The sequence below is a fragment of the Amycolatopsis sp. NPDC004772 genome, assembly GCF_053601215.1.
This window is the reverse complement of the sequence record NZ_JBSGBK010000001.1, coordinates 167,781-223,012: the sequence shown is the minus strand read 5'-3', so window position 1 is coordinate 223,012 and position 55,232 is coordinate 167,781. Positions and strand designations below refer to the sequence as shown.

The 55,232-nt window shown below is 72.3% G+C and carries 56 protein-coding genes and 1 riboswitch (2 of these 57 cut by a window edge); of the genes, 22 read left to right on the top strand and 34 right to left on the bottom strand.

The window, feature by feature from the left end; genetic code table 11:
* From ACWEF6_RS01110 to ACWEF6_RS01090, 5 genes are all read right to left on the bottom strand, one after another.
* Positions 1-240: the beginning of a flavin reductase family protein gene (locus ACWEF6_RS01110; protein ID WP_449681034.1), read on the bottom strand. The gene continues 372 nt to the left of window position 1, outside the view; only the first 240 of its 612 coding nucleotides appear in the window; the start codon lies at positions 238-240; its stop codon lies off the left edge, out of view.
* Between the two features lie 161 nt (positions 241-401).
* Positions 402-1,208: an FAD binding domain-containing protein gene (locus ACWEF6_RS01105; protein ID WP_449680999.1), complete on the bottom strand. Its 807-nt coding sequence runs from the start codon at positions 1,206-1,208 to the stop codon at positions 402-404.
* Positions 1,205-1,675: a (2Fe-2S)-binding protein gene (locus ACWEF6_RS01100; RefSeq protein WP_449680998.1), complete on the bottom strand. Its 471-nt coding sequence runs from the start codon at positions 1,673-1,675 to the stop codon at positions 1,205-1,207. The genes ACWEF6_RS01105 and ACWEF6_RS01100 overlap by 4 nt, the downstream gene beginning before the upstream one ends.
* On the bottom strand, positions 1,672-3,936 hold the full coding sequence (locus ACWEF6_RS01095; RefSeq protein WP_449680997.1) for a xanthine dehydrogenase family protein molybdopterin-binding subunit: 2,265 nt from the start codon (positions 3,934-3,936) through the stop codon (positions 1,672-1,674). Before ACWEF6_RS01095 ends, ACWEF6_RS01100 begins: the two co-directional genes overlap by 4 nt.
* 30 nt (positions 3,937-3,966) lie before the next feature.
* Positions 3,967-4,722 carry a sulfite exporter TauE/SafE family protein gene (locus ACWEF6_RS01090; RefSeq protein WP_449680996.1) on the bottom strand — a complete coding sequence of 252 codons (756 nt, stop codon included), beginning with the start codon at positions 4,720-4,722 and terminating at the stop codon, positions 3,967-3,969.
* A 256-nt stretch (positions 4,723-4,978) separates the two neighbouring features.
* On the opposite strand from ACWEF6_RS01090, the gene ACWEF6_RS01085 reads away from it, so the two are divergent.
* Positions 4,979-6,010, top strand: coding sequence for a LacI family DNA-binding transcriptional regulator (locus ACWEF6_RS01085; RefSeq protein WP_449680995.1), 1,032 nt, complete (start codon positions 4,979-4,981; stop codon positions 6,008-6,010).
* Positions 6,011-6,015: 5 nt separating this feature from the next.
* On the opposite strand, the gene ACWEF6_RS01080 is transcribed toward ACWEF6_RS01085, so the two are convergent.
* Positions 6,016-7,719 carry a discoidin domain-containing protein gene (locus ACWEF6_RS01080; RefSeq protein ID WP_449680994.1) on the bottom strand — a complete coding sequence of 568 codons (1,704 nt, stop codon included), beginning with the start codon at positions 7,717-7,719 and terminating at the stop codon, positions 6,016-6,018.
* A gap of 448 nt (positions 7,720-8,167) precedes the next feature.
* Between ACWEF6_RS01080 and ACWEF6_RS01075 the strand changes: the two genes are divergently transcribed.
* Complete coding sequence (locus ACWEF6_RS01075; RefSeq protein ID WP_449680993.1) at positions 8,168-10,378, top strand: discoidin domain-containing protein; 2,211 nt, start codon at positions 8,168-8,170, stop codon at positions 10,376-10,378.
* Here the strand turns inward: ACWEF6_RS01075 and ACWEF6_RS01070 are convergent.
* The gene (locus ACWEF6_RS01070; protein WP_449680992.1) at positions 10,280-11,815 is read right to left on the bottom strand and encodes an FAD-dependent monooxygenase; all 1,536 of its coding nucleotides are present in this window, start codon (positions 11,813-11,815) and stop codon (positions 10,280-10,282) included. The genes ACWEF6_RS01075 and ACWEF6_RS01070 overlap by 99 nt on opposite strands.
* Positions 11,812-12,774: an MBL fold metallo-hydrolase gene (locus tag ACWEF6_RS01065; RefSeq protein WP_449680991.1), complete on the bottom strand. Its 963-nt coding sequence runs from the start codon at positions 12,772-12,774 to the stop codon at positions 11,812-11,814. The genes ACWEF6_RS01070 and ACWEF6_RS01065 overlap by 4 nt, the downstream gene beginning before the upstream one ends.
* Before the next feature lie 95 nt (positions 12,775-12,869).
* On the opposite strand from ACWEF6_RS01065, the gene ACWEF6_RS01060 reads away from it, so the two are divergent.
* On the top strand, positions 12,870-13,400 hold the full coding sequence (locus tag ACWEF6_RS01060; protein ID WP_449680990.1) for a MarR family winged helix-turn-helix transcriptional regulator: 531 nt from the start codon (positions 12,870-12,872) through the stop codon (positions 13,398-13,400).
* Between the two features lie 118 nt (positions 13,401-13,518).
* On the opposite strand, the gene ACWEF6_RS01055 is transcribed toward ACWEF6_RS01060, so the two are convergent.
* Positions 13,519-14,130, bottom strand: coding sequence for a GTP cyclohydrolase II (locus ACWEF6_RS01055; protein ID WP_449681033.1), 612 nt, complete (start codon positions 14,128-14,130; stop codon positions 13,519-13,521).
* Positions 14,131-14,240: 110 nt separating this feature from the next.
* Between ACWEF6_RS01055 and ACWEF6_RS01050 the strand changes: the two genes are divergently transcribed.
* A complete protein-coding gene (locus tag ACWEF6_RS01050) occupies positions 14,241-14,873 on the top strand; it encodes a LysE family translocator (protein ID WP_449680989.1) in 633 nt (210 codons plus the stop codon).
* Positions 14,874-14,901: 28 nt separating this feature from the next.
* Here ACWEF6_RS01050 and ACWEF6_RS01045 read toward each other — a convergent pair whose 3' ends face one another.
* Positions 14,902-15,963 (bottom strand): cobalamin-independent methionine synthase II family protein, encoded by a 1,062-nt coding sequence (locus tag ACWEF6_RS01045; RefSeq protein ID WP_449680988.1) that lies wholly within the window; start codon positions 15,961-15,963, stop codon positions 14,902-14,904.
* Between the two features lie 254 nt (positions 15,964-16,217).
* On the opposite strand from ACWEF6_RS01045, the gene ACWEF6_RS01040 reads away from it, so the two are divergent.
* Both ACWEF6_RS01040 and ACWEF6_RS01035 read left to right on the top strand, forming a co-directional pair.
* Positions 16,218-16,481, top strand: coding sequence for a DUF3040 domain-containing protein (locus ACWEF6_RS01040; protein ID WP_449680987.1), 264 nt, complete (start codon positions 16,218-16,220; stop codon positions 16,479-16,481).
* Between the two features lie 23 nt (positions 16,482-16,504).
* Positions 16,505-17,530: a DNA polymerase IV gene (locus tag ACWEF6_RS01035; RefSeq protein ID WP_449680986.1), complete on the top strand. Its 1,026-nt coding sequence runs from the start codon at positions 16,505-16,507 to the stop codon at positions 17,528-17,530.
* Here ACWEF6_RS01035 and ACWEF6_RS01030 read toward each other — a convergent pair.
* A complete protein-coding gene (locus ACWEF6_RS01030) occupies positions 17,527-18,174 on the bottom strand; it encodes a TetR/AcrR family transcriptional regulator (protein ID WP_449680985.1) in 648 nt (215 codons plus the stop codon). The genes ACWEF6_RS01035 and ACWEF6_RS01030 overlap by 4 nt on opposite strands.
* Before the next feature lie 88 nt (positions 18,175-18,262).
* On the opposite strand from ACWEF6_RS01030, the gene ACWEF6_RS01025 reads away from it, so the two are divergent.
* From ACWEF6_RS01025 to ACWEF6_RS01010, 4 genes are all read left to right on the top strand, one after another.
* Complete coding sequence (locus tag ACWEF6_RS01025; RefSeq protein ID WP_449680984.1) at positions 18,263-19,153, top strand: AurF N-oxygenase family protein; 891 nt, start codon at positions 18,263-18,265, stop codon at positions 19,151-19,153.
* Positions 19,154-19,197: 44 nt separating this feature from the next.
* The gene (locus tag ACWEF6_RS01020) at positions 19,198-19,680 is read left to right on the top strand and encodes an N-acetyltransferase family protein (RefSeq protein ID WP_449680983.1); all 483 of its coding nucleotides are present in this window, start codon (positions 19,198-19,200) and stop codon (positions 19,678-19,680) included.
* Between the two features lie 31 nt (positions 19,681-19,711).
* Positions 19,712-19,789: riboswitch (S-adenosyl-L-homocysteine riboswitch) on the top strand.
* Between the two features lie 85 nt (positions 19,790-19,874).
* Complete coding sequence (gene ahcY, locus ACWEF6_RS01015; RefSeq protein WP_449680982.1) at positions 19,875-21,335, top strand: adenosylhomocysteinase; 1,461 nt, start codon at positions 19,875-19,877, stop codon at positions 21,333-21,335.
* Positions 21,336-21,459: 124 nt separating this feature from the next.
* Positions 21,460-21,615, top strand: coding sequence for a hypothetical protein (locus tag ACWEF6_RS01010; protein WP_086678182.1), 156 nt, complete (start codon positions 21,460-21,462; stop codon positions 21,613-21,615).
* 28 nt (positions 21,616-21,643) lie between these two features.
* Here the strand turns inward: ACWEF6_RS01010 and ACWEF6_RS01005 are convergent, their stop codons facing one another.
* The 9 genes from ACWEF6_RS01005 to ACWEF6_RS00965 form a co-directional block, all read right to left on the bottom strand.
* Positions 21,644-22,303: a cation transporter gene (locus ACWEF6_RS01005; RefSeq protein ID WP_449680981.1), complete on the bottom strand. Its 660-nt coding sequence runs from the start codon at positions 22,301-22,303 to the stop codon at positions 21,644-21,646.
* Entirely contained in the window at positions 22,300-22,629 is a 330-nt protein-coding gene (gene cmtR, locus ACWEF6_RS01000; protein ID WP_378191277.1) for a Cd(II)/Pb(II)-sensing metalloregulatory transcriptional regulator CmtR, read from the bottom strand. Before cmtR ends, ACWEF6_RS01005 begins: the two co-directional genes overlap by 4 nt.
* Before the next feature lie 246 nt (positions 22,630-22,875).
* Positions 22,876-23,085 carry a hypothetical protein gene (locus ACWEF6_RS00995; protein WP_449680980.1) on the bottom strand — a complete coding sequence of 70 codons (210 nt, stop codon included), beginning with the start codon at positions 23,083-23,085 and terminating at the stop codon, positions 22,876-22,878.
* Between the two features lie 103 nt (positions 23,086-23,188).
* Positions 23,189-24,091, bottom strand: coding sequence for a non-homologous end joining protein Ku (ku, locus tag ACWEF6_RS00990; protein WP_449680979.1), 903 nt, complete (start codon positions 24,089-24,091; stop codon positions 23,189-23,191).
* Between the two features lie 84 nt (positions 24,092-24,175).
* Positions 24,176-25,402, bottom strand: coding sequence for a styrene monooxygenase/indole monooxygenase family protein (locus ACWEF6_RS00985; protein ID WP_449680978.1), 1,227 nt, complete (start codon positions 25,400-25,402; stop codon positions 24,176-24,178).
* 17 nt (positions 25,403-25,419) lie between these two features.
* On the bottom strand, positions 25,420-26,049 hold the full coding sequence (locus ACWEF6_RS00980; protein WP_449680977.1) for a GTP-binding protein: 630 nt from the start codon (positions 26,047-26,049) through the stop codon (positions 25,420-25,422).
* A complete protein-coding gene (locus ACWEF6_RS00975) occupies positions 26,024-26,398 on the bottom strand; it encodes a DUF742 domain-containing protein (RefSeq protein ID WP_449680976.1) in 375 nt (124 codons plus the stop codon). The genes ACWEF6_RS00980 and ACWEF6_RS00975 overlap by 26 nt, the downstream gene beginning before the upstream one ends.
* 20 nt (positions 26,399-26,418) lie before the next feature.
* Positions 26,419-26,856 carry a roadblock/LC7 domain-containing protein gene (locus tag ACWEF6_RS00970; RefSeq protein ID WP_103341531.1) on the bottom strand — a complete coding sequence of 146 codons (438 nt, stop codon included), beginning with the start codon at positions 26,854-26,856 and terminating at the stop codon, positions 26,419-26,421.
* A complete protein-coding gene (locus ACWEF6_RS00965; RefSeq protein ID WP_449680975.1) occupies positions 26,853-28,112 on the bottom strand; it encodes a sensor histidine kinase in 1,260 nt (419 codons plus the stop codon). The genes ACWEF6_RS00970 and ACWEF6_RS00965 overlap by 4 nt, the downstream gene beginning before the upstream one ends.
* 358 nt (positions 28,113-28,470) lie before the next feature.
* On the opposite strand from ACWEF6_RS00965, the gene ACWEF6_RS00960 reads away from it, so the two are divergent.
* From ACWEF6_RS00960 to ACWEF6_RS00945, 4 genes are all read left to right on the top strand, one after another.
* On the top strand, positions 28,471-29,133 hold the full coding sequence (locus tag ACWEF6_RS00960; RefSeq protein WP_449680974.1) for a TetR/AcrR family transcriptional regulator: 663 nt from the start codon (positions 28,471-28,473) through the stop codon (positions 29,131-29,133).
* Positions 29,127-30,860 (top strand): ABC transporter ATP-binding protein, encoded by a 1,734-nt coding sequence (locus tag ACWEF6_RS00955; protein ID WP_449680973.1) that lies wholly within the window; start codon positions 29,127-29,129, stop codon positions 30,858-30,860. Before ACWEF6_RS00960 ends, ACWEF6_RS00955 begins: the two co-directional genes overlap by 7 nt.
* A complete protein-coding gene (locus tag ACWEF6_RS00950; RefSeq protein ID WP_449680972.1) occupies positions 30,857-32,866 on the top strand; it encodes an ABC transporter ATP-binding protein in 2,010 nt (669 codons plus the stop codon). Before ACWEF6_RS00955 ends, ACWEF6_RS00950 begins: the two co-directional genes overlap by 4 nt.
* 200 nt (positions 32,867-33,066) lie before the next feature.
* Complete coding sequence (locus ACWEF6_RS00945) at positions 33,067-34,137, top strand: DNA polymerase ligase N-terminal domain-containing protein (RefSeq protein ID WP_449680971.1); 1,071 nt, start codon at positions 33,067-33,069, stop codon at positions 34,135-34,137.
* A 47-nt stretch (positions 34,138-34,184) separates the two neighbouring features.
* Here the strand turns inward: ACWEF6_RS00945 and ACWEF6_RS00940 are convergent, their stop codons facing one another.
* From ACWEF6_RS00940 to ACWEF6_RS00920, 5 genes are all read right to left on the bottom strand, one after another.
* Complete coding sequence (locus tag ACWEF6_RS00940) at positions 34,185-35,639, bottom strand: MFS transporter (protein WP_449680970.1); 1,455 nt, start codon at positions 35,637-35,639, stop codon at positions 34,185-34,187.
* A 153-nt stretch (positions 35,640-35,792) separates the two neighbouring features.
* The gene (locus ACWEF6_RS00935; RefSeq protein WP_449680969.1) at positions 35,793-36,170 is read right to left on the bottom strand and encodes an SPW repeat protein; all 378 of its coding nucleotides are present in this window, start codon (positions 36,168-36,170) and stop codon (positions 35,793-35,795) included.
* 78 nt (positions 36,171-36,248) lie between these two features.
* Positions 36,249-36,758 (bottom strand): hypothetical protein, encoded by a 510-nt coding sequence (locus tag ACWEF6_RS00930; protein ID WP_449680968.1) that lies wholly within the window; start codon positions 36,756-36,758, stop codon positions 36,249-36,251.
* A 103-nt stretch (positions 36,759-36,861) separates the two neighbouring features.
* Entirely contained in the window at positions 36,862-39,810 is a 2,949-nt protein-coding gene (locus ACWEF6_RS00925) for a BTAD domain-containing putative transcriptional regulator (RefSeq protein ID WP_449680967.1), read from the bottom strand.
* A gap of 106 nt (positions 39,811-39,916) precedes the next feature.
* Positions 39,917-40,621 carry a DJ-1/PfpI family protein gene (locus ACWEF6_RS00920; RefSeq protein ID WP_449680966.1) on the bottom strand — a complete coding sequence of 235 codons (705 nt, stop codon included), beginning with the start codon at positions 40,619-40,621 and terminating at the stop codon, positions 39,917-39,919.
* A gap of 98 nt (positions 40,622-40,719) precedes the next feature.
* Between ACWEF6_RS00920 and ACWEF6_RS00915 the strand changes: the two genes are divergently transcribed.
* The 3 genes from ACWEF6_RS00915 (at position 40,720) to ACWEF6_RS00905 (ending at position 44,067) form a co-directional block, all read left to right on the top strand.
* Positions 40,720-41,697 (top strand): GlxA family transcriptional regulator, encoded by a 978-nt coding sequence (locus tag ACWEF6_RS00915; RefSeq protein ID WP_449680965.1) that lies wholly within the window; start codon positions 40,720-40,722, stop codon positions 41,695-41,697.
* Between the two features lie 210 nt (positions 41,698-41,907).
* Complete coding sequence (locus tag ACWEF6_RS00910) at positions 41,908-43,752, top strand: YibE/F family protein (protein WP_449680964.1); 1,845 nt, start codon at positions 41,908-41,910, stop codon at positions 43,750-43,752.
* Positions 43,753-43,821: 69 nt separating this feature from the next.
* Positions 43,822-44,067: a hypothetical protein gene (locus tag ACWEF6_RS00905; RefSeq protein WP_449680963.1), complete on the top strand. Its 246-nt coding sequence runs from the start codon at positions 43,822-43,824 to the stop codon at positions 44,065-44,067.
* Here the strand turns inward: ACWEF6_RS00905 and ACWEF6_RS00900 are convergent.
* The gene (locus tag ACWEF6_RS00900; RefSeq protein ID WP_449680962.1) at positions 44,039-44,668 is read right to left on the bottom strand and encodes a hypothetical protein; all 630 of its coding nucleotides are present in this window, start codon (positions 44,666-44,668) and stop codon (positions 44,039-44,041) included. The two genes, ACWEF6_RS00905 and ACWEF6_RS00900, sit on opposite strands and share 29 nt — an antisense overlap.
* Positions 44,665-45,237 (bottom strand): MBL fold metallo-hydrolase, encoded by a 573-nt coding sequence (locus ACWEF6_RS00895; protein WP_449680961.1) that lies wholly within the window; start codon positions 45,235-45,237, stop codon positions 44,665-44,667. The genes ACWEF6_RS00900 and ACWEF6_RS00895 overlap by 4 nt, the downstream gene beginning before the upstream one ends.
* A 148-nt stretch (positions 45,238-45,385) precedes the next feature.
* Here ACWEF6_RS00895 and ACWEF6_RS00890 point away from each other — a divergent pair, with 148 nt between their 5' ends.
* The 3 genes from ACWEF6_RS00890 to ACWEF6_RS00880 all read left to right on the top strand — a co-directional run bounded on the left by ACWEF6_RS00890 (position 45,386) and on the right by ACWEF6_RS00880 (position 48,066).
* On the top strand, positions 45,386-46,258 hold the full coding sequence (locus tag ACWEF6_RS00890; protein WP_449680960.1) for a peptidylprolyl isomerase: 873 nt from the start codon (positions 45,386-45,388) through the stop codon (positions 46,256-46,258).
* Between the two features lie 324 nt (positions 46,259-46,582).
* Complete coding sequence (locus ACWEF6_RS00885) at positions 46,583-47,392, top strand: LysM peptidoglycan-binding domain-containing protein (RefSeq protein WP_449680959.1); 810 nt, start codon at positions 46,583-46,585, stop codon at positions 47,390-47,392.
* Between the two features lie 95 nt (positions 47,393-47,487).
* Positions 47,488-48,066: a hypothetical protein gene (locus ACWEF6_RS00880; RefSeq protein ID WP_449680958.1), complete on the top strand. Its 579-nt coding sequence runs from the start codon at positions 47,488-47,490 to the stop codon at positions 48,064-48,066.
* On the opposite strand, the gene ACWEF6_RS00875 is transcribed toward ACWEF6_RS00880, so the two are convergent.
* Positions 48,053-48,832 carry an enoyl-CoA hydratase/isomerase family protein gene (locus tag ACWEF6_RS00875; protein WP_449680957.1) on the bottom strand — a complete coding sequence of 260 codons (780 nt, stop codon included), beginning with the start codon at positions 48,830-48,832 and terminating at the stop codon, positions 48,053-48,055. The genes ACWEF6_RS00880 and ACWEF6_RS00875 overlap by 14 nt on opposite strands.
* 73 nt (positions 48,833-48,905) lie before the next feature.
* Between ACWEF6_RS00875 and ACWEF6_RS00870 the strand changes: the two genes are divergently transcribed.
* Entirely contained in the window at positions 48,906-49,778 is an 873-nt protein-coding gene (locus ACWEF6_RS00870; protein WP_449680956.1) for an alpha/beta fold hydrolase, read from the top strand.
* A 65-nt stretch (positions 49,779-49,843) separates the two neighbouring features.
* Here the strand turns inward: ACWEF6_RS00870 and ACWEF6_RS00865 are convergent, their stop codons facing one another.
* The 5 genes from ACWEF6_RS00865 to ACWEF6_RS00845 all read right to left on the bottom strand — a co-directional run bounded on the left by ACWEF6_RS00865 (position 49,844) and on the right by ACWEF6_RS00845 (position 53,095).
* Entirely contained in the window at positions 49,844-50,185 is a 342-nt protein-coding gene (locus ACWEF6_RS00865) for a hypothetical protein (RefSeq protein ID WP_449680955.1), read from the bottom strand.
* On the bottom strand, positions 50,185-51,840 hold the full coding sequence (locus ACWEF6_RS00860; protein ID WP_449680954.1) for a hypothetical protein: 1,656 nt from the start codon (positions 51,838-51,840) through the stop codon (positions 50,185-50,187). The genes ACWEF6_RS00865 and ACWEF6_RS00860 overlap by 1 nt, the downstream gene beginning before the upstream one ends.
* Positions 51,841-51,960: 120 nt before the next feature.
* On the bottom strand, positions 51,961-52,317 hold the full coding sequence (locus ACWEF6_RS00855) for a helix-turn-helix domain-containing protein (RefSeq protein ID WP_449680953.1): 357 nt from the start codon (positions 52,315-52,317) through the stop codon (positions 51,961-51,963).
* A gap of 81 nt (positions 52,318-52,398) precedes the next feature.
* Positions 52,399-52,593 carry a hypothetical protein gene (locus tag ACWEF6_RS00850; RefSeq protein ID WP_449680952.1) on the bottom strand — a complete coding sequence of 65 codons (195 nt, stop codon included), beginning with the start codon at positions 52,591-52,593 and terminating at the stop codon, positions 52,399-52,401.
* A 64-nt stretch (positions 52,594-52,657) separates the two neighbouring features.
* Complete coding sequence (locus ACWEF6_RS00845; RefSeq protein ID WP_449680951.1) at positions 52,658-53,095, bottom strand: MarR family winged helix-turn-helix transcriptional regulator; 438 nt, start codon at positions 53,093-53,095, stop codon at positions 52,658-52,660.
* A gap of 49 nt (positions 53,096-53,144) precedes the next feature.
* Between ACWEF6_RS00845 and ACWEF6_RS00840 the strand changes: the two genes are divergently transcribed.
* Positions 53,145-54,431 carry an amidohydrolase family protein gene (locus ACWEF6_RS00840; protein ID WP_449680950.1) on the top strand — a complete coding sequence of 429 codons (1,287 nt, stop codon included), beginning with the start codon at positions 53,145-53,147 and terminating at the stop codon, positions 54,429-54,431.
* On the opposite strand, the gene ACWEF6_RS00835 is transcribed toward ACWEF6_RS00840, so the two are convergent.
* A protein-coding gene (locus ACWEF6_RS00835) for a RelA/SpoT family protein (RefSeq protein ID WP_176177440.1) crosses the window boundary here: on the bottom strand, positions 54,407-55,232 show its final stretch. Its footprint extends 1,529 nt past the window's final position; the window shows 826 of its 2,355 coding nt (coding positions 1,530-2,355); the start codon falls outside the window, past its right edge — the gene reads right to left on this strand; its stop codon occupies positions 54,407-54,409. The genes ACWEF6_RS00840 and ACWEF6_RS00835 overlap by 25 nt on opposite strands.

The following is a 55,232-nucleotide window of genomic DNA, read 5'->3' as shown; positions in this document are numbered from 1 at the left end:
CCGCTCCTGCTTGCCCGCGGGCACCGGGTCGGACCCCGTCGTCAGCGCCAGCCGATCGACGGCCGCCGCCATCGACGACGAAGGCAGGTTCAGCACTCCTTCGCGGCTGTGCAACAGGTTCTGCGCCGTCCGGGAGCGGACTCCCAGCCCGAGCACCGCCCGCCAGCCGAGCCAGAATGCCGATGACATCGGCGCCAGATTGACCGATCCGTCCTCGTTGGTGGTGGAAATCAACACCACGGGCGTACCGAAATACAGAATACCGGGCTCGATGGCCGTGTGCTCGCTCACGCCACCGATCCTGCCGTCCACAGGGGACGGACCGCTGGCGGGAATCGGCCATCGCAATCAACAGAACAGGGGCGGCACCCGCAAGCAAGTGCCGCCCCCGCAACGGAGACTCAGCGAGACGCCAGCGCCCGCCGGGTCAGTACGCGCGCGAGGTGACGGCGGTACTCCGCCGTCGCGTGGGGCTCGTCCGGCGGGCTGGTCCCCTCTGCCGCCAGCTCCGCCGCCTCCTCGATCGACGCCCCGGCCGCCAGTGCCTCCTCCGTGGCCGTGGCCCGCAGCGGGACTCCGCCCATGTTCACCAGGCCGACGCGGTCGCCGGCCACCGTCACCCCGACCATCGCCCAGTCGATCGCGCGGCGGGTGAACTTGCGGAAGCCCCAGCCTTGCCCCGTCTGGGCCGGGAGGCGGATCTCCGTCAGCAGCTCCGCCGGCTCCAGCGGCGTCGTGAACGGGCCCAGGAAGAACTCCGCCGCGGGGATGCGGCGCTCCCCCGCCGGCCCGCGGGCCACCAGGACCGCGTCCGAGGCCAGGACCGCCGCCGGGAGGTCCGCCGCCGCGTCCGCGTGGACCAGGGAGCCGCCGATCGTGCCGCGGTGGCGGACCTGGCGGTCGCCCACCTCGCCGGACACGTGGGCCAGCAGCGGCGCGTGCTCCAGCAGCACCGGGTCCTGCACCAGCGCGCTGTAGCGGGACAGCGCGCCGATGACGACCTCGTCGCCCTCCAGGCGGACGTAGCGCAGCTCGTCGAGCGGGCCGATGTCCACCAGGTACTCCGGCGCAGCCAGGCGCAGCTTCATCAGCGGCAGCAGGGAATGCCCGCCCGCCAGCACCTTCGCGTCGTCGCCGTGCGAGGCGAGCAGCGAAAGTGCTTCGTCCACTGTGGACGCGCGCAGGTACTGGAACGAGGCGGGGATCACCGGTCCACCTCCTGACCCGACGCGTCGATCACGGCGCTGACGATGTTGTGGTACCCGGTGCAGCGGCAGAGGTTGCCCTCGAGCCCGGCCCGGACCTCGTCACGCGTCGGCTTCGGGTTGTCGGCCAGCAACGACACCGACGCCATGATCATCCCCGGCGTGCAGAACCCGCACTGCAGGCCGTGCTGCTCCTGGAACGCCCGCTGCACCGGGTGCAGCGCACCGTCCGAAGAGGACAATCCTTCGACCGTCGTGACGGCGTGGCCGTCGGCCTGCGCGGCCAGCACCGTGCAGGACTTGACCGACTCGCCGTCGAGCAGCACCGTGCAGGCGCCGCAGGACGTCGTGTCGCAGCCGACGTTCGTGGCGGTCAGGCCGGCCGTGTCGCGCAGGAAGTGCACCAGGAGCGTCCGGTCCGGCACCTCCTCGGTCAGCGGCCGCCCGTTGACCTCGATCGAGACCTTCACTGCGCGCTTCCCTTCCGAGCTTCTTCGAGTGCGGCCCAGACCCGGATCGGCGTCGTGGGCATGTCCAGGTGCTTGACGCCGCGGGCCGAAAGGGCGTCCACCACGGCGTTGTGCACCGCCGGCGTCGAACCGATCGTCGCCGCCTCGCCGATCCCCTTGACGCCCAGCAGGTTCCGGTCGGTCGGGGTGGCCATCTCGACCAGCTCGAAGTCCGGCAGCTCGGCGGCGGTGACGAACGAGTAGTCCGCCAGGGTCGCGGTCGTCGGGTTGCCGTCGTCGTCGTAGGTGACGACCTCCATCAGCGCCTGCGCCGCGCCCTGCCCGAGCCCGCCGTGGCGCTGGCCGCGGAAGGTGAGCGGGTTGACGATCGGGCCGGCGTCGTCGACGGCGACGATCCGGCGCAGCTCGACCTTGCCGGTCTCGGTGTCGACTTCGACGACGGCCAGGTGCGCGCCGAACGGGAACGTCGGCGCGCCACCGCCGAACCAGACGTCGGCCGAGAGCTTGCCCTCGCTCGCCGTCTCGGCGACCTGCGCCCAGCTGAGCACCGTGCTCGACGGCGCGCCGCGGACCTGCCAGACGCCGCGATCGGCGTCCAGTTCGAGGTCGTCCGGCGCCGCTTCCAGCAGGTCGGCGGCGAGCTGCCGGGCCTGCGCGATCACCTCGTCGGCCGCCTGCCGGATCGCCGAGCCGCCCAGCTGCAGCGACCGGGAGCCGAACGTGCCGACCGCCTTGGGCACCTCGTCGGTGTCGCCGTGCCGGACGGTGATCTGGTCGAGGGGGACGCCGAGCTGGTCGGACAGCAGCATCGCCAGCGACGTGCCGAGGCCCTGCCCGTGCGGCGAGCTGCCGGTCCACGCGACGACCGAGCCGTCCGGGTGGATGTCGACGCGGCCGCTCTCGCCGCCGCCGTCGCCGCCGGTGATCTCGACGTAGGCCGCGATGCCCAGGCCGAGCTCCACCGGGTCGCCCGCCTCCCGCCGGCGCCGCTGCTCGGCGCGAAGCTCCGCGTACCCGGCCGCGTCCAGGGCCTTGTCCAGCGCCGCCGCGTACTCGCCCGTGTCGTAGGACGCCCCGGTCGGCGACTGGTACGGGAACTCGTCCGGCCGGATGAAGTTGACGCGGCGGACTTCGGCCGGGTCCAGCCCGATCTCGGCGGCGAAGCGGTCCATCGCCCGTTCGACCGCGGCCGTCGCCTCCGGGCGGCCGGCGCCCCGGTAGGCCCCGATCGGCGTGGTGGTGGTGACGACCGCGCGGCTGCGGGTCTCGACCTTCGGGAACCGGTAGACGCCGACGGCCATCAGCTCGGTCAGCGTCGGCAGCAGCAGCATCCGCGGGTACGCGCCGGCGTCCTGGACGACGTCGAGGCGGTACGCCAGCACCGTGCCGTCGCGTTTCCCGCCGATGGTCACCGTGTTGCGCTGCGCGCGGCCGTGCGTCATGGCCGTGAGGTTCTCGCTGCGCGACTCGACCCAGCGCACGCCCCGCCCGAGCTGCTTCGCGGCCCAGCCGAGCACGGTCGCCTCGGGGTCCGCGCCGATCTTCGCGCCGAAGCCGCCGCCGACGTCCGGCGCGATCACCCGCACCGACTCTTCGGCGACACCGAGGCTCCCGGCCAGCTGGCTGCGGGCCATCTGGGCGTTCTGGGTGGACAGCCAGGCCGTCAGCCGGCCGTCCTCGCCCCACACGCAGGACGCGCCACGCACTTCGAGCGGCGCCGGCGCGACGCGCTGGTTGAGGATGGTCTCGGTGACGACGACCTCGCACTCCTCGAAGATCGCGTCGTCGAACTCGGTCGCCCCCTTGACCTGCACGATGTTGCTGTCGCGGTCGGGGAACACCAGCGTCTCGCCGGCGAGGGCCGCGTCGATCGACGCGACGGCGTCCAGCGGCTCGTAGTCGACGTCGACCAGCTCGGCCGCGTCGGCCAGCTGGTAGCGGTCTTCGGTGACGACCAGCGCGACCGGCTCCCCGACGTAGCGCACCACCGCACCGGCCAGCCACGGTTCCGGCACCGGCCCCGCCGGGTGCGGGGGCAGCCCGAGGTCCGCGGCGGTGAACACGCCGAGCACGCCCGGCGCCTCCTTCGCCGCGCTCACGTCGATGCCACCGATCCGCGCGTGCGCGATCGGACTGCGCACGAACACCGCGTGCGCGGCCCCGGAAAGCGCTTCCGTCCGTAGGTCGTCCACGTAGGTGCCGCCCGCGGTGATCAGATTCCGGTCTTCCCGGCGGACCACCCTGGTCCCGACAATGCTCATCTGGTCTCCTGCTCGCCGATACCCCGCCGATCATGCCCGCAGGCCCAGGACGATCGCCAGGCCCAGTCCGCCTATTCCGATCGCGATGCGCAGCGGGGTGGCCGGCAGCCGGCGCACGAGCGCGGATCCCAGCCAGGAGCCGCCGAGCGAGCCGAGGCAGACGGCGAGCGCGGCCGGCCAGACGACCTTGCCGGTGACCGCGAAGACGATCGCGGCGAGCAGGTTCGCCGAGCCGGTGACCAGGTTCTTCGCCGCGTTGGTGCGGGCCAGCGGCTGGCTCCAGACGGTGACCAGCAGCGCGAGCATCAGCACGCCCGCGGCGGCGCCGAAGTAGCCGCCGTAGATCCCGATCAGGAACGCGACCACGCCGGTCACCGGGCTGAGGCCGTGGTGCTCGGCGCCTTCGGCCAGCCGGCGCAGCCGCGGCCCGGCCATCAGCACCAGCGACGCCCCGCCGATCAGCCACGGCACGATGACGGTGAACGCGCCGGACGGCGTCAGCAGCAGGATCAGGCCGCCGCACGCGCCGCCGACGGTGGTGATGGCGCAGAGCGGGAGGAGCCGGCGGCGCTGCCCGGCCAGTTCGGGACGGGCGCCGGCCGCGGCGCCCACGGTGGTGCCGAGCATGGCGACGGTGTTGGTGACGTTGGCGGTCACCGGCGGCAGCCCGGCGGCGAGCAGCGCGGGGTAGGACACCAGCGACGCGAGCCCGGCGGTCGCCCCGGTCAGGCCGGCCCCGACGCCGGCCAGCACGAGCAGGAGCAGCACCCACGGGTCGATGATCACGTTGTCATCTCACCACGCGGCCCCGGCGGCCACCGGGCTGGTCGACCGGGACACCCTGCTCGTCCACCCGCCGACGCTCGGCACCGGCGGCGCGCTCAGGTATAGGGCGTTATACGAAGCCAGTGTCCACATCGGACCGGAGGCCGCCGCGGCGCCGATGTCGTCCGCACTTGATCGATCTCGCACCGGTCGCGGCGGGCCCGCGGGCGAGTACCTTGTCACCACGGGGCTTTCCACCGCCCGATCGGGAGGACGGATGCGCGTCACGATCGCCGAGGTCGCCCGCCGCGCGCGGGTGAGCAAGACGACCGTGTCGCGGGTGCTCAACAACAAGGCGGACGTGGACGCCGCGACCGCGATCCGGGTGCGCGAGGTGATCGCCGCGACCGGGTACATCCCCAGTGCCGGCGCGGTCGGGCTGGCCCGCGGGGTGACGCGCACGGTCGGGATGCTGGTGCCGGGGCTGACCTGGCCGTGGATGGGCGAGGTGCTGCAGGGCGTCGCCGACGTCGTGGAGTCGAAGGGCTACGGCCTGCTGCTGTCTACCGCCAACCGCGGCGCCGACTCCCTCGGCGAGTTCTCGCGCCAGGTGTCGGCGAAGGCGTTCGACGGCCTGCTGCTGGTGGAACCGCCGGACGCGGTGCGGCACCTGCGGGTGCTGCACGACTCCGGGCTGCCGGTGGTGGTGATCGACGACCGCGGCCGCCGTCCGGCGTTCCCGTCGGTGGGCACGGACAACCGGCAGGGCGGCGCGGCCGCGGCCCGCCACCTGCTCGGCACCGGCCGCACCCGGCTCGCCACGGTCACCGGGCCGCGCGACTTCGGCTGCACCGCCGATCGCCTCAACGGCTTCAACGAAGCCGTTCTCGACGCCGGCCTGACCCTCGACTCGCGGCTGATCATCGAAGGCGACTTCACGAGCGAAAGCGGCGAGGCGGCGATCCTCCAGCTCCTCGAAACGGGCCCGGAGTTCGACGCGGTCTTCGCGCACAACGACCTCACGGCGGCGGGCGTGCTGGCGGGCCTGCGCAAGGCGGGCCGTGCGGTGCCGGGGGACGTCGCCGTGGTCGGGTTCGACGACATCCCCCTGGCCGCGCACACCCAGCCGCCGCTCACCACGATCCGCCAGCCGCTGCGGCAGATGGGCGAGACGGCGGCCGGGCTGCTGCTCGACCGCCTGGCCGGCGCGCCGGCCCCGGACGCCCCGCTGATCGTCCCGACGGCACTGGTGGTCCGCGAGTCGACGCGGCCGGTCAGCGCCCCCGGGAGCGGGGACTCACCGGGGTAGCCGGCTCACTGGTACACCCGCACGTAGTCGATCACCATGTCCTGCGGGAGCACCGTCCCCGCGCCCGGCGGGCCGGGGAAGTCGCCGCCGATCGCGTTGTTGAGGATCAGGAAGAACGGGTGGTCGTAGACCCACGGCCCGCGCGTGCTCTCGACGGTGTCCCGGTCGATCGTCTGGAACGGGGTGCCGTCGACGGAGAAGGTCATGTGGGTGGCGTCCCAGTCGAGGCCGAAGCGGTGGAAGCCCGCCGAGACGTCCTGGCCGAGGTCGTAGGGCGCGCCGACACCGCCGGCGCCGTTGTAGGCCGGGGCGTGGATCGTCGAGTAGGCCAGGTTCGGCGCCTTCCCGACGTGCTCCATGATGTCGATCTCCCCGCAGTTCGGCCACGGCGTGCCGCTGAAGAAGTTCGCGCCCAGCAACCAGAACGCGGGCCAGAGCCCCTGCGTGCCGGACACCTTGATGTTCGCCTCGACGTGGCCGTAGGTGAAGCTGAACTTGCCCGCGGTGTTGAGCCGGCCCGAGGTGTACTGGCAGGTCGTGCTGCCGCTGATCGGGTCCGGCGGGCAGGCACTGCCCGGCGTGGCTTCCCGGCGGACCTGGATGACGAGGTTGCCGCGGCCGTCCTGCTTGGCGTTGTTGTTGTTCGTGTAGTACTCGAGCTCGTTGTTGACGCCCGGCCCGGTCTCCGCGGTCCACTTGCTCGCGTCGGGGGCCGCGCCCGCGGCGCCGTTGAACTCGTCGCTCCAGACCAGCGTGCCCGGGAAGTGCGGGGCCGGCGGCGCGGGCGGGGGCTGGGTCGGGTTGCCGCCGGTGCCGTAGACGTCGAAGCCCCACAGCGAGTAGCCGTAACCGTTGGAGCGGGCGGTGCCGTACATCCGGACGTACCGCCCGGAACCGTTGACGGTCAGCGTCTCCTTGAACCCCTTGCCACTGCTGGTCGAGTAGATCGGCGTCCAGGTGGCGTTGTCGTTCGAGACCTGGAGCTGGTAGGCGACCGCGTAGGCCGGGTCCCACTGCAGGACGACCCGGTGGATCGCCGCGGGCGCCCCGAGGTCGACGGTGATCCAGCCGGGGTCGACCCAGCCGGTGGTCGCGCTGGTCGCCCAGCGCGTGGCCGGGTCGCGGTCGAAGGCCTTCGCCGGGACGCAGCCGGGGCACGCGCCGTCGTCCTGGTAGGAGGACGCCGTGCCGGACTTGCCGTAGGACAGCAGGACGTCGCCGGGCTGTGTGGTGCCGCCACCGTAGACCTGGAACTCCCAGAGCGAGTACCCGTACTGCGTGGCGCGCTGGGTGCCGGTGAGCCGGACGTACCGGCCGCTGCCGGTGACGGTCAGGGTCTGCGTCCCGCCGGTCCCGGCCGTGGTGGCGTAGAGGGAGGTCCAGGACGTGCCGTCGGTGGACGCCTGGAGGGTGAAGGCCTTGGCGTAGGCGGCTTCCCAGCTCAGGACGACCTGCGAGACCTGCTGGTTCGAACCGAGGTCGACCTGCAGGGTCTGCGGATCGGAGAAGGCGCTGGACCAGCGCGTCCCGGGATCGCCGTCGACGGCGGCGGTCGCCGGGAACGCGGCGGACTCGGCCGAGGACGCCGTCACCGGACGGCCTTGCGAGAGCAGGACGGGCGCGGCCCGGGCGACGGGAGCGGTCAGCAGAGCGGCCAGGGTCAGGGCGAGGACGGTGAGAACCCGGATCCTCGGCATGCGGCGTTGCATGGGGCACCTCCACGGCGAACCGGCGCCGGGACGGCGTTGCCCCGGCGCGGATCGGCTCACGTGGCCCGCGGCGCGGGTGTGGGTCCCGGCCGGCGGCACGCTCTTAATTCAAGGTATAAATAAAGAGTCGTAAAATGTCAACGGGCACTGGGCCGGGCGAAGGAATCCGCGCCGGATCCTTGACTCCGCGGAGTCCCGCGCTGTTAACTGCGAGCTCACCGACGGAACCGGTTCCGTGACCGCCAACCGGAACGGCTCCGCCGCGCCAAACCCGTTCGGGCTGACCGGTTCGCACCGGCACCCCACCCGGCACCGCTCCTCCGGCTCACGGTGCCCGGGCGGGGCTGCGGGCGCGCACCCGCCGCACCACCCGACACCGGCGCGAGCTGTGGGGCTCGCCCGGTCCGCTGCCGTTCCGCTCGTCCTCCCCGATCCAGCAGGCAGGCTCATGAGATCAACGACGTTCTCCCCCGTGCACCGCCTCCTCGTCCTCGCGACCGCCGTGGCCGCCGCGTTCGCCACCACGGTGGTGGCCGGCGCCCCGGCGCGGGCCGCCGCGTGCGGCACCACGAACCTCGCGCAGGGCCATCCCGCGACTGCCTCCTCGACCGAGAACGGCGGGACGCCGGCGTCCGCCGCGGTCGACGGCAATCCCGGCACGCGCTGGTCCAGCGCGTTCAGCGACCCGCAGTGGCTGCAGGTCGACCTGGGTTCCGCGCAGCAGCTCTGCGACGTGGTCCTCAGCTGGGAAGCCGCGTACGCCCGCGCGTTCACCGTGCAGCTCTCGGCCGACGCGGCCACCTGGACCACCGCGTACTCGACGACCACCGGCACCGGCGGCACGCAGACCGTGCCGCTGTCCGGCACCGCGCGCTACCTGCGCGTCCACGGCACCCAGCGGGCGACCGGCTACGGCTACTCGCTGTGGGAGGTCGCCGCGCACGGCACCGGCGGCGGCACGACCATCCCGCCGACCGATCCGCGCAACCCGGACTTCGGGCCGAACGTGTCGGTGTTCGACCCCTCGACCCCGGCCGCGACGATCCAGAACCGGCTGACGCAGCTGGCGAACCAGCAGCACACCAACCAGTTCGGCAACGAGCGCTACGCCGTGCTGTTCAAGCCGGGCACCTACAACGCCGACGTCAACCTCGGCTTCTACGAGCAGGTCGCCGGCCTGGGCCTGTCCCCCGACGACGTCAACCTCAACGGGCACGTCCGCGTCGAAGCGGATTGGCTGCAGCAGGGTGACAACCCGAACAACAAGGGCAACGCGACGCAGAACTTCTGGCGGTCCGCCGAAAACCTGTCGGTGACGCTGCCGGCCGGCCAGGTCGAACGCTGGGCCGTCGCGCAGGCCGCCCCCTACCGCCGGATGCACCTGCGCGGCAGCCAGATCCAGCTCTGGAACGGCGGGGACGGCTGGGCCAGCGGTGGCCTGATCGCCGACAGCAAGATCGACGGCGTCGCCGTTTCCGGTTCCCAGCAGCAGTTCCTGACCCGCAACAGCGAGCTCGGCGGCTGGCAGGGCGGCGTCTGGAACATGGTGTTCGTCGGCTCGACCGGCACCCCGCCGGCGTCCTTCCCGAACCCGCCGGAAACGGTCGTCGGGCAGACCCCGGTGATCCGTGAGAAGCCGTTCCTCTACGTCGACGGTTCGGGCAGCTACAACGTGTTCGTGCCGGGGCTGCGGCAGAACTCGTCGGGCACGAGCTGGGGTCACGGCACGCCGGCCGGGCAGTCGATCTCGCTGAGCGAGTTCTACGTCGCACATCCGTCCGACTCGGCCGCGACGCTCAACGCCGCCTTGGCCGCGGGCAAGAACCTCCTGGTGACGCCGGGCGTCTACCACCTCGACCAGGCGCTGAACGTCACCCGCCCGGACACCGTGGTGCTCGGCCTCGGCCTGGCGACCCTGATGCCCACCAACGGCACCGCGGCCATCACGACGTCCGATGTGGACGGCGTGAAGATCGCCGGGCTGCTCATCGACGCGGGCGCGGTCAACTCGCCGGTGCTCGTCCAGGTCGGCCCGCCGGGCTCCAACGCCAACCACGCGGGCAATCCGACGTCGCTGCACGACGTGTTCTTCCGGATCGGCGGCGCGGCCGTCGGGAAGGCCACGCAGACCCTGGTGGTCAACTCGAACAACGTCCTCGGCGACCACATGTGGCTCTGGCGCGGCGACCACTCCTACGGCGTCGGCTGGAACGTCAACACCGCGGCCAACGGCCTGGTCGTCAACGGCGCCAACGTCACGATGTACGGCCTGTTCGTCGAGCACTACCAGCAGTACGAAGTGCTCTGGAACGGTAACGGCGGGCGGACGTACTTCTTCCAGAACGAAATGCCCTACGACCCGCCGGACCAGGCGTCCTGGTCCAGCGGCGGCGGCCGGCAGGGCTGGGCGGCGTACAAGGTGGCCGACTCGGTGACCAGCCACGAAGGCTGGGGCCTGGGCAGCTACTGCTTCTTCAACACCAACCCGTCCATCGTGGCCGCTCATTCCTTCGAGGTGCCGAACACCGGCGGGGTCCGGTTGCACAACCTCGTCTCGGTGTCACTCGGCGGCGTCGGCACGATCGCCCACGTCGTCAACGACACGGGTGACGCCGCGAACACCGGGCACCAGGTGAGCCCGCTGGTCTCCTACCCGTAGCACCGCGGCGACGTACGCGTCCGGGCGGACCAGCCAGGCTTCGCCCGGACGCGCACCCAGCGCCCCGCCCACCGGGATCCGCACCGACCGCACGCCGGGCGCCCGCACCCCGGGGGTGGTCAGGACCAGGAACCCCTGCCGGGCCAGGTCGCGCAACCGGCCACCTTCGACGGTCACGTCCGGGAGCAGCACACCCGGTCCCGGCGGCGGCAACGCCCCCCGCGGCGGCCGTCCCGCGAACGGCCGTTGCGGATCGGGCGTGGTCAGGGGCGAATCGGTGTACCAGAACGGTTCGGCCAGCCGGCCCGAGTCGACCTGCGCGCAGGCGTCCGGGTCGTGCTCCGCCCGGGCGAGGACGTCGAGCTGGCGACGGCGCTGCTCCTCGTCCCGGGGCACCAGGAAATCCATCGTGGCGGTGGTGACGGCCGCGTTTTCCACCGCCGCCGCGTGCCGCTCGGCGTGGTAGCTCTCCAGCAGCTCCTCCTCCGCGTCGCCGCGCAGGACGGCGGCCAGTTTCCAGGCCGCGTTCTCGGCGTCGGCCACCCCGGAGTTGAGGCCGCGCGCCCCGAACGGCGCGACGAGGTGCGCGCAGTCCCCGGCCAGCAGCACCCGGCCGACGCGCATCCGGTCGACGAGCCGCGTGTGGAAGCGGTACACCGACCGCCAGGCCACCTCGTACGGCCGGGCGCCGATGATCGCCCGGATCCGCCGGTCGAGCGCCCCTTGCGACTCCTCCGCCGTGAGGTCGTAGTCCTCGGGGACCTGCCAGTCGACGCGGAACCGCGAGCCGGGGCACGGGTGGATCAGCACCTGGCGGCCGGGGTTCCACGGCGGGTCGAACCAGAACCGCCGCTCGGCCGCCCAGCCCGGCAGGTCGGCGCGGATGTCGCAGATCAGGAACAGGTCCCGGAAGGACACGCCGGCCAGGTGCTGGCCGAGAGCCCGGCGCACCGCGTCGCCGTGGGCTCCGGTGCAGGCGATCGCGTAGTCCGCTTCGATCCGGCGCGGGCCGTCCCGCGTCTCGCACCGGATCTCAACGCAGCCCGGCTGGGTCAGGCCGGTGACGCGGTGACCGCGGCGGACGTCGATCAGCGGCTGCCGGGCGATGAGCTCGTCCAGCACCTCCTCGACGCGCGCCTGGGACAGGTTCACGAACGGCGGCAGCGCCGATCCGCCGTCGGGGAGCGTCAGCGAGAACAGTTCGCCGTCGCGGTGGAACGTCCGCGAGGTCGTCCAGGTGAGGCCTTCCTCGGCGAGGCAGCCCGCGCCCAGCGACGCCCAGACGTCCAGGGTGTCGCGCTGGTGGCAGATGGACTTGGACCCGACGGGGTCGCGCACCTCGTGCTCGTCGACGAGCACGACCGGCACGCCCCGGCGCGCGAGCAGCAGCGCGGCCGTCTGGCCGACCGGGCCGCTGCCGAGGACCGCGACCGTCATCCCTGGAGCCGGTCCCAGACTTCGCGGTCGCGTTCGGCCGTCCACACCACCGGCCGCTCGATCCCGGACAGCTCGTCCCACAGGCGCGAGACGTCGAAGGGCAGGCAGTGCTCGAAGATCGGCCAGTGGCCGTACCGGTCGTTCAACGCCGCGTGCGTGCGCTCGAAGGCCTCCTTGAGGGTGCCGCCGGCGTCGCGGACCGCGCCGACCTCGCGCAGCATCGTGGTCAGGAAGTGCCGGGTCTGCGCGATGGCGGCGTCGACCGCTTCGCGGCCGCGGCTGACCCCGCCGCGGCCGCCGATCAGGGTCTCGGCTTCGAAGGCGGCCACCCGGTCCAAAGTGGACGTGGCCCAGTCGCGGTGGAACGCGTCGCCGGTGTACAGCGCGGCTTCGGCTTCGACGAGGTCGCCGGCGTAGAGGATGTGCCGGCGCGGCAGCCAGGCGACGATGTCGCCCTCGGTGTGACCGCGCCCGCAGTACTGCAGCACGAGGTCGCCGCGGTCGCCGCCGAGGTCGATGGTGAGGCGGTCGGAGAAGGTGAGCGTCGGCCAGGTCAGCCCGGGCACCGAGTCGGCGCCCTTCGCCAGCCGCGGCATCCGGCCGAACTCGCTTTCCCAGTCCTCCTTGCCGCGCTCGGCGACCAGGGCGTGGGTGTTCTCGTGCGCGACGATGACTTCGGCGTCGAAGGCGGACGCGCCCAGCACGCGCACGGCGTGGTAGTGGCTCAGCACCAGGTAGCGGACCGGTTTGTCGGTGTGCTCGCGCAGTTTCGCGAGCCACTCCGCGGCCGCGACCGGCGTGGCCAGCGCTTCGAAGCAGACGAGGAAGTCCTCGCCCTCGATGGCGCCGATGTTCGGGTCGCCTTCGGCGGTGAGTGCGTAGACGCCGTCGGCGAGGATTTCGAGGGTCTGCGCTTTCTCCGCCAGGTCGGCCGAAGAGGCGAAGGCTTTCTTCGTCACGGCGAGCGCTCCTTGATCGTCAAAGGATTGACTATCCGGTCAGGCTAGCCCGCCGGACCGCCGCGGGGAACCCCGTTTCCCCTAACCTGGGCCGCATGACGGACCGACCGGCCGACCTCGACTACCTCTCGTTCGTCGACTACGCGATCGGCAAGACGCAGGCCGAGCTGCCCGCGACCGACCCGGTGGCGATGCGCCTCGGCCTGACGCTGCACCGCCTGGCGGGCGCGCTGGTCTACGACTGGGAGTCGACGGTCCACCGCCCCCGCGGCTGGAGCTGGGGTGGTTTCCGGGTGCTGTTCGTGCTGTGGCTGGCGGGGCCGCTGGAGTCCCGCCACGTGGCCCGCCTCGCCGGGATGAGCCGGGCGGCGGTGTCGGCCCTGGTCAAGACCTTGGAGCGGGACGCCCTGGTGACCCGCACCCAGGTGGCCCACGACCGCCGCGCGGTGGAACTCGCCCTGACGGCCGCGGGCCACACGGCGGTGACCGACGCCTACCAGGAGCACAACCAGCGGGAGCAGGCCTGGGTGGCATCGCTGACACCGGAGGAGCGCGCGGCGTTGATCGGGCTGCTGGAGAAGCTGACCACCGGCCCGGCCGCCGCGGCCGCGCAACGCCTCACCTGACCGATCCTCCAGGCGCGCGGGCGGACCCTCGCGGCACGCCAGCCGCGCCTTCCCGGCACGCCAACCGCCCCTTCAGGCGCGCCGACCGGCCCCGCGAAATGCGGGCCAGCCGCGCGGATCAGCTGGCCAGGCCGGGCAGGCTCAGCGTGTGCCCGGTCTGCTCGGCCTTCGCCCGCAGGTACCGTACGTTGCTCTCGGTCGCGAACACGCCCGTCGGCACCCGGTCGCGCACCGCGATGCCGGCCGCGCTCAGCTGGGCGGCCTTGTCCGGGTTGTTCGACAGCAGGTCGATCCGGCTGACGCCGAGCGCGCCGAGCATCTGCGCCGCCACCGTGTAGTCGCGGGCGTCTTCGGGCAGGCCGAGCGCGGCGTTCGCGGCGTAGGTGTCGAGGCCGCCGTCCTGCAGGGCGTACGCGTCGAGCTTGTTGTACAGCCCGATCCCCCGGCCCTCCTGCCGCAGGTACAGCAGGTACCCGCCGGTCTCGGCGATCCGCGCGACCGCTTCGGCCAGCTGCGGCCCGCAGTCGCAGCGCGCCGACCCGAAGACGTCGCCGGTCAGGCACTCCGAGTGCGGCCGCACCAGCGGTACCTCGCCGGGCGCGCCCAGGACGAACGCCAGGTGCTCGGCGCCGTCGGCCAGGCCGCGGAACGTCACGGCTTCGGCGTCGACCGCGACACCGCCGTCGAGCCGCAGCGGGATCCGCACCCGCGTCCGCACCCCGGCCGTCATGTCCTCGCCCCTGGTGTCACCCACAAGATCGACCCTACACGAGGTTCAAATTCGAACATCCACGTCGTTCCACCAGGGAAACCACTGGCGGCCGGTCGTATCCTCGGCGCATGATCCCCGCCGCCACCGCCGCCTCGTTCCTGCTGGTCGTCGTGCTCGGGGCGATGTCGCCCGGGCCGGACTTCGTCGTCGTGACGCGGTCGGCGCTCACCGGCGGGCGGCGGGCCGGGATCGCCGCCGGGACCGGGATCGCGCTCGGGGTCTTCGCCTGGGTGGTCGCGATCGCCCTGGGGGTCGCCGCCATGCTCACCGCTTCGGCCGTCGCGTTCACCGTCGTCAAGCTCGCCGGCGCGGCCTACCTCGTCGTGCTCGGGGTCAAGGCGTGGCTGGCCGTGCGCCGCGGCGAGTACCGGGATCTCGCCGAGACCACCGGGGCCCGGCAGCTCAAGGCCGGCGCCGCCTTCCGCCAGGGCCTGGTGACGAACCTGCTCAACCCCAAGGTCGCCGTCTACTTCCTGGCCCTGCTCCCCCAGTTCCTGCCCGCCGACGGCTCCACCCTGCAGACCCTCGAACTGGCCGCGATCGCCACCGCCGGCACGGTGCTGTGGTTCGTCACCCTCGCCGTCGTGGTCGGGGCGCTGAAGCGGTTCTTCAGCGCCGGCCGCGTCCGCCGCAGCCTCGACGCCGTCCTGGGCACCGTGCTCGTCGCCCTCGGGCTGAAGGTCGCCGCCGAGACGGCGTGAGCCCGCCGACGGGCTCACGCCGCCGCGCTCAGCCGAGCTTCTCGGACGCCAGCCGCGTGCCCTCGACCCGGGCCGCGATCTTCGCGAACGCGATGTCGCGCGAGGTCGACGTGTCGTCGGCGAACGGCGAGAACCCGCAGTCGTCGCAGGTGCCGAGCCGGTCGGCCGGCAGGTACTTGGCCGCGGTGAGCACCCGGTCGCGGACCTCCTCCGCCGTCTCCACGCGCGGGTCGATCGGGTCGGTGACGCCGACGAAGACCCGCTGGTCGGCCTGGACGTGGTCGGCGATCACCCGCAGCGCGCGCTCCGGGTCGGCTTCGCTGGCCAGCTGCACGAAGAAGCGGCCGGCCTTGAGGTCGAACAACGCCGGCAGCAGGCCCGCGTAGTCGACGTCGAGGCTGTGCACGGAGTCCTGGTCGCCGCCCGGGCAGGTGTGGACGCCGATCTTCGCGCGCTCCTCGGCGGTGAACCGGTCGAGGACGGCGTTGTTGAGCTCGACGAACTGCCGCAGCAGCCCGCCGGACGGGTCGAGCTTCAGCGACAGCCGTCCCTCGGTGAAGTCGATCTGCACGCTGTCCGCGCCGGCTTCGAAGCTGCCGCGGATGTCCGCCTCGGCCTCGTTCACCAGGTCGGCGACGAACTGCTCCTGCGAGTACCCCTCGATGCCGTCGGCCGGGTAGATCAGCGAGAGCGCGGACGCGGCGATCACCGCCTGCTTGACGGGCCGGTCGGTAAGCGTTTTCGCGCGCGTGAGGTACGCATCCGCGTGGGTCGCGTAGCGGAAGGGGCCCGCGGTCAGCCGCGGCAGCTGCCGGGTGTGCCCGTCGGCGAAGGGGATGACGACCCCGTCCGGCGCCAGGGCTTCGAGGCCGGCCAGCGGGTAGGTCGCGAAGCTCGGCTTGCCCTGTTCGCCGTCGCTCAGCACCGGCGAGCCGGTCTCCTCGAACCGGCGGATCGTGTCCGCCAGCGCGCGGCTCTCCAGCTCGGCGAGCGCGGCCGCGTCGATCTCGCCGGCCGCGAACGCGCCGAGGCCTTCGACGAGGTAGGCGGGACGCGGGATGCTGCCGATCGGTTCGGTGGGCAGGGTCATGGAATCCTCCGCTTGCTTGAAGGTCCGGACCGGGCACGGGCACGACAGCAGGACGTGGCCGCCCCCAGCCGCCGGGCCGTGACCGGCCACGTTCATGCGGCAACTTAACGTGGCAGCCGCCGGTCACGGAGCGCGGATCACCCGGTCGGACCAGAGAAAAGCACGAAATCAGAAGGCGTTCGGCGGTTCGCGAGGAGGACGATTGGGTATTCGCTACGGCGATACGGCGGGTTCGGCGCCGAAGGAGTACCCCGATGCTCAGTCACCACGATCGCACCGAGCTCGAGAAGATCGAGCGCAGCCTCGAGCTCAGCGACCCCGACCTGGCCGCCGCGCTGCGCGACGGCCGGCGGCCGAAGTCGCGCGCGCTCCGCAGCGCCCTCCTGATCGCCTTCGACCTCACCGCCGTGACCCTGCTGGTCCTGGGCCTGGTGCTGCCCGACCCGGGCGTGACGCTGTGCGGGATCCTCGCCCTCACCGCCACCGTCTGGACCCACGTGGCGAGGCACCGCCTCTGACGATCTGAGGCAGACTGAGCGACGTGAAGTGGGTCCTGCACGTCGACCTCGACCAGTTCATCGCCGCGGTCGAGATCGCCCGCCACCCGGAGCTGCGCGGGAAGCCCGTCGTGGTCGGCGGCAACGGCGACCCCACCGAACGCGCGGTCGTCGCGACGGCGTCGTACGAGGCCCGCGAGTTCGGCGTCCAGTCCGGCATGCCGCTGCGGATCGCGGCCCGGCGCTGCCCGGACGCGGTCTTCCTGCCCAGTGATCCCGACGCCTACCTCGAGGTGTCGGCCCGCGTGATGGCCGCCGTGCGGAAGCTGCCGGTGGTGGTCGAGGTGCTCGGCTGGGACGAGGCGTTCGTCGGGGCGGAAACGGCCGACCCCGAGGCGCTGGCCGTCGCGATCAAGGAAGCGGTGGCGCGTGAGACGGGCCTGTCGTGCGCGGTCGGGATCGGCGACAACAAGCTGCGGGCCAAGCTCGCCACCGGGTTCGGCAAGCCGGGCGGGATCTACCGGCTGACGCAGGAGAACTGGTGGGACGTGATGGCGGCCCGCCCGACCGACGCGCTGTGGGGCATCGGCGGCAAGACGGCGAAGAAGCTCGCTTCGCTGGGCATCGGCACCGTGCTGGACCTGGCCGGCGCCGACCCGGCCGAGCTGGCGGCGCGGTTCGGCCCGAAGACCGGCCCGTGGCTGCGGCTGCTCGGCGGCGGCATCAGCGACGCCGAGGTGAGCGCCACCCCGTGGGTGGCCCGCTCCCGCAGCCGCGAGACGACGTTCCAGCACGACCTGACGGACCCGGCGCAGATGGCGGCCGAGGTCTCGGCGCTGGCGAAGCGCGTCGCCCAGGACGTCCTCGACGAAGGCCGCCCGGCGGCGCGGGTGGCGGTCAAGGTGCGGTTCGTGCCGTTCCTGACCCACACGCACAGCATCACGCTCGCGGAACCGACCTCGGACGCGGCCGAGCTGGACCGGGCGGCGCAGGAGGTGCTCGGGATGTTCGAGCTGACCCGCGCGGTGCGGCTGCTGGGCGTGCGCGCCGAGTTCCCGCGCGGAGACTAGAGCCCCTCCGGCAGCGGCAACGGCCGGTCCGGGTCGAGCTGTACCCCGCCCGCCCGCAGCGTGTGGTCGAGCATTGCCCAGATCGTGCCCGTGAGCTGGGTTGTCAGCTGGGGCCGGGTGAGCGTGCCCGGGTGGTCCAGCCAGCGGGTCGTCGCCGATTCGACGTAGCCGACCAGGCCGAAGGCGATCGTGTCGCCTGGGGCCGGGTCCAGGCCGAACGCCGTCAGGTAGCCCGTGAACAGCCCGCTGAGGTGGCGGGCGATGGCGCCGCGGACGTCGGGGCCGTCCGGCACCCCGCGGGCGAGGTAGCGGTGCAGGTGGGCGTGCTCGGTCAGCCAGCGCAGGTGCGTCGAGATCACCGTGGAGATCATCTCGTTCGGCGACCCCTCGGGGTGCCAGAGCGGCGCCAGGTCAGCCGTCACCAGCTCGGCCGCGCGCTGAGCGATCGCCCGCCGGAGGTCGGCCGCGTCGGAGAAGTGCCGGTACAGGCGGGTGCGGGCGACGCCGGCGCGTTCGGCGATCTGCTCGGTCGAGACGTCCGGGCCGTGCTCGGCGATGGCGGCCAGCGCGGCGTCGACGAACTCCGCGCGCCGGCGTTCCTGCTGGCCCGCCCAGCGCGTCGCCCGTCCGTCGACCTTGGTCACGGCGAAAGCCTACTCAGGACGCGCCGGGCGGTGTACGCTCGCCGAAGTAACTAGTACATCGCGTACCCCCTACTTTCCGGAGGCCGCCATGGGCGTCGAGGCCCAGGACCGGGACGTCACCGCGGCTCGCCTGCTCAAGAGCTCCGCGAAGAACTCCTACGACCCGTACGTGGACGTCGACTGGGCGGCACCGCTCGCCGAGGGCAAGGCCTACATGCCGCTCGAGCGCGTCTCCCTCTACGGCACGGACCTGTGGGCGAAACTGACGCCGGAGCAGCGGATCGAGCTGTCCAAGCACGAGATCGCCAGCATCATGAGCGTCGGCCTGTGGTTCGAGATCGTCCTGATGCAGCTGCTCGCCCGGTACGTCTTCGACCTCGACGCCCGCACCGAGCACGCGCAGTACGCGATGACCGAGATCGGCGACGAGACGAGGCACTCGGTGATGTTCGCCCGCACCGCCGAGCGGCTCGGCGTCCCGCGCTACGGCGTCCCGAAGGTCATCCACCGCGCCGCGAAGGTGTTCGGCGCGACCGCCGCCGGGCCGTCGATGTTCGCCAGCGTGCTGGTCGCCGAGGAGACCACCGACCGGCTCCAGCGGTCGATGATGGACGATGACGGCATCCAGCCGCTGATCCGCTCGGTCAACCGCATCCACGTGGTCGAGGAGGCCCGGCACGTCCGGTTCGCCAAGGAGGAGGTGCTGCGCGAGACGCCGAAGCTGTCGAAGGCGGCGCTGCGGCGGCACCGGCTGCGGACCGCGCTGGTCGCGTTCGGCGTGATCGACAGCATGGTCGACGCGCGGATCTACCGCAGCGTCGGGATCGACCCGCGCGAAGGCCGCGCCGCGGCGCTGGCGAACCCGCACTTCCACGAGACGCGCCGCTGGATGGCCGAGAAGATCGTGCCGTTCCTGCGCGACGCGGGCCTGATCGGCGGCCGCTCGGAAGGCCTCTGGCGGCGCGCGCACCTGCTCTGAAAAACCCTTTCGCGCACGCCGTCCGGTTCGGCCAGGATGTCCCGGTGATCACGATCCGGGCCGCCCGCGCCGAGGACGACTCCGCGCTCGCGAAGATCGACGAACGCACCTGGACCCCGGCCGTCTCCCCCGCCCCGGCACCGCCGCCGGGCACGCCGTTCTTCGACGACGGCACGCGGCCCGAGGACGTACTCGTCGCCGAGCACGACGGCGTCGTCGCCGGGTACGTGCGGCTCGGCGAGGGGTTCGGCATCCCCGCCCACCGGCACGTGGTGGTGCTCGACGGCCTCGCCGTCGATCCGGACCGGCAGCGGCTCGGCATCGCCGGGCAGCTCGTCGAGGCCGCCGTGGCCGAAGCCCGCCGGCGGGGCGCCCGCAAGGTGACGCTGCGGGTCCTCGGGCCGAACACCGGCGCGCGGCGGGTCTACGAGCGCTGCGGGTTCGTCGTGGAAGGCGTGCTGCGGGGCGAATTCCACCTCGACGGCACCGATGTCGACGACGTTCTCCTGGCCCGCTCGCTCGCTTGACAGCCTCGCGGCGGCTTTGCCATCCTGGATCCGGGCCGAGAGGCGCTGCGACGGAAGCCCCTTCCGCCACGCTCGGCCCGACACACGACTCCAAGGGCGCCTCCCGCGAGGGAGGTGCCTTCTTCTTTGTCTCCGCACGCACTTCCGTGCCGCCTCCCGAGCGCATCCCGACGAACTCCGGAGTGCACCGAAGCATGAGTGACAAACTGCAGACCCGAAACGGCCTCGACTTCGCCGTGGCCGACCTGTCCCTGGCCGACGCCGGCCGCACCCAGCTGCGGCTGGCCGAGCACGAGATGCCCGGCCTGATGGCGATCCGCCGCGAATACGCCGCCGCCCAGCCGCTGAAGGGTGCCCGGATCGCCGGGTCGCTGCACATGACCGTGCAGACCGCCGTGCTCATCGAGACCCTGGTCGCCCTCGGCGCGCAGGTGCGCTGGGTGTCCTGCAACATCTTCTCCACCCAGGACGAGGCCGCCGCCGCGGTCGTCGTCGGCCCGGAGGGCACGGTGGACGCCCCCACCGGCACGCCGGTGTTCGCGTGGAAGGGCGAGACGCTCGAAGAGTACTGGTGGTGCACCGACCAGCTCTTCGCCTTCCCCGGCGGGCAGGCCCCGAACATGATCCTCGACGACGGCGGCGACGCCACCCTGCTCGTCCACAAGGGGGTGGAGTTCGAGGCGGCCGGCGCGGTGCCGCAACCGTCCGAAGAGGACCCGGAGGAGTACCGGATCATCCTCGACACCCTCCGCGCGAGCCTCGCCGCCGACGGCGACCGGTTCACCCGGATGGCCAAGGAGATCCGCGGGGTCACCGAGGAGACGACCAACGGCGTCAAGCGGCTCTACAAGCTGGCCAAGGACGGCGAGCTGCTCTTCCCGGCGATGAACGTCAACGACTCGGTGACGAAGTCCAAGTTCGACAACAAGTACGGCATCCGGCACTCCCTTGTGGACGGCCTGAACCGGGCCACCGACGTGATGATCGGCGGCAAGCGCGTGGTCGTCTGCGGCTACGGCGACGTCGGCAAGGGCGCGGTCGAGGCGCTGCGCGGCCAGGGCGCCCGGGTCGCGGTCACCGAGATCGACCCGATCTGCGCGCTGCAGGCGGCGATGGACGGCCTGGACGTGGTCGAGCTCGACGACGTGGTGGGCACCGGCGACATCTTCATCACCACCACCGGCAACTTCGGCATCATCTCGGCCGACCAGATGAGCCGCATGAAGCACAACGCCATCGTCGCCAACGTCGGGCACTTCGACAACGAGATCGACATGGCCGGGCTGGCGAAGCTGCGGGGCATCGTGAAGAAGGAGATCAAGCCGCAGGTGCACGAGTGGACGTTCCCGGACGGCCACGCGATCATCGTGCTGTCCGAGGGCCGCCTGATGAACCTCGGCAACGCGACCGGTCACCCGTCGTTCGTGATGTCGAACTCGTTCACCAACCAGGCGATCGCGCAGATCGAGCTGTTCACCAAGCCCGGCGAGTACGCCACCGACGTCCACCGGCTGCCGAAGCACCTCGACGAGAAGGTGGCCCGCCTGCACCTGGACGCGCTCGGGGTGAAGCTCACCAAGCTCACGAAGGCGCAGGCCGAGTACATCGGCGTCGACGTCGAAGGTCCGTACAAGCTCGATCACTATCGGTACTGATCCCAGATTGCTCCATTCGCCGTAGTTTGGTTTATCGGGAAACTGGCCATCCTCCCGTCGAGAGAAGCGCATCCGCCCGGACGGCACGGAGCCGGGCCGGGTCTCGTGCGAAGGAGTGTGTCAAGTGATCGTTCTCGGTGTAATTCTCCTGATCATCGGGTTCATCGTCGGTATCCCGGTGCTGTACACCATCGGCATCATTCTCGCGGTGGCCGGTGTGGCACTGGCCATCCTGGGCGGCACCGGCCGCCGGATCGGCGGGCGGGCGCACTGGTACTGATCTCGAGACTCCGCCACGGCCTGGCGCGTCAGCAGCAATGCTGGCCGCGCCAGGCCGTTCGGCCTTCTTTCACCGCCACCCCGGCGATCGCCAGCGCGACCACCGGATCGGCCCACCACCAGCCGAACAGGGCGTTGAGCAGCAACCCCGCCAGCAGCACCGCGGAAAGGTAAGTGCAGAGCAAAGTCTGCCGCGAATCCGCCACCGCGCTGGCGGAACCCAGCTCCCGCCCGGCCCGGCGCTGCGCCGCGGAGAGGGCCGGCATCACGGCCAGGGAAATGGCGGCGAGCACGATTCCGGTCCGGGAAGTTTCCGGCGCCGCGCCGGTGAAAAACGAACCGACGGCTTCCCCGGTCACGTAAATCGCGAGCGCGAAGAAGGAAATGGCGATCACCTTCAGCGCACGCCGTTCCCGCGCTTCCGGAGCACGGCCGGAGAACTGCCACGCGACCGCGACGGCGGACGCCACCTCGATCACCGAATCCAGCCCGAAGCCGATCAGCGCCCCGGACGACGCGGCGGCACCGGCGGTCAGGGCGACCGCGGCCTCGACGACGTTGTAGGTGATGGTCGCGGCCACCAGCAGCCGGACGCGGCGCACCAGGACCGCCCGGCGAGCCGGCTCTCCCACCGGCGGCGGCGCACAACAGCCGTCGGCGCAGGTTCCGACCGCCGGTTCCGGCTTCATCGCGCCGCCACCTCGTCCTCGCAGGCGTCCCGCGGTTCGACCGCCAGAACGACCTGGACGAGTTCCCGCAGCGCGCGGGCGAGGTGTTCGTCGGCGATCTCGTACCGCACCTGACGACCCTCGTAGCCGGCCACGACGAGCCCGCACCCGCGCAGGCACGACAGGTGGTTGGACACATTGGACCGACTCAGCTCCAGCTCCGCGGCCAGCCGTCCCGGGTAGGCCGGGCCATCGAGCAGCGCGGTCAGGATCCGGCACCGGGTGGGGTCGGACAGCGCGCGCCCGATCCGGGCCAGCGCCGACTCCCGCGTCTCACAGGTCACCATGCAGTGAACTGTACAGCCGACGCTGACCTATCCACAACGGACACACCCGGAAACGAAAAGGGTCCTCCGGCTCCGAGGGGGAGGGAGAGCCGAAGGACCCCGTTAGTGTTAGCACATCGCCAAGCCGCTGTACACAGCTGCATACACGATCGTGTGACCACCTTGACGGATTCCGAACGCCGCGAAGGCCTCCCCCGGCCGGCTCACCGCCGACGGGGAAGGCCTTCGCGGTTCCTGGCGGGAGGCTCAGGAAGCTCGGCGCAGCAACGACTTCCGCGGCGCGGTGGCGCAGCCGCAGCCGCCGCCGACGCCCTGGCAGTCGACGATCAGGGCGTGGCGCACGCGGTCACCGTCCGCACAGGCCGGTTCGGTGCACTCGGCGAATCCGCCTTCCGGGTGGACGACCAGCGTGCCGTGGCAGTGGTCGATCCCGGCGTCACAGGAAGCACACTCCATGTCCGCACCGCCTTTCCGCGCTCGTGCACCCAAGGTAGGACCGGGGAGCGCGAGGGCGCGGGAGCCGGGCGGCGTGTCGGCTCAACCACCCGTCCGAGCGCACTCAGGCGGACTTGGGCGCCCGCTTCCGGGTGGCCGGCTTCTTCTTCGCCGGCTTCTCGTCCTCATCGGACGCTGCGGGCGCTTCGGGCACTTCGGACGCCGCAGCGGCCTCCGAAGAGGACTGCCGGGACTTCTTCGCGGCGTCCACACTGGCCTGCAGCGCCGCCATCAGGTCGACGACCTCGGCCTTGGCGGTGACGGCGGCCGGCTTGGTCGTCTCGTCCCCCGCGACCTTGGCCTCGATCATCTCCTCGAGAGCCTCGCGGTAGTGGTCGTGGTACTTCTCCGGCTCGAACACCGGCTCGGCCAGCGAATCGATCAGCGACCCGGCCATGGTGACCTCCTGCGGCCGGATCTGCGGCGGGTCGTCGCGCAGGAACGGGAAGTCGGGCTCGCGGACCTCGTCCGGCCACAGCATCGTGGTCATCACCAGCACGTCGGCGTGCACGCGCAGCACCGCCATGCTCTCCCGCTGCCGGACCGCGACCTTCGCGATGGCCACCTGGCTCGACTTGTGCAGCGCGTCCCGCAGCACGACGTACGGCTTCACCGCGTTCTTCTGCGGCTCCAGGTAGTAGGTCCGGTCGTACTGGATCGGGTCGATCGACTCCAGCGGCACGAACTCCAGCACGTCGATCGTGCGCTGGGTGGCCAGCGGCAGCTCGGCCATCTCGGCGTCGGTGATCACCACCATCTCGCCGTCGGGCAGCTCGTAGCCCTTGGCGATCTCGGCGTACGGCACCTCCTGGCCGTCGATCGTGCAGAACCGCTTGTACTGGATGCGGCCGCCGTCGGCTTCGTGCACCTGGCGCAGGGAGACGTTCTTGTTCTCGGTGGCCGCGTACATCTGGATCGGGATGCTGACCAGCCCGAACGACACCGAGCCCTTCCACATCGCCCGCATGCCACGCACCTCCGCTGAACCACGCTGTCGTCTTCACGCAACGTGACCACGGTAGCCGGAATCGACCCGGGGCGACAGTCTGATCTAGACCTCTGCCAGGTACTTCTCCCAGAGCGCCGGGTCCATGAACCAGTGCTGGAAGTCCGCCGGGTCGGTGAATCCGTTGGCGAACCGCCGCGCGACCGCGGGGTTCTGGCCCGCGACCCCGAGGATCTGGAGCACGTGCGGGGGCGGCGGCAGGAGGAGCGCGTTGGTCCATTCGGTCACGTGCCGGGCGTACTCCCAGTAGCGCTCGAACGTCGCTTCCATCCAGGCCGCGTCGAACGGCCGGTCGCCGTGGGAGACGATCGCGTCGAGGTAGGTCGCCGCGCAGTGGCTCGCGTTGTTCGAGCCCTGCCCGGTGATCGGGTCGTTCGCCACGACGACGTCGGCCATGCCCAGCACGATCGCCCCGCCGGGCAAGGTGCCGACCGGGTGCCGGACCACCGGCGGGTAGCCGCCCGCGAGCGTCGCCTTCGAGTCGGTCAGCTCGGCGTCGCGGCAGCGCTCGTACTCCCACGGCACGAACTGCCGCATCAGGTCGAGCACGCGCCGGAAGTGCTCGTCCGGGCCCGGGTGGTCGTCGAAGCAGTCCAGCGGCCCGCCGGGCACGCCCTCGAAGAAGAGGATGTCGCAGTTCCCGCTCAGCGTGTACGCCGGGATCATGAACAGCTCCCCGACGCCGGGGACGATGTTGAACCGGACGCCCATCTTGTCCGGGTGCTCCGGCCGCCGGCCCACGCCGTGGGCGTAGACCAGCGACAGCGCGCGCATCGGCCGCGTGTACGGCGAGCGCTCGGGCACCCGGTCGAACAGCTGGACCAGCTCGCCCTTGCCGGCCGAGATGACCACCAGGTCGTAGAGCCGGGCCAGCGCGTCCAGCTCGGACGTCATCACGCCGTGGATGACGAGCTTGCCGCCGCGGTCCTCGAACAGCTCGAGCCAGCCGGCCATCTTGACCCGCTGGTCCACCGACTGCGCGGGGTGGTCGAGCTCGGCGAACCAGTCGAGCGCGCGGCCGCCGTCGGGCGCGGCCACCGAGACGCCGAGGCCTTCGACGTTGACCGTCTCGGCCTCCCACAGGTTGATCCCGAGGTCGCGTTCGTGCTGCAGGGCGTCGTGGAACATGCACTGCGTCGACATCACCCGCCCGTTCCGGATCTCCTCCGGCGTCCGCGCGGACATCACGGTGACGTCGTAGTCCTTCGCCTGCAACCCGAGGGCCAGCTGCAGGCCGGACTGCCCGGCGCCCACGACCAGGACCTTGCGCATGGAGCTCGTTCTCCTTCTCAGGCGTGCGGCGCGGCGCTGCCGGCGAGCTCGCGGCCCGCCGGGCCGGAGAGCACCGCCAGCGACAGCGTGTGGCCGACCAGTTCGGTCAGGGTGGCGATGGTGGACGCGCGGTCGCGGGCGTCGCAGGTGACCAGCGGGACGGCCGGGTCGAGCGCGAGGGCGTCGCGCACCTCGTCGAGGTCGTGCACCGGCTTGCCCTCGAACTGGTTGACCGCCACCACGAACGGCAGCTCCGAGTCGTTCTCGAAGTAGTTGATCGCCGCGAACGACTCGTCGATCCGGCTGGTGTCGACCAGCACGACCGCGCCCAGCGCGCCGCGGCTCAGGTCGTCCCAGAGGAACCAGAACCGCGCCTGCCCCGGCGTGCCGAACAGGTAGAGCAGCAGGTCCGGGCGCAGCGTGATGCGGCCGAAGTCCATCGCCACCGTGGTGGTCGACTTGTTGCCCGGCGGCAGGTCGTCGACGCCTTCCCCGGCCTCGGTCATCCACGCTTCGTTGCTCATCGGCGGCACTTCCGACACCGCACCGACGAAGGTGGTCTTGCCGACACCGAAGCCCCCGGCGACGACGATCTTCGCGGAGATCGTCAGCAGATCGCCCTCAGGCGGGGAGCCGCTTGAGCCCATCAAGGATCCTCTCGAGCACGTTGGTGTCGTGGTGGTAGGCGTGCGCGGTGGGGTGGACGAACACCGCACCCTGGGAGGCGAGGTCGCCGAGCAGCACCCGCACCACACCCAGCGGCAGGTCCAGCCCGACCGACAGCTCGGCGACCGAGCAGCGCACCCGGGCGCGTTCGTAGAGCGAACGCGACTCGGGCATCAGCGTGTCGCTCAGCGCCGGGTCGTACCGCGGCACCGAGATCAGCGTCTCCACCAGCAGCTGGTGGCGCGTGCCGGTGCGGCCGCCGGTGAGCGCGTACGCGCGGATCCGGCGGTGCCGGCGGGGCAGTGTGGTGTCCTTTTCGGACACGGGCATCACATCCTCGGGCACGGGCGTCACATCCGGGGCCGGCGCGCGGTCAGCACCTGCCGCAGCTCCGCGCGCACCTCGGGGGTGAGCGCGTGGCCGGCGTTGGTGATGAACTGGGTCATCTCGTAGGCGACCACCTTCATGTCCGCCTCGCCCGAGGTCAGCACCGCGAGCCCGGCACCGGATCCGATGCCCATGAACAGGAAGTAGCCGTGGGTGAGCCGGATGATGATCTGCTCGCAGGCGCCCTTCCCGAACAGCGCGGCGCTGTTGCCCGCCAGGGAGAGCAGGCCGCTGGCGATCGCCGCGAGCTGTTCGGCTTCGGCCTCGCCGACCGAGTCCGACGCGGTGAGCGGGAAGCCGTCCACGCTCATGATCAGCGCGTGGCTGACGCCGTGCACCTTGCGCACGAAGTCGTCGAGCAGCCAGGCGAAGTTCGCCGTGGCCGAGTGGGGCGCGCTCACCGGGCGGTTCCTCCGGGCGTCTCGTCGTGCCGGGTGCGGTTCTCCGCCAACGCGGCCTGCTCGCCGTCGGCGAACGCGCCGAGGTCGGCGAGCAGCCGCTCGTGCCCGGCCGCGTCCTCGGCGGGCGCTGGTGGGGGTGGCGGTGGTTCCGGCGCGGCCCCGCGGATGCTGCCGGGCACCCGGCGCGGCAGGCCGTTCGCCGTGATCCCGCCGACCGTGCCCTCGACCGGGCGGGGCCGCGGGCTGGGCTTGCGGGCCGTGAGCGGCTCCGGCGACTCGCGGGGAAAGGTCCCGGCGCGGCGGCGCGGCAACCCGCCGACGGTGGCCGGCTCGGGCCCGGCGCCGGTCTTGACCGGCTCGACCGTGACGGTGCGCGTCCCCGACCACGCGTGCTCGGCGAGCTCGGTGACGACGCCGGTGGGCAGCAGCACGGTGGCGACCGTGCCGTGCGGGCTGCGGCGGTCGAGCCGCACGGTGACGCCGTGGCGGGCGGCCAGGCGGGCGACCACGGCCAGGCCCATGTGCCGCGCCGAGGCGTCGTCGAGGTCGCCGCCCGCGGCCAGCCGCGCGTTGAGGTCGCCGATCCGGTCGGCGGGGATGCCGATGCCCTCGTCCTCGATCCGGACGAGCACGCTGCCCTGCTCGGTCAGGTGCGCGCTCACGTGCACCGGCGAGCTCGGCGAGGACTGGTTGGCGGCGTTGTCGAACAGCTCCGCCAGCACCCGGCCCAGGTCTTCGGCGGCGAAGCCGACGACGCCGAGGTTGACCACGCGGCCGATGGTGATCCGGGCGTAGTGGTTGATCGACGACATCGCCTCGCGCATCAGGTCGAGCACCGAGGTCGCGCGGGCGGCGTCGCCGGCGGTGTCCTGCCCGGCGAGCACGCGCAGGTTCTCGGCGTTGCGCCGCAGCCGCGTGGCGAGGTGGTCGAGCTGGTAGAGCTCGGCGAGGCGGTGGTGGTCCTCCTCCCCCGCTTCCAGCTCCTCCAGCCGCGCGAGGAGCTGGTCGAGGAGGTTGAGGTCACGCAGGGCGACGCTGGCGCAGATCTCGGCCAGCACGCCTTCGCCGGACGGCGCATCTTCGCCGGACGGCGCGGCCACCGGCTCCGGCCGGGTCAGCTCCACGAACGCCGGGCCGGCCGGCGGCGCGTACCCGGGGTGCTTCGGGGGCGCGGTGAGGAACTGCGCGGCGGCGACCCGCGAGCGGTCCAGCAGGACGCGTGATCGATCCAGGAGTTCCCGGGCCCGGCTCGCCATGTGGTCCCACTTCTTCCTTGAACGTGTGTGTTTTCTGGGAAATGCGTGTGCTGCGCCGACCCCCGGGCGGCGATGCGGGACATGCAAGCAGAAAGGTTCGTGGGATGTCCACAGCCGGTCCCCGCGCGATCGCCGTGCGTGATCGTGATTTCGGAGCGTCGCCGCTGGTGAGCGCAGTGGATTAGGCCATTCGGTTCAATTTTGCAAATTGCGGGTCGCAACGGAGCGCGCACGGCCGCCGAACCCGCAGTCCAGGCAGGCCCTGACCCCGAAACCGCAGGTCGTGCCCGATTCGTCCCAAACTTGCGTGCCACGCAAAAATTTGCGGGGCACGCAAGTTTTTCGCTACACTCTGCACATGCCGCCGGAAGAACCACCGAAGCTGACCCTGCGCGAGCGGAAGAAGCGCGAAGCCCGCCGGGCGCTCGCGCAGGCCGCCCTGCGGCTGACGCTCGAGCGGGGGCTGGAGAACGTCCGGGTGGAGGACATCGCCACCGAGGTGGGTGTCTCGCCCCGCACATTCAACAACTACTTCTCCAGCAAGGAGCAGGCGGTCTGCTCGGTCGTCGTCGACCGGCACGAGGGGATGCGCGAAGCCCTGCTCGCCCGGCCCGAGGGCGAGCCGCTCTGGACGTCCGTCAAGCAGGCGGTGCTGGAGCAATATTCGCGTGATGGCGAGCCCGATCGCGCGTATGTTGCGCGTATCCGGGAGCTGATGGGCCGGCTCATGCTGCGGGGCGAGTTCCTGAACGCCCACGCGGCGGTCGAGCGGGTCCTCGCCGAAACGATCGCGAAACGGGTGGGCGGTGTGGACCACCTGCTGTGCCGGCTGATGGCGTCCTCGGTGGAAAGTGCCGTCCGCGTCGCCTTCGTGAACTGGTTCACCGAAGGCGAACCGCTCCTGCCGACGCTGGAGCGGCTGCTGGACGAGCTCGCCGCCGGGATGCCGACCCTGACCGGCGGCACCGAACGGAAACCCGAACCGACCACCACCACTCCACTGGGGGAATCGTTGTGCTAGTCAAGCTCCTCCGCAGCCACCTGCGCCCGTACCGGGGCACGCTGTGGGTGATCGTCGCACTGCAGCTGGTGCAGACGATCGCCATGCTCTACCTGCCGACGCTGAACGCCGACATCGTCGACAACGGCCTGATCAAGGGCGACATGGGCTACATCCTGCGGGTCGGCGCCATGATGCTCGCCGTCACGCTGGCCCAGATCGTCGGCTCGATCGGTGCGGTCTACTTCGGCGCCCGCACAGCGATGGCGATCGGCCGGGACATCCGCGCCGGGGTCTTCCACCGGGTGCAGGACTTCTCGGCCCGCGAGGTCGGCCAGTTCGGCACGCCGTCGCTGATCACCCGCACCACCAACGACGTCCAGCAGGTCCAGATGCTGGTGCTGATGACGCTGACGCTGATGGTGTCCGCGCCGATCATGTGCGTCGGCGGCATCATCCTGGCGCTGAACCTCGACGTGCCGCTCTCGTCGCTGCTGCTGGTCATCGTGCCGGTGCTCGCGGTCTCGGTCGGGCTCATCATCGCGAAGATGCGGCCCGCGTTCCGGCTGATGCAGGTGCGCATCGACCGGATCAACCAGATCCTGCGCGAGCAGATCATGGGCATCCGGGTGATCCGGGCGTTCGTGCGCGACAAGCATGAACGGCAGCGCTTCGACGTCGCCAACGACGAGCTGCTCACCGTGTCGCTGCGGGTCGGGCGGCTGATGGCGCTGATGTTCCCGATCGTGATGCTGGTGATGAACGTGTCCAGCGTCGCGGTGCTGTGGTTCGGCGGCCAGCGGATCGACTCCGGCAGCATGCAGATCGGCGCCATGACGGCGTTCCTGTCCTACCTGCTGCAGATCCTGATGGCCGTCATGATGGCCACGTTCATGTTCATGATGGTGCCGCGCGCGGAGGTCAGCGCCGAGCGGATCAGCGAGGTGCTCGGCACCGAGTCGAGCGTCCGGCCGCCGGTGTCGCCGATCCGCCCGGGCGCGGTGCACGGTCACCTGGAGCTGTCCGGGGTCGAATTCCGCTACCCCGGCGCGGAAAAGCCGGTGCTGTGCGACATTTCGCTGATCGGGCGGCCGGGTGAGACCACCGCCGTGATCGGCTCGACCGGCACCGGCAAGACGACGCTGCTCAACCTGATCCCCCGGCTGATGGACGCCACCGCCGGCACGGTGAAGGTCGACGGCGTCGACGTGCGCGACCTCGACCCGGCGGTGCTCGCCCGCGCGGTCGGGCTGGTGCCGCAGAAGCCGTACCTGTTCGCCGGCACGGTGGCGAGCAACCTGCGCTACGGCAACCCGGACGCGACCGACGAAGAGCTGTGGCACGCGCTGGAAGTGGCCCAGGGCAAGGAGTTCGTCGAAGCGATGACCGAAGGTCTCGACGCGCCGATCGCCCAGGGCGGCACGAACGTCTCGGGCGGCCAGCGCCAGCGCCTCGCGATCGCGCGGATGCTGGTGCACAAGCCGGAGATCTACCTGTTCGACGACTCGTTCTCGGCGCTCGACTACGCGACCGACGCGGCCCTGCGCCGCGCGCTGGTGTCGGAGACGAAGGACGCGACGGTGGTCATCGTCGCGCAGCGGGTGAGCACGATCCGCAACGCGGACCGGATCATCGTCCTCGACGAAGGCCGCGTCGTCGGCACCGGCACCCACCACGAACTCATGGACGGCAACGAAACCTACCGGGAGATCGTGCTGTCCCAGCTGACCGAGCAGGAGGCGGCGTGAGCACGACGGAAACGCCGAAAGCCGCCGTCACCGACGCCGGCGAACGGCCCACCGCCCAACGGCACAAGAACACCGGTGGCGCCGCCGGGCCCGGTGCCCGTTGGATGGGCGGCGGCGCGCCGGCGGAGAAGGCGCTCGACTTCAAGGGTTCCCTGAAACGGCTGCTGCAGCTGCTGCGACCGCAGCGGGTCGCGCTGATCGGTGTCCTCGTGCTCGGCGCGGCGAGCGTCACGCTGACCGTGATCGGGCCGAAGATCCTCGGCCAGGCCACCGACGCCATCCTCGCCGGCGTGCTCGGCAAGCAGGTGCCGCCGGGGGTCACGAAGGAGCAGATCGTCGCCGGCCTGCGGGCACGCGGCGACGGCACGCTCGCCGACATCTACAGCCGGGTCGACCTCGTGCCGGGGGTCGGCATCGACTTCGACAAGGTCGGCCGGATCCTGCTGGTCGTGCTGGCGCTGTTCGTCATCTCGTCGTTCTTCGGCCTGATCCAGGCCCGGCTGACGACGACGCTGGTGCAGCAGGCGGTGTACCGGCTGCGCCAGGAGGTCGAGGACAAGTTCGCGCGCCTGCCGCTGAAGTACTTCGACCGCCAGCCGCGCGGTGAGGTGCTGTCCCGCGTCACCAACGACATCGACAACCTGGCGCAGTCGCTGCAGCAGACGCTGTCGCAGATCGTGTCGTCGCTGCTGACGGTGATCGGCGTGCTGATCATGATGTTCCTGATCTCGCCGCTGCTGGCGCTGATCGCGCTGCTGACCGTGCCGCTGTCGGCGGTCGTGGCCGCGAAGGTCGGGAAGCGGGCGCAGCCGAACTTCATCAAGCAGTGGTCGACGACGGGCAAGCTCAACGCCCACGTCGAGGAGATGTACACCGGGCACTCGCTGGTCAAGGTGTTCGGCCGCCGCGAGGAGTCCGCGGCGATCTTCGACAAGCAGAACGAGACGCTGTACCAGGCGAGCTTCAAGGCGCAGTTCATCTCCGGGATGATCCAGCCGGCGATGATGTTCATCGGCAACCTGAGCTACGTGCTGGTGGCGGTGATCGGCGCGCTGCGCGTCGCGTCGGGCAGCCTCACGCTCGGCGAGGTGCAGGCGTTCATCCAGTACTCGCGCCAGTTCAGCCAGCCGGTCACGCAGATCGCCAGCATGGCGAACCTGCTGCAGTCCGGGGTCGCGTCGGCCGAGCGGGTGTTCGCGCTGCTCGACGCCGAAGAGCAGGCGCCCGATCCCGCGTCGCCGGAACGGCCGGCGGTGATCCGGGGCCGCGTGGAGTTCCAGGACGTCTCGTTCCGCTACCTGCCGGAGAAGCCGCTGATCGAGAACCTCTCGCTGTCCGTCGAGCCCGGTCAGACGGTGGCGATCGTCGGCCCGACGGGTGCGGGCAAGACGACCCTGGTCAACCTGCTGATGCGGTTCTACGAGCTGGACGGCGGGCGGATCACCCTCGACGGCGTCGACATCGCGAAGATGAACCGCGAGGAGCTGCGCGACCAGACCGGCATGGTGCTGCAGGACGCGTGGCTGTTCGGCGGCACGATCGCGGAGAACATCGCCTACGGCGCGGACGACCCGAGCCGCGAGGAGATCGTCGAAGCGGCGAAGGCGACGCACGTGGACCGGTTCGTCCGCACCTTGCCGGACGGGTACGAAACGGTGCTCGACGACGAGGGCGGCACGGTCAGCGCGGGCGAGAAGCAGCTGATCACGGTGGCCCGGGCGTTCCTGGCCAAGCCGGTGATCCTCATCCTCGACGAGGCGACCAGCTCGGTCGACACCCGCACCGAGGTGCTCATCCAGCGGGCGATGAACTCGCTGCGCACCGGCCGCACCAGCTTCGTCATCGCCCACCGCCTCTCGACGATCCGCGACGCGGACGTGATCCTGGTGATGGAGCACGGCCAGATCGTCGAGCAGGGCGACCACGAAACACTGCTGCACAGCGGCGGCGCGTACGCGCGGCTGTACGCGGCCCAGTTCGCCGAAGCGATGGCGGAGACGGACTGAGTGCGGATGGCTCATCCCCGGCGTCCGGCGTCCGGCGCCGGGGATGAGCCATCGGCGACTGGTCACCGCAGCCGCCAGGCGGTGACGTCGGGGACCGGGGCGGTTCGACGCTCCCTGCGCCGGCCGGGCCCGCGACCACCGGAGCCCCGCCCACCCCGGTACCCTGGAAGCCTTCGAGCGGAAGGGGTACTGGGGCGGCCATGGCCGACAAACTCGAGGAATACCGCCGCAAGCGCGCCCGCGAGCGCACTCCCGAACCGTGGCCCGAAGGCTCGCCCGTTGCCGGTGGGAACGACTTGTTCGTCATCCAGGAGCACCACGCCTCGCGGCTGCACTGGGACTTCCGGCTGGAGCGCGACGGCGTGCTCGTGTCGTGGGCGGTGCCGAAGGGTCTTCCCCGCTCCCCCGGCGTCACGCGCCTGGCCGTGCACACCGAAGACCACCCCATGGAGTACCTCGACTTCGAAGGCGAGATCCCGGCCGGCGAGTACGGGGGCGGGTGGATGGCCATCTGGGACACCGGCCGCTACGAAACGCTGCACTGGAACGACCACAAGGTCGAGGTCGTCTTCCACGGCGGGAAGGCGAACGGCAAGTACCTGTTCCTCAACCGGCACAACCCCGAGGACGAAGGCGACTGGACCCTGCGCCGCCTCGATCCGGCCGAAGACGGGCACGAGGACTCCCCCGAATTCCTCGAACCCATGGCCGCCGTGCCGGGCGAGCTGCCGGCCGAAGACGACGACTGGGCCTACGAGTTCGACTGGGGTGGCGCCCGGACGATGCTGTGCGTGTCCGGCGGCCGCATCGCCGCGCACGACGAGACCGGTGCCGACGTCATCGGGCGCTGGCCCGAGCTGCACAAGCTCGGCGAAACCCTCGGCTCGACGGAGGTGCTGCTCGACGGCGAGATGGTCGTGGTCCGCGACGGCCGGCCGGATCCCGCGGGGCTCGCCCGCCGCAGCCGGGCCGACGGGGCCGACGCCAAGCGGATGGCCAAGCACTGCCCCGCCTTCTTCTTCGCCTACGACCTGCTGCACTACGACGGCCGGGCGACGCTGGAGCTGCCCTACCTCGAACGGCGGGACATGCTCGCCGATCTCGGTCTGTCCGGCGGGGCCTGGCAGGTGCCGCGGTACTTCCGCGGCGGCGGCGAAGCCGTGCTGGCGGCCGCGCGCGAACACGGCCTCGGCGGGATCTACGCGAAACGTGCCGGCGGCGACTACCGGCCCGGCAAGGCCGACGGCGACTGGCTCCGGATCACCACGTGAAGACGGCCTCCCCGGCGGAATCCGGGGAGGCCGTCCGTGTCCGGAACTCAGTGCGTCCGCTGCTCCGGCACCACCTGGACCGGGCTGCTCTGCTTGCGCAGCAGCGCCACGGCCAGCACGAGGCCCACGGCCGCGAAGATCACGCACGCCATGAAGCCCTGCGTGAAGCCCTCCAGGATCGCCGCCGGGTTCGTGGCCGCCTGCGCCATGTGCGCGGCGATCACCGTGGAGACGATCGCGACGCCGATCGCGCCGCCGATCTGGAAGGCCGCCGTGTTGAAGCCGGACGCGATGCCCGCGTCGCGCTTGGCGATGCCGTTCAGGGCCGCCGCCGCGAGGGCGACCGGGCCGCCGCCGAGGCCCAGGCCGAACAGGAGCAGGGCCGGGAAGACGTCGGCCCAGTAGCTGCCGGTCGGCGAGATCCCGGTCAGCAGGTAGGAACCGATGCCGAGCAGCACCACGGCGGCGACCGAGACGATGCGGATGCCGATGCGGTTGAGCAGGGCCTGCGCGAGGTAGGCACCGGCCACTGCCGCGATCGGCATCGCCGACTGGCTGAGGCCGAACTCGAGCGCGGTGTAGTGCAGCACGCCCAGCGAGAACTGGGAGATCGCCATCGACATGCCGAACGCGAGCGCCGCGACGATCGCCGTCACGACGTTGCCGCCGACCAGCGCCGGCGACCGGAACAGCCGCAGCGGCACCAGCGGCGCCGCCGACCGCTTCTCGATCACCAGCGTCAGCGCGACCAGCACCAGGAAGACCACGCCCAGGCCGAGCGTGTGGAAGCTGACCCAGCCCTTCGCGGGCGCCTCGACCAGGATGTAGACCAGCAGGCCCAGCGCGGCCGTGCTGACGACCGCGCCGGCGAGGTCGAACGTCCGCTGCTTGCCCGCGTCCTTGCTCTCCCGCAGCAGCACCGGGCTCAGCACCAGCATGAGCAGCGCGACCGGGACGTTGACGAAGAAGATGGACTGCCAGCCCAGCCAGTCGATGAGCGTGCCGCCGAGCAGCAGGCCGACGGTCGCGCCGATGGAGGCGATCCCGGACCACGCGGCGAACGCCTTGTTGCGCTCGCGGCCTTCGGGGAAGGTGTTGGTCAGGATGGACAACGCGGTCGGCGCCATCAACGCGGCCGAGACGCCGTGCAGGGCCCGGGCCACCAGCAGGACCTCGGCGTTCCAGGCGAACCCGGACAGCAGGGACACCAGCAGGAACAACGCGGTGCCGGCGATGAACACCTTCCGCCGGCCGAGCAGGTCGGCCGCGCGGCCGCCCAGCAGCAGCAATCCGCCGAAGGTGAGCAGGTTGGCCGAGAGGGCCCACTGCGCCGCGACGGGCGAGAGCTTGAGGTCCGCCGAGATCGACGGCAGGCCCATGATGACGATCTGCGCGTCGAGGATCACCATGAAGTTGGCCGTGCAGAGCAGGATGAGGGCTTTCCAGCGGCGCGAGTCGAGACCCGACGCCACCGATGCGGGCGCTGCCTGGGCGACGTTCACTGCACTCTCCTTCGAGCGGAGAGGGCATTTTCTCCGCGGTCCGTAGGCGTGCGTCGACCGTACGGATCCGGCGGTCCGCGCCCTTCCTCCCGATTGCACAGCGGTTTCTCCCCGCGTGCGAAATCCGCGCGGGCACGTCCCTTCGAAGCGGGCTCAGTTCTTCCGGGCGAGCACCGCGATCCCGGCCACCACGACCACCAGTCCGGCCACGACGTTGCCGACCAGGGCGCCCGCCGACGGCGGGGTCTCCCCGCTGTGCCGGAGCAGCCACGGCGAACCGGCGGCCCACGCGCCGAGGACCGGGATGACCCAGCCGATCAGCGCGAGCCTGCGGGTGGCCGTGCGGGCGATCGCCAGCGCGATCAGGACCAGGCCGACCAGGGTGTCGCTCAGCGCCAGCACGCCCGCGCCGCCGAAGCCGGTCAGCCACGGGGCCAGGACCAGGTAGAGCCCGGCGAGCAGGACCACTCCGGCGGCCGCGCCGAGCACCGCCGTGCGGTGCCGGGGTGCCCGGGTTCGGGGGGATGTCATCTCCTCACCTCCACTCGGAGAGGTACCCGCTCGTCGCAGCCGGTAACCGGGGCCTGCCCGCGGCAGGCCCCGGTCCGGTCAGCAGCCGCAGGTGTAGTACGTGATGTCCCAGTGGTTGCCCTCGTCGCAGTAGAGGTTGCCGGAGGCCGCCTTCCACTGCGGGTAGCCGTCGCCGCGCAGGCCGGCGTAGCCGAAGCTGTTCTTGATGTAGGCGTCGATGCAGCTGTTGTGCGAGATGTCCACCTTGTAGCCGTTCCAGTGGCTGTAGGTGCCGGACGCGTGCCCGGTCTCGGTGCCCCCGGTGATGTTGACGGCGCAGCCGCTGGCCCGCTTCAGCGTGATGACCCCGCTGACCGTGCTCTGGTTGATCTGCTCGTACGACGTGCACGTCGAGTTGTTGCGGTTGGTGCAGCCGCCGCTCGACGAGTGCGTGACACCGGCGGCGGACAGCTGCGACGCGGCCTGCGCCTGGGTGAGCTTGGTGACCTGCTCGGTCGCCTGGGCGGTGCCGATGGTGGCGAACACCGCCGTCGCGGCGGACGCGGCCAGCCCCAGTGCCACCCGCGCCAGCATCCGTTGTCCCGGCATGACCTGTCTCCCTACCGTGCGATGATCCGGACGGGGGTGAGCCAAATCGGGCCGGCCATAACTTCGCCAAACTCCCGGTGCCGCGCGCCGGGCCGGGACGCCGTCAGGTCCTGATCTTCGCCAAGACTTCACGAGTCCGGTCGCGATCCGGGGAAGTGCTGGTGACGGCGGTGATCTCGTGCAGCGCCCGCAGCTCCCACAGCGGGAACCCGAGCTCCCGGAACAGCCCGGCCGAGGAGCGCAGCAACCGTTCCGCTTCGCAGCGGTCGCCGGCTTCGGCGTGTGTCCGCCCGAGGCTGAGCAGTGCGTACCCGGCGCCGCGGCGGTCGCGCAGTTCCCGGAAGACGTCCAGCGCGAGCAGCAGGTGCCGGCGCGCGCCCGCCGGATCGCCCGCGCGGCGGCGGGCCTCGGCGAGGCTGCGGTGGGTGTAGGCGGCGGCGTGCCGGTGCCCGATCTGCTCGAACAGCGCCAGCGAGCGCGTCAGGAACCGCTGTCCGTCGGCGACTTCCCCGGCGTCGGTGTGCAGGTCGCCGAGGCTGCGCAGGACGTGGGCCTCCCAGTGCCGCTCGCGGGTGCGGACGGCGCCGCCGAGCGCACCGGTGAGCAGGTCGGCCGCCTGGTCCCGGCCGCCGTGGCGGCGCAGGACGTCGGCGTAGCGCTTGGCGGCGTGGTCGTGCCCGCGGCCGTCGTCGCACTCCCGGGCGAGCAGCTTGCTCACCTCGAAGCTCTCGACCGCGCGCCGGACGTCCCCGACGTCCTCGGCCAGCGAACCCAGCTGCGCGGCCGCCGCCGCCTGCCCGCGGCGGTCCCCGCACTCGCGCAGCAGCCCCAGCGCCTCCCGCAGCTCGGCCTCGGCGGCCCGCGGGTCACCGCCGTCGAGGTGGACGTCGGCGAGCGCGGCCAGCACCACGCCGGTGCCGTGCGGGTCGTCCAGGGCGCGGTAGCGCTGCTCGGCCATGACGAAGTAGGCCTGGGCCCGGTGCCAGTGGCCGTGCTGCCAGTGCACGGCACCGAGGTTGTGGAGCTTTTCGGCCTCCGCGCGCGGGTCGCGGCGGCGGCGGGCCGCGGCCAGGCCGAGCACCGAGACCGCGCGGGCGGCGTGGCCGAGCCACGGGGTGCCGGCCAGCGCGGTGCAGGCGTCGGCGAGCCGTTCGGTCAGCTCGGGCGGGCCGTGCGCGCCCGCCAGCCGGACGGCGGCGGCGAGCAGGCCGGTCTCCTCGGCCGCCCAGGCCGCCGGGTCGGCCGCGATCCGCCGGGCGATCACCGGGTCCGGCTTCGGCAGCCCGGGTGCTCGACGGCCACGCGCGTGTTCGGCGTGCGCCAGCGCGGCTTCGCACGCCCGGCGCAGCGCGGTTTCCTCGGCCGGGGTCTCGGCCAGCACCAGCCGCACGAACGGGGGCACCACCCACCGCGGACCGGCCGGTTCCAGCAGGTGCGTGGCGGCCAGGTCGTCGAGGCGGTCGCGGGCTTCGCCGAGCGGCCCGTCGAGCAGCGCCGCGGCGCACCAGTCCGGGACGGCGACGCCGAAGGCGGCGAGCAGCCGCAGCAGCGACACCTCGGCGGCGGGCCGTTCGCGCAGCGCCGACGTCACCGCGGCGCGGACGCCGAGGTCGCCGGCGGTCAGCTCGTCGAGCCGGCGGCGGTCGTCGGAGAGCCGCGCGGCGAGGTCGCCGACGCACTGGTTCGGCCGCGTCGCGAGCTTGACGCCGGCGATCCGGACGGCGAGGGCGAGCCCGGCGCAGTGGCCGAGAACCCGTTGTGCCGCTTCGTGTTCCGCCCGGAGACGGTCCTCCCCCGCGATCGCCGCCAGCAGCGCCCAGGCGTCCTCTGTGGACAGTGACGGCACCGGGATCGCCCGTGCCCCGCACAGTCCCGGCAGTTCGCGGCGGGTGGTGACCAGCGTGGCGCAGCCGGGCCCGCTCGGCAGCAGGGCGCGCACCTGGGCCTCCGACACGGCGTCCTCGAACAGCACGAGCAGCCGGCGGTCGGCGGTGTAGCCGCGCCACAGCCCGGCCAGCCCGCCGCGGTCGGCGAGTTCGGCCGGGGTCGCGCCGAGCCGGCGCAGGAAGCCCGTCAGGACGGCCGCCGGTTCGGCCGGGGTCCCGTCCGGGGCGCGCAGTGACGCGGTCAGCTGGCCGTCGGGGAACCGGCGGCGGGCCCGCCAGGCGGCCTGGACCGCCAGCGCGGACTTGCCCGCCCCGGCGGCGCCGTGCAGCACGACCGGGGCCGGGCCGCGCAGGGCGCGGCCGATGCCGGCCAGCTCGGCCGCGCGGCCGGTGAAGTCGGGGACCGCGGGCGGGAGCTGAGCGGGCGGCCCCGGCGTCGTCCACTCGGTGCCGGCGATCCGGCGGTACACCTCGACGAGGTCGGCGCCCGGCCACACGCCCGCCTCGTCCCACAGCGCCCGGCGGGTCCGGCGGAGCACCTCCAGGGCCGATTCGCGGCGGCCGACGGCGCCGAGGGCGGCGGCGAGCCGGGCGGCGAACCGCTCGTCGGCGGGCCGAGCGGCGACCACCGGGTCGAGCCGCTCGACGACCGCCCCGCCGTCACCGTCGGCGAGTTCCAGCTCGACCAGCTGCAGCAGCGCGGCCGAGCGCCGGTCGTCCAGCCACAGCTTGTGCGCCTCCAGCAGCGGGCCGCCCGCGACGTCGGCGAACGCGTCACCCCGCCAGCACGCCAGCGCCCGTTCGAGCGCGCGGCGGCGTTGCGCCCGGTCGTCGGCGCCGGAGGCGAGCAGCGCCAGGAACTCGTCGGCGTCCAGCTCCCCCGGCTCGACGGCGAGGGCGTACCCGCGCGGTCCCGACCGCAGGCGCTGCCCGGCCTCGGCGGCCCCGAGACCGGGCGAGAGCGTCTTGCGCAGCTTCGACACGGTGACCTGCACGATGGCCGCGGCGCTCGACGGCGCGCCGTCCGGCCACAGCTCGTCGACCAGCGTGTCGCGGCCGACGAACTGGCCGGCGCGGGCGAGCAGGACGGCGAGCAGCCGCCGCGGCTGGGCCGCCGACGGCAGCGGGACGGAGGCCGTCAACGGGCCGAGGACCTGGAACCGCACGGCTACAACACCCCACCCGCGAGATCACCTGATCGAGCGAGCTGAATCTAACCTTCCGGCGCGCCGGGGGAACCCCGCTCACCCGGATGGCCGACGACGTTCGGCCTCAGGCGCGGGCGAGCAGCTTCTCCAGGAGCGCCGGGTGCTCCGCCAGGCCTTCGCGCAGCGTGTGCTCCCGCAGCGGCTTGAGGTCGCCGTAGGGCCGGTTCGCCCAGTCCAGGGCGCCCTGCGGCGGCTCGGGGTCGTACTCGATGGCGAACTGGATGTTCGTCGCGACCTGCCGTCCGGCCAGCCGTTCGGCCAGGTGCAGCGCCAGGTCGATGCCCGCCGAGACGCCGGCCGCGGTGATCACCGGGCCGTCCTCGACCCACCGCCGGGCGACCGGGATGGCGCCGAGCGCGGTCAGCAGGTCGCGGAACATCCAGTGCGTCGTCGCCTGCCGGCCGTCCAGGAGCCCGGCCGCGCCGAGGACGAGCGAGCCGGTGCAGACCGACGTCACCAGCTCGGCGGTTTCGGCGGCGCTGCGGAGCCAGGCGAGGAGGCGCTCGTCGGCCATCGCGCGCAGTGTCGGGACGGTGCCGCCGGGCACCAGCACGGCGAACGGCGACGGCACTTCGTCGAAGGTGTGGCTGGGGGCGATCCGGAGCGGGGTGTCGGTGCCGACGACGTCCTTGGTGGCGCCGGCCACGACGGTCCGGAAGCGCGGATCGAGCCGGCCGAGCGCGCTGAGCACCTGGAGCGGGCCGACGAGGTCGAGCGGTGTCAGGCCGGGGTATACGACGAAGGCGATGGTCTTCCGGTCATCGGTCATGCCGTTCACCGTGGCTTTGACGCGAGTGGCGGGCGGCGCGGATGTCCGAATTCCTGCGAACCACGTCCGAGCGCCGGTCCGGCTGCTAGCGTTCGGTCATGCCAGGCTCACCCAGACGGGTCGCGATCGTCGGTTACGCCGACGCCGAGCTGCTGGACATCGCCTGCCCCGCCGATGTGTTCGACGCGGCGAACCGGCTCGGCGCGCGGCCGCCGTACGAACTGCAGCTGGCTTCGGTCGACGGCCACGGCATCACCACCGGCTCCGGGCTGACGCTGCAGCCGCACCTGCGGCTCGACCAGGTCGCCGGCGACCTCGACACGCTGGTCGTCGCGGGCGGCTGGGGCAGCACGGCCGCGGCGGCCGACGAGCGCGTCCTGGCCCACGTCCGGCGGCTCGCCCGCACCAGCCGCCGGGTGGCCTCGGTGTGCACGGGCGCGGAGGTGCTGGCGGCGGCGGGCTTGCTCAACGGCCGCCGCGCTACGACGCACTGGCGCTACGCGGCGCGCCTGGCCCGGGACTACCCGTCGGTGACGGTGGACCCGGTGCCGCTGTACGTCCGCCACGGCAACGTCTACACGGCGGCGGGGGTGACGAGCGGGCTGGACCTGACGCTGTCGCTGGTGGAGGCCGACCACGGCCCGTCGCTGGCCCGCGAGGCGGCCCGCGCGCTGGTGACTTACCTGCAGCGGCCGGGCAACCAGGCGCAGGTCAGCCTGTTCCTGGCCGGGCCGCCGCCGGAGCACCGCGAGGTCCGCGACCTCACGGCGTACATCGCGGAGCACCTGGACGCCGACCTGGGCACACCGGCGCTGGCGACCCGGGCGGGGATCAGCACGCGCCAGCTCACCAGGCTGTTCGACGCTCACCTGGGCACGACCCCGGGCCGGTACGTCCGCACGATCCGCACCGAGCACGCGGCCCGGCTCCTGTCCGGAACGGACCTCCCGCTCGCGACGATCGCCCGCCGCTGCGGCTTCGGCTCGACGGAGACGTTGCGCCAAGCCTTCCTGGACCACTTCGACACCCCGCCGTCGGCCTACCGCCGGGTCCACGTCCGCCAGGCCTACGGCTGAGCCCCGTAATGCCCCTCCAATCACGCGAGATGCGCCTCCAATCACGCGAGATACGTCTCCAATCACGCGAGATACGTCTCCGATCACGCGAGATACGTCTCTGATCACGCGGGATGCGTCTCCAATCACGTGGGATCGGCGCTTCGGGACGAACCGGGCCGTCGGCGGCCCCTCGCGCGGTGTGCGGAATCCCGCTGTCAGGATGTGCGGGTGGACCGCCCCGACCTGGACGACGACGCAACCGGCCCGATTCGCCGGATCACGGACGAGGTGTCCCCTTCCCCGGCCCGCGGCACGTCCGGAACGCCGGGAACGCCCCGGAAACCCGCCCGCCGCACGCCCGCCGACGGCGCCCGCCGGACGGCTGATCCGGCCCGCCGCCGAACGGACACGGGGCCGCAGCGGGTTCCCGCCGCGGACAAGCGAGCCGACACCGGGCCGCAGCGTGCCACCGGATCGCTGCGCGTCCCGGCCGAAACCGGCCAGGCCGAACCCCGGCGCCGCCGCGGGGACACCGGACCGCAGCCGGTTCCCGCGGACGGCGACCAACCCGCCGCACCGCGCCGCCGCGGCGACACGGGGCCACAGCGCGCCGCCTCCGGCAGCGACCAACCGCGCACCCGCCGCGGGGACACCGGACCCCAACCAGTCCCGGCGGACAGCGAGCGCCCCGCCGCCCGCCGCGGGGACACCGGGCCACAGCCACTTCCGGCCGACGGCGACCGACCCGCCGCCCGCCGCGGGGACACCGGGCCGCAGCGTGCCGCCGGAACCGCCGCCCGTCCCCGGCGCAAAGCCCCCGCCGACCCCGAAGCCGCGCACACCGGACACGGCCACGGACACGGCCCCGCCGCCCCCGCCTCCCGGCGCGTCAAACTGCTCCTGATCTGGCTGCTCGCCCCGCTGGCCCTCGCCACCGTCGTCGGCATGGTCGTCCTCTACCCCTGGGGCAAAGCCTCCCCCACCAGCGTCGTCCCGCAAGGCACGCCCGTGCACGCCGACATCCGGACCACCGCCACCGGCCCCTGCCTCGCCCAGGGCCAGGTGCAGGTCGGGGACCAGACCGACCCGAACGCGAAGCCCTGCCTGACCGTCGACCTCACCATGACCGACGGCCCCGCCGACGGGAAACCGCTGCGCCTCACCGTCCCGATCGAGCCCAGCACCCCGCGCTTCGCCGCCGGGGACGCCGTCGTCCTGGCCTACAACGGCGGGAACTCGAACGATCCCGCCAGTTTCCAGCTCGTCGACTTCCAGCGCGGCACGCCGCTGCTCGTCCTCGCCGCCCTCTTCGCCGTCGCCGTGCTCGTGCTCGGGCGGTGGCAAGGCGTTGCCGCGCTCGTGGCGCTCGGGCTGTCCTTCGTCGTCATCGCGCTCTTCATCCTCCCGGCCATCCTCGCCGGCGAGAATCCGCTGGTCGTGGCCATCGCCGGGGCCGGGGCCATCATGTTCATCGCGCTCTACCTGACCCACGGCCTCTCCGCGCGGACGTCCGCCGCCGTGCTCGGGACGCTCGTCAGCCTCGCCCTCATCGGGGTGCTGTCCGCCATCTTCTCCGCCGCCGCCTCGCTGACCGGGCTCGACGACAGCACCTCGACGCTCATCGGCTCGCTCGGCCACGGCATCGACGCGCGCGGGCTGCTGCTCGCCGGCGTCGTGATCGGGGCCCTGGGTGTGCTCGACGACGTCACCGTCACCCAGACCAGCGCCGTCTGGGAACTCCGCCGCGCCAACCCGGACCTGACCTGGCGCGAGCTCTACCACTCCGGCCTGCGGATCGGCCGCGACCACGTCGGCTCGGCGGTCAACACCCTCGTGATGGCCTACGCCGGGGCCGCGCTGCCGGTGCTGCTGTACTCGTCGATCTCCGGTGTGGGGCTCGGCGCGCTGCTCGGCAGCGAGGACATCGCGCAGGAGATCATCCGGACGCTCGCCGGCAGCGTCGGGATCGTCGCGGCCGTCCCGGTGACCACCGTCCTGGCCGCGCTGATCGCCTCCCGCGAGCCCGCCGGGCACCTCAGCAGCACCACGAAAGCCGTTCCGTCTCAGGCGTAACACCTCAGAACCCCGGACGCGACGAGCTCGCGCCGACGCGGTAGGAAGGTACGCGATCCGGGAGGTGCCATGATCCTGCTCGCCGGCCCACGGCTGCTCGTGCGTGGCACGCTTCGGGTGTTCACCGCCACCGTCCAGGCGGTGGAGTCGCTGCCCCGGATCGCCGCGGCCCTCGAAGACGTCCGGTCCACCCTGCAGCACGTCGAGCGGCTCGCCGGCTACGTCGCGCAGGAGCTGCCGGAACTGGCCTACCAGCTCGAGCAGCTCCGCGAGGCGGACGACGCCGTCAGTCCAGCGTCGCCACGAAGCGGCTGACGGCTTCCATCGTGAAGCGCTGCACGTACTTGCCCGACGGCGCCACCGACGCCAGCCGGTAGAGCGGGCGCTCCGCCACGCCGGACCCGCGCGCCTCGGCCTTCAGCTCCGCGACCAGCAGCTCGCCGAACACGAGACCGTTGGCCTCGGTGTTGTTCATCAGCGCGTTCGCGAGCTTCCGCAGCGGCATGATGCCCAGCTCGCGCCCGCCGGTCCCGGAGAACACGGCGAGGTCGACCTTCGCCACCTTGCCGCGCTGGCCGGCGTTGACCAGCAGGCTCACCGTGCGGCTGCCCCGGACGTCGCCGACGACGAGGTCGAGCCGGGTCGCGGTCGTCAAGTCGACACGGCGCAGGCCCCACGTGCGCACGAGCAGCGTCGAGCCCTCCAGCCAGACGCGGCGCCGGATGCTGACCGCCATCACGTACAGCAGCGGCAGGGCGATCACCAGCGCGACGACCAGGCCGGTCACCGTGCCGCCGATCAGGCCGGCGATACCGCCGAACGCCGCGGCGACGATCACCACCCCGATCAGGCCCGAGAGCCCGCGGCGACGGCGGCCGCGCGGGTCCTCCTCGAACAGCGCGATGCGTTCGGTCACCGTCCCGCCCCCGTCCCGGCGAGGAACGGGTTGCCCGCGCGTTCCCGGCCGATCGTCGTCGCCGGGCCGTGGCCCGGCAGCACCACCGTCTCGTCCGGGAACGCCGCCAGCAGGTCCCGCAGCGCCGTGGTCACGTCCCCGCGGCCGACCGAGCCGGCGAACAGCGTGTCCCCGGTCAGGGCGAGCCGGCCGCCCTCCGGCGTCGCCAGGCCCAGGACCACCGATCCCGGGGTGTGGCCCGGCACGTGCCGGACGTCGACGTCCAGGCCGGCGAACACGCCCGGTGTGAGAGGCACGCTTTCCCCTTCGTACAGCGCGGCGTCCTCCGCGTGCAGGTGCAGCGGGACGCCGTGTTCGGCCGACAGCGCGGCCGCCGAGGCGACGTGGTCGGGGTGCCCGTGGGTGGCCAGCAACGCGGCCGGGACCAGGCCGTGTTCGCCGAGCGCGGCGGCCAGCGGCGCAGCCACCTCCTGCCCCGGATCCACGACCACGCACGGCCCGCCGGCGGCCGCCGCCAGCAGGTAGCAGTTGGCCTGCAGCGGGCCGCTGCCGAACCCGACGACGAGCACCGAACGCCTCCCCGGACTTCCGCGCCGGATGGCGCCGATCACGATCGGGTTGAGACTAGCGGGCCCTGTACATGGTCCTCACAGGCTGTGCCCATACACTGCCGCTACCTCAAACGTGTGAGACGAGCGGAAACCTGGAGGGTACGGGGTGGCGACCAACCAGCAGCGCCGCGAAGCTGCGAAGCGCAAGCTCGAGCGGCAGCTCGAGCGCCGATTGGAGCAGCAGAAGCGACGCCGGATGATCGGGGCTGGTGTGGTCGGCGTGGCCGTCCTCGTCGTCGCCGGTGTCGTGGTGTGGATCGTGAGTGCGAACAGCGGCGACAGCACCGACACCGCCGCGTCGTCCTCGGCCGCCCCGCCGCCGACCGAAATCCAGATCCCGACGCAGCGCACCGCGCTGCCGAAGCGGGCGACGCCGCTGCCGAACCCGACGTCGTGCGACTTCAAGGCCGACGCGACGGGCAAGGCGCCGAAGAAGGTGAACCCGCCGGACGGCAAGAACGTCCCATCGACCGGCACGGTGAACGTGACGCTGAAGAGCACCGCGGGCGACATCCCGCTGACGCTCGACCGCGCGCTCGCCCCCTGCGCGGTGCAGAGCTTCATCAGCCTGGCCAAGCAGAACTTCTACGACGGCACCATGTGCCACCGGCTCGGCACCGACGGCCTGCAGATGCTGCAGTGCGGTGACCCCTCGGCCACCGGCGACCCGACGACCGACGGCCAGGGCGGCCCGGGCTACACGATGCCGGACGAAGCGTTCCCGGAGATCAAGTACGGCCGCGGCATCCTCGCGATGGCGAAGACGCAGGCCCCCAACTCCGGCGGCAGCCAGTTCTTCATGGTCTACGGCAGCGCCGACGGCCTCCCGGCGGACTACTCGGTGTTCGGCAGCATCACCGACGACGGCCTGAAGGTGCTCGACGCGGTGGCGAAGGCCGGCATCGCGAACCCGAACCCGCAGGACGGCACCGGTGCGCCGACCAAGCAGGTGAAGTTCACGGGCGTCACCGTTTCCTAGTACCGCCCCGCTTCGAGCTGAACGGGGATCCGCTCGGCCCGGACGCCGCACTCGCGAGACTGGTCTCCTACGGCCACTTCCCTGCGGTGCGGGTCCGGGACGGGCGGGTCCGCGGGCTCGCGTTCCACCTCGAGCGGCTCGCCGCGAGCACGACGTCGCCGCCGTCGACGACGTCGTGCCGCCGCCGGCGGACCGCGCCGTGGCCCTGTTCGCCGAGGCGTACGCGACCGTGCCGTGGAACAAGATCTGAACCGCGTCCGCACCCGCCCCGTGTAGAGGGCAACACCGGAGACCCCACCGGGTCGCCGGGGAGAGGTGCCGACGATGGTCGTAAACCGGGTTCCCGCGGTTCGCCGCGTCCTCGGGCGGGCCGGGCAGGCCGGCTGCGCCGGTGTCCTCTTCGCCGTGCTCGCCGGCGGTCCCGCGCTCGCGCAGGCCGATCCGCCGCCGCCGGTCAAGTACTTCATCGTGCCGCACGCCGACAACCCCGAGGACATCACGCTGTTCAAGATCGCCGAACGCGCGCTCGGCGACGGGCGGCGCTTCCCGGAGATCTTCCGGCTGAACCAGGGGCGGCCGCGGCCCGACGGCACGCCGTTCACCGATCCCGCCGCGATCGAGCCCGGTCAGGTGCTCCAGTTACCCGACGACGCCGCGCCGGAACCGGGCGTGCAGTTCGGCCCGTTGCCGGCGCCCGTGCCGGTCGCGCCGGCCGTGCCGCCCGCTGTGGCCGAGGAGCCGTCCGGGCTCGGCGTCGGGCTGGCGTCGGTCGTCAGCGGCACCGGCGGCCTGCTGACCGGCCTGCTCGCCGGGCTCTGGTGGCGGCGGCGTCCGCAGCTGCTCCCGCCGGCCCCGTTCGAGCCGCCGGAGCACGACGAGGAGGACTTCGGGTCCGGCTCGGTCAGCGGCACCCTGCCGCTGCCGATCGTGGTCCCCGAACCGCGTCCGGACGTCGTGTTCCGCCCGGAGCCGAAGACCACCGAGCTCGCCATCATCGTGCTCGACACGGCCGAAACGCAGGTGATCGCCGCCGTCCGGCCCGGCTCGCGGTTCCACTTCCGGATCGGCCCGGAGCCGGACTTCGCGGACGCCTCCACCGTGCTCGTCGTCGACGGCGAGGGCGACCGGACCTGACGCCGGGCCGTGCGTGCCGGGTCACTCTGCGCTGAACGGATCAACCGGCGCCGGAAGACTGGCCATCGGGCCGCCGGTCCCGCAATAGTCGTCTCATGACCTGGGATCCGTTCGGCACCCTCGGGCAGGCGCTGTGGATCGGCGGCGCTCCGTGGACCGGGAAGTCCACCGTCGCGCGGCTGCTGGCCGAGCGGCACGGCCTGACGATCTACCACCACGACGACCGGGCCCGGCCCGGCAACCCGCTGCCGGACGACCTCCCGGTCGGCGACCAGCTGACCGCGATGATGGCCGAGTTCGGCCACCGCTTCCGCTGCGCCGTCGACGACCTGCGCGCGCTGACCTCGCCCCGGCCGATCGTCGCCGAGGGCCGGGGGCTGCGGCCGGAGCTCGTCGCCCCGCTCGTGGACTCCCCCGGCCGGATGGTGGTGCTGGTGCCGACCGAGCTGTTCCGCCAGCACCAGCTCCGACACCGGCCCGACGGGCCCGCGATCCCGGAGCAGCGCACCCGGCTGACGCGCGACCGGATGCTCGCCGCGCACGCCGTGCGGGCGGCGCGGGACCTCGGCATCCGCGTCATCGAGATCGACGGCAAGCTCGACCCCGCCGGCGTCACCGACGTCGTCGCCGAGCACTTCCACGCATACCTGGACTTCGAGGTCAGCGGAAGGTGAACCGGGGCGGCCGCCGCTCGAGGAAGGCGGCGACGCCCTCCGCGTAGTCCTCGCCGTGCAGGGCTTCCGACCGGATCTCCTCGACCTCGGCGTCGGAGGTCTCCTGCCCGGCGACGATCTTTTCGATGATCCGGTTCATCCCGCGGACGGACGCCTGGGAGCGCGAGCAGAGCGTCTCGGCGAACGCCCGCGTCGAGGCTTCGAGATCACCGGAGGGGAAGACGTCGTTGAGCAGGCCGATTTCGCGGGCGCGGGCGGCGGTGATCAGCTCGCCGGAGAGGAGGAAGTACTTGGCGTGCGCCGGGCCGACGAGCGAGACGAGCCGGCGCGTCGAGTCGAAGTGGTAGACGATGCCGAGCTTCGCCGGCGTGATGCCGAACCGCGCGCCCTCGGCGGCGAACCGGAAGTCGCAGGCGACCGAAACCTGGCAGCCGCCGCCGATGCAGTTGCCCTGGATCATCGCGATCGACGGCTTGCGCATCGCGGTGAGGGCGGCGACCGCGCCTTCGACGGCCTTGTCGTAGCTCGCCGCGCCTTCCGCGGTGGTCCGCAGCTCGCCGAACTCGCTGATGTCGGCGCCGGCCGAGAAGTGCCGGCCGGCCCCGGCGATCACCAGCGCCTTGAGCGCCGGGTCGGCCTCCACCTCGGCGACGACGTCCGGGATCGCCGCCCACATGCCGTAGGTGATGGCGTTCATCTTTTCCGGCCGGGTCAGCGTCAGGCGGGCGACTTCACCGTCGCGCGTCAGGTCGAATCCGTCGGTCATGCACCGCACCCTAGCTTCTCGCCCTCAGCGAAACCGGCGGTGTGTGACGCGGTCGTGTGGCTAGGTTGGGGCCATGGCGACGATCGAAGTGGGCGGGACGGCGTTCGGCTACGACGAAGCGGGAGAGGGGCCCGCCGTCGTGCTGCTGCACGCCGCGATCGGCGACCGCCGGATGTGGGACGCGCAGTTCACCGAGCTCGCCGCCGGCCACCGGGTGATCCGCTACGACCGCCGCGGGTTCGGGGAAACCGGCGGCGAGGCCGGCGAGCACGCCCACTACGAGGACCTGCTGGCCCTGCTCGATGCCCGGGGGATCGAGCAGGCCGCGCTGGTCGGGGCCTCGATGGGCGGGGCGTGCGCGCTGGACGCCGCCCTCGCCGCACCGGAGCGGATCACCCGGCTGGCGCTGCTCGGCTCGGGCCTGACCGGGCACACCTGGCCGGACCACATGCAGGAGGACCTCGCCCGCCTGACCGAGGAGCTCTTCCCCGGCGACCGCCTGGCCCGCTACCAGGCGCGAACCGTCGAGGTCGACCCGGCGGACGTCCGGGCCATGGCGGAGGCCAACATCCGCTACATGGTCGCGGGGCCGAGCCGGGACGTCTCGGTCCTGCCGCCGGAAATGGTGGCACTGGTGAGGGAAATGTGCGAGCAGGTGTACCAGCACGACTGGACCGCTCCACAGTGGACGGAGCGAATCCCGGACACCCGCCACCGGCTGACGGAGATCACCACTCCGGCCCTGGTGGTGATCGGAACAGCGGACGCGCCGGGCCTGGTGGAGCTGTCGGCACACCTGGCGGAGTCGTTGCCCCGGGCGGAGCTCGTCGAGCTGGCGGACACCGGGCACCTGCCATCGATGGAACGACCGGACGAGGTCAACGCCCTGCTGCGGAAGTTCCTCCAGGGACTTCCCGAACCCGGCCCGCACGTGTCATCGACGTAGGAGCTGGGTGGTCATCCCAGAGCCTGCCCGTTCTGCCGCGGCAGGTCGAACCGGCGAAAGCCCCGCTAACCGAAGATCTTCTGCACCTGGTCGGAGATCTTCGCCACCAGCTCCGAAAACTGCACCACCCCGCCCAGCAGCCCCTTGACCTTCTCCCACCGGCTGCGCACCACCGCCGGCTCCGCGGCCTCGCCCGCGCGCAGGTCGGCGGCCAGGTCGGTGAGCGTGTCCTCCAGGATCTCCTGCTTGGCCAGCCCGCCGCCGCGCACCTCGGCCGCCAGTCGCTCCACCAGGGCGGCCAGGGACGAGACCGCCTCTTCGGCGCCGCCGGCTTCGATGCCGGTCTGGGTGATCTTGCCCGAGTTGTCGCCGCCGATGCTGACCTTGTTCGAGATGCGGTGGCCCATCAGGTCTCCGTCCTGGCCGGGCGGCCGGGGTTCGCGGGCGGGCGGGGGCGCGGGGTGCGCACCCCGGTCTGCGTGATCGGCCCGCGGTTGTCACCGCGGATGGTGATGTCGTTGTTGATCACGACCGAGGCCTGCTCGTCGAACTTCGCCGTCGAGAAGCCCGCGTCTTCGAGGAGCTTGCCGATCGCCGGGAGGAGGCGGCTTTCGATGATCTTCTCGTAGCGCGTGATGTCGACGAGCTGGAAGTAGTCGGCGAACAGGTTCACCGAAGCGAGTTCGCGCAACGAGCTCGCGGCGCCGTAGCGATCCGGGTCCACGACGCCGGGCTCGCGCTTGGGCTGCCGGATCCACGACGCGAGGTTCAGGATCCGGCCCGGCAGGCTCGCCGGCATCTCCAGCCAGGCCAGCAGGCCCTGGCCGAGCGGGCGCAGCGAGTCCGGCCGCATCTTGTCCACCACGCGGTACTCGGCCCGGATCGGCGGCAGCATGTAGGGCGTCCACTCGACGTACAGCGTCGTGTCGTCCACCGCGACGTGCAGGAACGTCGTGAGCACCAGGTCCCGGTCCCAGGTCTCCACCTGGAACGACAGGTAGTAGCGCGCCCACTCCTTCGGCTCCGTGCGCAGCCGGGCGACGTCGGCCGCGCCGAGCCGGGTGTGCGGCGGGTGCTCGATGTCCGGCAGGTAGGCGGCGGCTTCCGGCTCGCCGAGGTGGTCGACGAGCTCGGTGGCCGGGGTGAACACCGCCTCGGTCACCGTCAGCCCGCCGAGCCGGTGGTCCGGCGACAGCGCGCTGGCGTGGCGCAGGTCCGCGATCGCCGCGCGGATCCCGTCGTAAAGGGCTTCGGTGGTGAGCTCCGGCCGGCCTTCGGCGTCTTCGACCCGCTCCAGCGGGATCGCCATGGACCAGGCGTCACGGCGGAAACCGGCGCCCACGAACGGGTTGTACCCGCGGTAGACCACCAGCGGCGCGCCCGGTGCCCCGTCGGTCCCGGTGCTGCCCTGGTAGCGGGCGAGCTGACCGCGGAAGTCCTCGGTGAGCAGCCCGGTGAGGCTGCCGCCGCCGGTGGCTCCGGCGAACCGCTTGAAGCGCGTCGTCAGCAGGTTCCACAGGGACCAGCGCTCGATCGTCACCGCCACGCACACGACCACCGCGAGCACGATGCCGATGACGGTCCGGGCGGTGTCGCCGCCGGACGAGTCCCCGAACTCGACGTCTTGGTCGTAGCGCGAGGAGTACCGGCTGCTGCCCGAGTCGAAGATTTCGTCCGAATAGGACAGCAGCAGCCACGCCACGACGATCGCGACGCCGATCACGACCAGCGTTTTCGGGTTGAGCGTCTTCTCCAGCGCGTAGGCGCTCTTCCCCGCCCGCGCGGCGACGAGCAGCAGCGACAGCACGATCCAGCCGTAGAGCAGCGGGTTGTCCCACAGCAGCCCGATGACCACGATCATCAGCACCACCAGCAGGCCGTCGTAGTTCTTGCGGCGGGCCCGGGCGCGCACCGCCTCGGTGAGCACGCGGCCGGCGTCGAGACCCGGCGACGGCGGCACCGGGCGGGTGGGCTCGACGAGGAACTCGGTGATGGCCCGCCGGCTGTAGGCGGGATCGAGGTAGGACGCCGCACAGAGGTAACGCGTGGTGTCGTCGGCCATGCCGCCCCCTTGTCCCCGGCGCCCGCAATTTGCGGAAGGTATCATGCAGGTGCGGGCGGCGGCACCGCATTTCGGGCAACAGTGCCGAAATCGTCGTTCGACGGCTTCCGGTGGGAATGGTCAGGACAGCAGCTTCGCGGTCAGTTCCCCACGGCTGCGGACGCCGACTTTGCCGATCACCGACTTGAGGTGGTCCTGCACCGTGTGGGCCGCGATCGCGAGCCGGGCCGCGATGTCCGTTGTGGACAGTCCGGCCAGCACCTCACGGCAGACGTCGCGCTCCCGCGCGGTCAGGCCGTACGCGGCGAGCAGCACGGCACCCGAAGCGCGGTCGACGGTCACGACCGTCTCGCCGTCGTCCTCCCCCGCCACCAACCGGCTGGCGTGCAGCACGATCCACCCGCCGCGGGCGTCGCGCACCCGGGCGCGGAAGGTCCCGGTCGCCGCCCGGTGTTCGCCGTCCGGCCCGACGACCACGATCGCCGGTTCGGCCCGCGCCGGCGTCGCGCGGGCGCGCGGCCACCTGCGTCGCCGCCGCCAAGGCCGGCGCGACCGACGTCAGGAACTCGACCTCGCGGTCGCTGAACTCGCCGCGCCGGCCGCGCCCCACGACATGCCGTCAACGCGGAAGACGATGAGCAGTTCGTGACCGGGCCCCAGCGGCCGCCAGACGTCGGCGAGCCGGCCGCTGCGCTCGGCGGCCCGGCGCGGCAGTGCGGACAGGCGCGCCACCGGCACCGGACGCTGTGACATCCGGGACTCCGCCCCAGGCCAGCTCGCGAAAGTTGTGAGGCTGGGCGCTGGTCGCCGTGCTCTTCTAAACCTGGCCGACGCGCTCGATCAGCTCCTCGCTCCAGGACCGGATGGCCGCGGCCTGGTCCAGGGTGAGCCGGTCGAGGACGTGCTGCCGGACGTTCGCGCCGTGCGCCCGGGTGGCGCGGGCGGCCAGGCGGTGGCCCTCGGCGGTCAGCTCGATCCCGGTGCGCCGGCCGCCGGCCCCCGACTCGGTCCGGGTCACCAGGCCGCGCTTCTCCATGCGGGTCAGCAGGTGCGCCACCCGGCTCTTCTCCCAGGCGAGTTCGTCGGCGAGCTCGCCGACGCGCATCGGGTGCCGCAACGTCCTCAGCACGCTGAACTCGGCCTTCGAGATGCCGCAGTCGCGTTGCAGGCCGCGGTCGAGTTCGCCGACCAGCAGGCGGTGCGCGCGCATCCAGGTCTCCCAGAAGGCCCAGTCCTCGGGGCTCATGTCCGCCATGGGTCGAGTCTAAGCTAGAGTTGACGTATCAACTCCTGGGAGGACACTCGTGAAGACACTCGTGCGCGGCGGCCTGGTGGTCAGCATGGATCCGGCGATCGGCGACCTGCCCCGCGGTGACGTGCTCATCGAAGACGGCCGGATCGCCGCGGTCGCCCCGGACCTCGACGCGGCCGGGGCCGAAGTCGTCGACGCCGCGGGCAAGATCGTCCTGCCCGGCTTCGTGGACACCCACCGGCACACCTGGCAGACCGCGTTCCGCGGCCTCGGCGCCCGCTGGACGTTCGGCCAGTACCGCGTCGCCATGCACAGCACGCTCGGCCCGCACTACCGCCCCGAAGACGTCCACCTCGGCAACCTGCTCGGCCGGATCGAAGCGCTGAACTCGGGCGTCACGACCCTGCTCGACTGGTTCCACCGCGCCGATCGGCCCGAGAACGCCGACGCCGCGATCCAGGGCCTGCGGGACGCCCCCGGCCGCTCGATCTTCTGTTACGGCGCCGCGGGCCCGGACATCGAGCCGGAGATCCGGCGGGTGCGAGCGCTACTACCCGGCGACGAAATGGCGCTGGGGCTACGCGGTCCCGTGATGTCCACAATGGACGAAACCGCCGCGGATGTCGCGTTGGCGCGGGAACTTGCGCTACCCGTGAGCATGCACGTTCACGGCACCGCCGGCTGGCCGCGGGGCGACCGGCCGATCGCCGGGATGCACGCGCGCGGCCTGCTCGACGACCGCACGACCGTCGTGCACGGCAACGGCCTCTCCGACGACCAGCTGGCGATGCTCGCCGACGCGGGTGGCTCGGTGTCGGTCAGCCCGGACGTCGAGCTGAAGATGGGTTTCGCCCCGCCGATCACCGGCCGGGCGCTGGCCGCCGGGCTCCGCACCTCGCTGTCGATCGACGACTGCCCGTCGGCCGGCGGGGACATGTTCGGCGCCATGCGCACGGCCCTCGCGGTGGACCGGGCCGTCACGCCACGGGATCTCCTCGGATTCGCCACTGTGGACGGTGCGCGGGCGTGCGGGCTCGGCGCCCGGACCGGCAGCCTCACCGTCGGCAAGGACGCCGACCTGATCCTGCTCGACGCCGAGGATCCCGCGGTCTTCCCCGTCGGCGACGTCGCCGGCACGCTCGTCACCGCCGGGCATCCCGGCCTGGTCGACAGCGTCTTCGTCGCCGGGAAGGCGGTCAAGCGCCACGGCAAGCTGCTCGGCCTGGACCTCCCGGCCCTGCGCGCACGGCTCCTCGAGTCCCGCGACCGCATCGCCGCGGCCGCGGGCATCGCCGTCGACGGGTCGTGGCAGCCTCAGGAAGCCGACGTCACGCGGTAGACGTCGTAGACGCCCTCCACGCCGCGGACCACCTTGAGGACGTGACCGAGGTGCTTGGGGTCGCCCATCTCGAACGAGAAGCGGCTGACCGCGACCCGGTCCCGGGACGTGGTCACCGACGCGGAGAGGATGTTGACCTTCTCGTCGGCCAGCACCTTGGTGACGTCCGACAGCAGGCGGTGCCGGTCGAGCGCCTCGACCTGGATGGCCACCAGGAACACCGACGACGCCGAGGGCGCCCACTCGACCTCGACCAGCCGCTCGGGCTGGGACTGCAGGTCACCCGCGTTCGTGCAGTCGGTGCGGTGCACCGAGACACCGCCGCCGCGCGTGACGAACCCGAGGATCTCGTCGCCCGGCACCGGGGTACAGCAGCGGGCGAGCTTCGCCCAGACGTCGCTGGCACCCTTGACCACCACGCCGACGTCGTTGGAGCCGCGGCGCCGGGTCACCGTGGACGGCGTCGCGCGTTCGGCGAGCTCCTCTTCCGCCGCGTCGACGCCGCCGATCAGCGCCACCAGCCTCTGGACGACGTGCTTCGCGCTCGTGTGGCCCTCGCCGACCGCCGCGTACAGCGACGAGATGTCGGCGTGGCGCAACTCGGTCGCCACCGCGCCCATGGACTCCGCGGAGACCAGCCGCTGGATCGGCAGACCGACCTTGCGGATCTCCTTGGTGATGGCTTCCTTGCCGCCCTCGATGGCCTCGTCGCGGCGTTCCTTGGCGAACCACTGCCGGATCTTGGCGCGGGCCTTCGGCGAGCCGGCGAACTGCAGCCAGTCCCTGCTGGGACCCGCGTTT

Coding starts and splice junctions, on each gene's coding strand:
- ACWEF6_RS01095 (WP_449680997.1), bottom strand. CDS start 3,936: ATGAGCATTGTCGGGACCAGGGTGGTCCGCCGGGAAGACCGGAATCTG.
- ACWEF6_RS01085 (WP_449680995.1), top strand. CDS start 4,979: ATGCGCGTCACGATCGCCGAGGTCGCCCGCCGCGCGCGGGTGAGCAAG.
- ACWEF6_RS01080 (WP_449680994.1), bottom strand. CDS start 7,719: ATGCAACGCCGCATGCCGAGGATCCGGGTTCTCACCGTCCTCGCCCTG.
- ACWEF6_RS01075 (WP_449680993.1), top strand. CDS start 8,168: ATGAGATCAACGACGTTCTCCCCCGTGCACCGCCTCCTCGTCCTCGCG.
- ACWEF6_RS01070 (WP_449680992.1), bottom strand. CDS start 11,815: ATGACGGTCGCGGTCCTCGGCAGCGGCCCGGTCGGCCAGACGGCCGCG.
- ACWEF6_RS01060 (WP_449680990.1), top strand. CDS start 12,870: ATGACGGACCGACCGGCCGACCTCGACTACCTCTCGTTCGTCGACTAC.
- ACWEF6_RS01055 (WP_449681033.1), bottom strand. CDS start 14,130: ATGACGGCCGGGGTGCGGACGCGGGTGCGGATCCCGCTGCGGCTCGAC.
- ACWEF6_RS01050 (WP_449680989.1), top strand. CDS start 14,241: ATGATCCCCGCCGCCACCGCCGCCTCGTTCCTGCTGGTCGTCGTGCTC.
- ACWEF6_RS01045 (WP_449680988.1), bottom strand. CDS start 15,963: ATGACCCTGCCCACCGAACCGATCGGCAGCATCCCGCGTCCCGCCTAC.
- ACWEF6_RS01040 (WP_449680987.1), top strand. CDS start 16,218: ATGCTCAGTCACCACGATCGCACCGAGCTCGAGAAGATCGAGCGCAGC.
- ACWEF6_RS01025 (WP_449680984.1), top strand. CDS start 18,263: ATGGGCGTCGAGGCCCAGGACCGGGACGTCACCGCGGCTCGCCTGCTC.
- ahcY (WP_449680982.1), top strand. CDS start 19,875: ATGAGTGACAAACTGCAGACCCGAAACGGCCTCGACTTCGCCGTGGCC.
- ACWEF6_RS01005 (WP_449680981.1), bottom strand. CDS start 22,303: ATGAAGCCGGAACCGGCGGTCGGAACCTGCGCCGACGGCTGTTGTGCG.
- cmtR (WP_378191277.1), bottom strand. CDS start 22,629: ATGGTGACCTGTGAGACGCGGGAGTCGGCGCTGGCCCGGATCGGGCGC.
- ACWEF6_RS00995 (WP_449680980.1), bottom strand. CDS start 23,085: ATGGAGTGTGCTTCCTGTGACGCCGGGATCGACCACTGCCACGGCACG.
- ku (WP_449680979.1), bottom strand. CDS start 24,091: ATGCGGGCGATGTGGAAGGGCTCGGTGTCGTTCGGGCTGGTCAGCATC.
- ACWEF6_RS00985 (WP_449680978.1), bottom strand. CDS start 25,402: ATGCGCAAGGTCCTGGTCGTGGGCGCCGGGCAGTCCGGCCTGCAGCTG.
- ACWEF6_RS00980 (WP_449680977.1), bottom strand. CDS start 26,049: ATGGGCTCAAGCGGCTCCCCGCCTGAGGGCGATCTGCTGACGATCTCC.
- ACWEF6_RS00975 (WP_449680976.1), bottom strand. CDS start 26,398: ATGCCCGTGTCCGAAAAGGACACCACACTGCCCCGCCGGCACCGCCGG.
- ACWEF6_RS00965 (WP_449680975.1), bottom strand. CDS start 28,112: ATGGCGAGCCGGGCCCGGGAACTCCTGGATCGATCACGCGTCCTGCTG.
- ACWEF6_RS00960 (WP_449680974.1), top strand. CDS start 28,471: ATGCCGCCGGAAGAACCACCGAAGCTGACCCTGCGCGAGCGGAAGAAG.
- ACWEF6_RS00945 (WP_449680971.1), top strand. CDS start 33,067: ATGGCCGACAAACTCGAGGAATACCGCCGCAAGCGCGCCCGCGAGCGC.
- ACWEF6_RS00935 (WP_449680969.1), bottom strand. CDS start 36,170: ATGACATCCCCCCGAACCCGGGCACCCCGGCACCGCACGGCGGTGCTC.
- ACWEF6_RS00930 (WP_449680968.1), bottom strand. CDS start 36,758: ATGCCGGGACAACGGATGCTGGCGCGGGTGGCACTGGGGCTGGCCGCG.
- ACWEF6_RS00920 (WP_449680966.1), bottom strand. CDS start 40,621: ATGACCGATGACCGGAAGACCATCGCCTTCGTCGTATACCCCGGCCTG.
- ACWEF6_RS00915 (WP_449680965.1), top strand. CDS start 40,720: ATGCCAGGCTCACCCAGACGGGTCGCGATCGTCGGTTACGCCGACGCC.
- ACWEF6_RS00905 (WP_449680963.1), top strand. CDS start 43,822: ATGATCCTGCTCGCCGGCCCACGGCTGCTCGTGCGTGGCACGCTTCGG.
- ACWEF6_RS00885 (WP_449680959.1), top strand. CDS start 46,583: ATGGTCGTAAACCGGGTTCCCGCGGTTCGCCGCGTCCTCGGGCGGGCC.
- ACWEF6_RS00880 (WP_449680958.1), top strand. CDS start 47,488: ATGACCTGGGATCCGTTCGGCACCCTCGGGCAGGCGCTGTGGATCGGC.
- ACWEF6_RS00875 (WP_449680957.1), bottom strand. CDS start 48,832: ATGACCGACGGATTCGACCTGACGCGCGACGGTGAAGTCGCCCGCCTG.
- ACWEF6_RS00870 (WP_449680956.1), top strand. CDS start 48,906: ATGGCGACGATCGAAGTGGGCGGGACGGCGTTCGGCTACGACGAAGCG.
- ACWEF6_RS00865 (WP_449680955.1), bottom strand. CDS start 50,185: ATGGGCCACCGCATCTCGAACAAGGTCAGCATCGGCGGCGACAACTCG.
- ACWEF6_RS00860 (WP_449680954.1), bottom strand. CDS start 51,840: ATGGCCGACGACACCACGCGTTACCTCTGTGCGGCGTCCTACCTCGAT.
- ACWEF6_RS00850 (WP_449680952.1), bottom strand. CDS start 52,593: ATGTCACAGCGTCCGGTGCCGGTGGCGCGCCTGTCCGCACTGCCGCGC.
- ACWEF6_RS00845 (WP_449680951.1), bottom strand. CDS start 53,095: ATGGCGGACATGAGCCCCGAGGACTGGGCCTTCTGGGAGACCTGGATG.